Below are 57,671 nucleotides of genomic sequence, written 5' to 3'. Positions count from 1 at the left end.
ATTTTTTCTTTGCACATCAGAAGATGGTAAATACTTATAGTCATCCCTTGTATCCCTATAGGATACATTGCTATCACTAAAGTTAATGTCATAGCGATCTATGACACCATCATTATCTGAGTCCTGTGATAATGGATCATATGTTGAACTTATCTCTCTATTAAAATTCTTATCTTCTTTTCTAAATCTCCTTATTTTTTCCTCTGGCACATCATTAAAACTTTCACTCTCAACGTTTTTCTTCCATTTTAAATTACTATTCCCATTGCAATTTTTTTGAGGAGAAATGCTACTTTTTATATTAGAGTTAGTTGAAATTACTCCATCATTAAAATCTTCTTTAAAATTACTTAGCCTATATTCTCTTTCTTGCCCGTGATATTCACCATATCTACTTTCCTCATTTTCTTCCATTTTTCTATGCTGCCGTTGCGAATATTCCGGCTGATATTCATTATGATAGGAGGCTTCTGCAAATTTTTCCTCATGGATTTTTCTTTGTCTTCTTTCTCTATTTGGCTTTTCTTTTTCTTTGAATAAATCCTGACTATTTTCTTGCAAATGATCTGAGTAATATTTAGAGTTTTCAACATTATTGTCTATGTTGTTCCTGCTTTTTACTTTATTTATTTCTTTTTTTGAAAAATCTGATGGTATCTCTATATTACTGAATTTTTCATTGCTTTCTTCTTTCTTTTCTGATATAAGCTTGGTCTTTGGTACATCTCTTGGGTTTACTTTCCCTTTCTTTTTCATACATACCTCCTATTTCATATTTTTCTCTATCCTTTCTTTAGCTATTTGACAGTAGTCTTTGTTTATGTCAATTCCAATATATTCTCTGTCCATCCTAATAGCTACCATTCCAACAGTTCCTGAACCCATAAAGGGATCAAGAATTAAGCCTTTTTTAGGACATCCTGCTTTTATACAAAGTTCTACCAGTTTTGGTGGAAATACCGCATAGTGTTTTCCTTTAAATGCACTGGTGTTAATAGTCCAAATATCTCTATTGTTTCTAAACTTAGGGACATTATCTCCTATATATTCTCCATACTCTCTTGCTTCATTTATGCTCTGTCTTTTAGCTCCTGTACCTTCTTGTAAATACTTATTATTCTTTCCTCTTGCCCTCATATATCTGTTCTTGCTTATTTCTTTTATTGGTTCTTTCATAGCGTCAAAGTCATAGAAATACTTTCTTGCTTTTGATAGTAGAAAGATATGTTCATAGGACCTTGATGGTCTATCTCTACAAGACTCAGGCATGGCATTTTCCTTATGCCAAATAATATCGCTTCGTAAATACCAACCTTCCTCTCTTAATTTTAAAGCTAGTTGCCAAGGTATCCCCATTAAGTCTTTTGCCTTGTAGCCACTGAGTTTTTCTGTAATAGACTCTTTTTGACCACTTCTTCCTTCTATGTTTTTAGGATCTTTATATTCTCTTTTGCTTCTTGTCCCTGCATAAGAATCTCCAATAACTACCCAAAGTGTTCCTTCTTTTTTTAATACTCTTTTTACTTCTCTAAAGACTTCAATTAATTTATTTAAATATTCCTCCGGACTTTCTTCTCTTTCAATTTGTCCTTCTGCTTTATAATCTCTAAGTCCATAATATGGAGGAGATGTAATACAGCAATCAAATGTTCTATCTGGAAATTCCTTTAGAGCAGAAATTGCATCTAAATTAATAATATAGTTAGTTTTTAACTTCTCTCTGTCTATCAATTTCTATCCCTTCCTTTAATTCTTCTGGTTTAGTTGTCATTAACTTATACAATTTTGTATCTTTAGGGAATCTATCTACAAAAGGTACTATTGTGTTTCCGTAGAATAGTAATCCCTCTCCCTCATTGGAATTTGTTACGTAGGATAACTGATAAAGAGATATATTTAACTTGTTAGCTAAAATTTCCCTATCACCACTAGCTTGATTAAGCATTAAGATAAAATCTGTGTTATCAAATATATTTTCTATTTCAGGACTGGCTAAAAGGTCCTTTACATTTTGAGTTAAACCTGTTGGAATACCTCCCCATTTTCTAAATCTCTTCCAAATTTCTATGGAATATGAGGCTGTTTGTTCTTCTCTTAAAAGCAAATGGAATTCGTCACAGTAATATCTGGTTTCCTTCTTATTTCTATTAATAGTTACTCTATTCCACACTTGATCTTGAACAATTAACATACCTATTTTTCTAAGTTGCTTTCCTAATTCCTTAATGTCATAACAAAGAATTCTATTTCCTGTATCTACATTAGTCCTATGGTTAAATACATTAAGACTACCTTTGACATAAATTTCCATTTCTACCGCTAATTTTTTCCCTACATTTTCTTCTTGTTTTAAAAGTAAATTATATAAATCTTCTAAAATTGGCATATTTTCAGGAATGGGATTGTCGAAGTAATCCTTATATAATATTGGAAGACATCTATCAATTACTGAAGTTTCTTCTGCACTTAATCCTTCCTTTCCTACTACAAGTTCAAACAGTGAAAGAATAAAGTCAGACTTTAAAGATAAGGGATTGTCTTCATCGGCATAGTCTACATTTATATCCAACGGGTTTATATAATCCTTACTTGTTGGCGATATTTTTATAACTTCTCCACCTAATGCCTTAGTTAAATTTCCATACTCACCTTCAGGATCACAGATAATGATGTCATCTTGTGTGATTAAAAAAGCATTGGTAATTTCTCTTTTAGCTGAAAAAGATTTACCGCTACCAGGCGTTCCAAGTATTAAACCGTTTGGATTCTTTAAAAGCTTTCTATCCGTCATAATGATGTTACGACTTAAAGCATTTAATCCGTAGTATAAGCTCTCTCCTTCTAAGCACAACTCTTCTGTTGTAAAAGGAATAAAGACTGCTGTAGAGCTAGTTGTAAGTCCTCTTTTTATTTCGATTTCTTTTTTTCCAAGTGGCAGGGAGGAAATTAGTCCTTGTTCCTGTCTATAGTTAAGATTTTTCAATACACAATTATGCCTACCTGCTATTGAATTTAGTTGAAAGATTATATTACTCAATTTCTTTCTACTTTTTTCCATATTTGTAAACAAAATAGTTATGACAAACATTCTCTCATTATGATTTTGAAGTTCTACCAATAGTTTCTTAGCATCATTACCATAGGTAATTAAATCGCTTGGAAGAATATCAATATCATATCCTGATCTTATAGCCTTCTTATTTTCTTCAATTTTCATTTTATCCAAGTCTGTTATTTTTCTCTTAATCATCTTTATAGCTTCTGTTTGATCAATGGAATTTATATGAAATGTTACAATCATATTTTCTTCAACCCCTAAAAATTCTTATAATAATCTATCTGATAATTCAGGTGCTAGAATTTGTAGAAAGTTGACTTCTCCAAAGTATTCTCCAATTTTAAATTGATTGTTAGATGAAAAGTTAAATGATGCTGGTACTATATAATCCTTAGTAGATAGTCCACTATATTTTAGGTCTTCAAAGGAAAAAACAAAATTCTTATTCGGATTTAATATATCGTGAATAACCTTTAACCTTTCATATCCACTTAATACATAAGCTTTTACTCCCATCTTCTTAAAGTTATTTAATATATCCATTTCCATTCTTTCAAGTCTTGTAGTTGCCTCTTTTAAATCTTGTGCTTGTAAGCTAAAGGTGATATACATATATTTAGTAAGTCCATTATTTCCTTTTTGACTCTGATTTTTTAGCATTTCCCTGTACTCTTTTCGTATTTCATTATATGAATCGTTTCTATCCGGAACATTGATGTTTTTTTCTACTTCTTCATTTTTTCCTATGCGATTAATATATGAAAGTTCTATATCAACACTTGGATCAAAATAGTTTAAAAAACTTGAAAATTCATTAAATATACTTTCCTTATCTTCTTCTGTTGAAAGCTGGTAGTTAATATCTAAAAAACGAATCATTTTATTAAATTTGTTCTTCTCAACTTGGCAAATCCCATTTCTCAACATTCTTAAATAAGGGATTGTTTCCTGAACGCTCTTTTTCTTCTTCCCACCAAAAAAGGAAAGCTTCTTTTTGGGCTTTCCTTTTTCTTTAGAAATATTTGCTTTTTTCATCTTTTTTTGACTTATACTAATGCTTTTTAAATCTTCTTTTTGTTTTTTTAAATTTCTTTTTTCTTGATTTAATTTTTTCTGTTGTTTTTTCTGTATTTGATTCATTTACTCCTTTCCTTTCTTTGTTTCTTTATATCATAAATACATTCTGTCTTGTATATCCTTATACTTGTCTGTCTTTTCTTATCTATAATATACTTTAAATATTTTTCAAAATAGATCCCGTCCTTTTCATAAAGAGTTGCAAATATTATAGGAAAAGACACACCTATCATAATTAACATAGATAGGTCATTAGGCAGCACTTTTTTTACCATTAAATATACTGGAAAGCCTATTAGACCTGCAATTGTAAAGCCAATTAATTGTCTTTTTGTTAGATTTAGAGCTACCTTTGTTTTTACTTTTGTTAAGTCCTTTGGGACATTTACATAAGCCATTATTCTAAACCCTCTAAGTATAAGCCATATATATCTTCTCTGTCCAGATCTTCTAATGATTTTCCCATATTCACTGCTATTTCTAAGACTTTTTCATCCGTTTCTTCTCTATTATCTAAAACTTCCGATATTTTTCTTATAATCATTCTATTTTGTATTTCTCTTGTAATATATCCTCCTATTAAAAGTATTGGGAGTCCTATTGTTCCAAGTGTTTTTAAATTAATTTTATTGTCTTTTTTTCTTCTAATTTTCATCATCTTCTCCTTTTTTATTAATGAGCATTTAAAATTGATTTTGCAATACTTCCTGATTTCATCATAGTTATACCAAGTATTAAGGTGTATCCTAGTAATTCAAAAATACTTTTGTGTATGTCTGATATATTTAAAGTCTTAACAAGTACGGCATAAATTCCTACGCATATAAGTAAGAATAAACCTTGCAAGCCAAGTGCGAAGAGCCCTCTTATATAGTTTGTTCCAATACTTCCCCATTCTTTATTACCCATTGTGGCAAAAGGTATGGCGCAAACTGAAGTATAAATATATATTTCTATCATCCTGCCGTATAGAATAACTGTAATGAGTATTGATATCCCTTGAATTATCATCTTTACAATTGCTGTCTCTAATACTATAGTCATTAATTTTCCTATTGACTCTCCTTTTAGGCTATCTACCATATTAGCTATATCACCTGGAGAAACTTTTGCACTAGCATTTGCCACACCTGCTGCCTTTCCTATTAAATTCTGTGCCACATCAAATACTGCCATAGAAAAGTCAAAAGCATGAGATACAAGCCATACTGCTATCCACATTTTTATCATATATTTAAAAAAATCAAAGGTATCTGTGTCATGCATATTATTTTTGTTCATTACCATTTGAATTAATTCAATACATAGTACAGCCGTTATGATAAGACCTGCTATGGGAAGTATAACATTTTCTGAAATAGACTTTATGAAGTGAAAAACCTCCGAGTTCCATCCGCTCGGAGTCTTTCCTACCTCATTTGCTATCGTTGATACTTTGTCATTTATATCAAGGAGCATTCCGCTTAAATTTTCCTTGATCATATCAATAAGTATCTCCGAAAAAAACTCTTTGATCTTATCTACTATATTAAACATTTTATTTTAACACGTTTGCTAATAGCGGTATTAGTTTTAAACCTATGAGTACAATTCCCCCTCCAGCCATAAGCTGCTTTATGCCTTGAGATTTAGCACCAGGGTTGTCATTCCCATAACCTTCCATCAGGTTGATAACACCCCATGCTCCAAGCCCTGCACCAATTGCTGTAACTAATATTTTTAATACATTTACTGCTTGTGTAAAAAATTCCATTTATATTTCCTCCTCTTTTTCTTATTTTTCAATTTTATTTATGTGCTTTACGATAAAATTTTTAAATGTCTTGTCTTCTTTTTTTGTTTCCTTAAAATATCCAAAAATATGGATGTATTCTCCACTTTTAAATTCCTTAACACTTTTTGCCTTTTCTCCGTAGAGATTACAGTAGATATATTCTTTTTTAACCTTTTCTTCTTTGTTCTTTCTAACTATTGTGAAGTTAGCTACTTCTTTTTCTCCTTCCTTTGTATCTATTGAAGTTGTTTTTATTTCTCCTACTAGATTTCCATTAATATTTATCATTTCTCTATCCATTAATTTCTTCTCCTTAATCTATAAATTTCAATTAAAAAAGCGACTGAACTTATATTTCAATCGCTAAATGTCTTATATATTAAATTATTTTAAGTAGGACTTCTTATCCTTACCATTTTAACCTCCTAATTTTGAGTATAAAAAAAGACGATAGAGTTTTTAATTTCTATCGCCTAACATCTATCTGTATTAATTTTTTTCATTCAAAAAAATAGTTTCTGTTTACTTGTGATAGTCTTCTATTTTATCCTCATATTTTTTTATAAGTTCTCGTGAATAAACTTTTTTGTTTTTTGAATCTCTAACTTCTTTCCAAAGAATGGAGGCTACTTTTAATTTATTCGAGTAGTTGTAACTATTTTCGTCTGCACAGAAATCCTTTAAAAATTTATTCCATTGACAAACCGAATTATCATACTTAGCATAATTTGATTTCCCATAATAAACTTTTAGCATATCTTGAATTGTAAAACTCAAATCATTTTCTCTTTTTACTTTTCTCCAAGCAGTAGCCATATCAGCAGTAAATTTAAATGGCGAAACATCTGTTAAAATTGAGAAATACTCTCTGAAATGTGTGTTAAAGGAGAACCCGCATTCAAGTAATGGAGTATCTAAGGTAATAGTTTCTACTTGTTTCTTTTCATTTTTTATTGATGACTTTTTAATCAAATCACCCTTAAAGTACTGCTCAATAATATAATTGAGTTCCTGTTTTGTACCTCTGTATTCTAATCCTAATGTCTTGCATATCTGTGAAAGTTCTTCATGATACCAATAGTATTTATTAAACTCATCAAACGATGTGATTTTATCAAACTCAGGTCTACTTTCTATCAATATTTTATCTCCTTAAACTAATTTACCTAATTCTTTTCCCAATTTTCATTTTCTTACGCCATTCTGGTGCTAATCCATCATCAGACCAATATTCATCCATTTCAATAATCAAATCATCTTTAAGATGAATAAAGCTTACTACATGAAAAGACTCACTATTATCTCTTGGAAAGACTCGGCAAGCCAGAATAATAGTATTTGCATTTTCTTCGATTCGTTCTATTTCTCCATTCCAGTTTCCTGGATATTCACAATTTGCTTTTATATACTCATCTAAGGTAAATACCTCATTTGTGCAATGCCATTTTATTACAGCATTTCTTTGAAAATATTTCATAAGATCTTCTGCATTTTGTGATAAAACTGTTTTGAAAAATCTATTTGTGTCCATAATTTAAAATCATCCCTTTGAAACTTTTTCATTGAATAGATCTCCACCAACCACTAATTTTCCTGTATCAACATTATAGATATTAAGATAAACTTGATATAGAAAATCCAATTTCCGTATAAATACAGCAATTAAGCATTATTCATCTATTAAAAAATCAACTGTTTTACCATGTATTTACTATGATTGAATATGATTCTTGATATGACGAAAAAATATAGGGAGATTGCACGTATGATGAAATCGTGTGTCTCCCTCTAACAAACTATCTAAAATTTTCTACATTTATAACTCTGGAAAAGTAACTGCACAAATTCATGTTGTGAGTTACCATGATTATAGTAATTCCCTTTTCATTCAATTCTTTCAGAAGTTTCATCACTATCATTTCGTTCTCTTTATCAAGTCCAGAAGTTGGTTCATCAGCTAATATAATCTGGCTTCCTTGCAAAATTAATTTAATAATTGCAATTCGCTGCTGCTCTCCACCGCTTAGCTGATATACTTTTTTGTTAAGCATATCACTCAACTCAAATTGCTTCAAATACTCATTGATTATTTTCAGCTTTTCTTTCTTTTTCATTTTTTTATATTCAAGAGCTAATTTTAAATTCCATAATACGCTTTCATCTTCTATTAGTCCATAATTTTGAAACAGATATCCTATAGTATATCTCCTCAAAATCATAGCATTTTTGCTGTTTACGGACAAATTTTGATGACTATCAATAGTGATTGTTCCCTCAGATATATCAGTAATCAATCCAATTATATTTAAAAGTGTCGTTTTGCCTGCACCACTTTTGCCTACAAGTCCTACAAACTCGCCCTTTTCTATTTCTAAAGATAAATTTTCAAATAGAACCTGATTTTTTCCATATTCTTTTTTGATATTCTTCAATGTAATCAATGACATACTTACGCCCCCTTTTCAATCTCATATAAAGAGTTTAAGATATAAACTCTATAAAGCAACTCGCAGAATATATAGTCAATAAGTATAATCGCAAAAAGACAAGCAAAATAATAATTTATAACAGTTAATACGCCCGATATAATTAGTTCGATACCCCAAAAAATATAACGATTTTTCAGTGTTCTAAAATGAGAAAATCCTAAAATCTCTTTTGCTGCATATCTCTTTCGATTTACAACAATGTCTACATAGTTTGAAATATACAAAATAAACAGTAAGGAAACTATAAAGACAATCGTAAACATAGTGAGCGTTTTAAGAACAAATTTTACATTTTCAAGTTGCATTAAATAAGGTGTAAGTAATGTTCCGGCTGTAACTAATTTCTCGAAATTATATTCTGCTAACAGAGAAGAAAATTCTTCTCTTGACTCCATTTGAAAAAATAGACATCTTCTATTTAAGGAATCCAAATAGTAAAGCCCTCCAAAATCGCCCGTATCAACAATGATAATTGGGTCAGTCATGTCTGAAAAACCATTTTCTGTATTAACTTTTACCGTAGAATCATCATCTATATAGACAACATTAAATTTATCAATAGATTTTTCTTCTCCCGGTATTTTATAAAATTGATCGTAGTTCATCAATCGGAAATATTCTTGCTTAATATATTCTTTAATAGAATTTTCATCGCTCTTATATTTATGAGGAACTAATACTGTTGGCTCATTAAATATATCCTCTCCCAATAGTTTTCCATTGAGCCTGATATTTGAGAATTCACTCAGATAATTTCTATTTGCTATAACAAGCTGTTGTTCATAATAGGGGCGTGATGTCTGTAAACCACTGTCCTTCTTAAAATCACAAAGTAAAGAATGGTTATGATTGTACATTTCTAATGTTTGTTCAGAGTAGCTTTCTAATATGTCTATGTTTGCTAAGGCATAATCATATTCTGATGAATTAAAGCCATTAGCGGTATAATATCCATCCAGATACTTATAATCTAAAACAGCTTGTTGGCTTTGTTTAAATGAGTTTCCTTGATTTAACAATGAAATAATAGTAATCGTGATTATTACTGAAAAAACTATTTTTACAGCCTGAACTATAATGTTTATGCCGCTATTTAAAGTCTTATTTTTTATCATTGCTTCCAAAGAAACAAATTTAATTAAAATACTTGTAATTAAAACACAAATTATATTTATAGCTAAAACAATAGTAAAGAAAAGTATACTTGTTGCTAAATAAGAAAATTCAAATCGGTTTGTTAATGCGTAATACAAATTTAGCAAGCAAATTAATACTGAGCATATTACAACAAAATATTTTATTATACTAGCAATTTGCTCTTTTAAAATATGCACAGTAGAAAAGCCCATACTTTTTTTAATACCTATTTTTTTCAAACTATAGGATGTATAAATACAGTATATTATTTGAAGCACAATATACAAGATTACAAAATTAAAAAGATTCAATTTTAACACCATACTATACGGTATAGCTTCATTTTCAAAATCACTTATTGCAACAGACAGTTGAGATGCTATCTCTTTTATTTCATCGGATCGTAAGTCTGTATAGAATACACCAACACTATCTAAAAAATCTTCCTTTTGCAATTCATGATATTGAAGCGAAATAGACTTAGATATAGGTTGCTTTTGTGCAAATTCATTTAATGGATAGCAATATAAATCATAAACGGATTTATCTGTAGAAGTGAGCGTATTATTAATAAGTTCTAATTTGTTTTGAGAATATTCTTCTGTAAATATTTTATAAAATTTGTCGAGAATTTCTGGAGACGTTTCTTCTAAAACATACCCCTTCAAATTCTCGGAAGAAATGTTATTCTTTTCGTAAATGTTGTAAATAGAAGTATTAAAAATATATGCGAAGAGTATTATTTCAAGAAAAATAAAAATCTTTAAAAATTTTTTCATAACCTACGCCCTTTCTCTAAATAAATATACAAAATAAGGCGTGGCAAATAGCCCCGCCCTATGTGTTTGAACAGATTTACTTAATAAGGATAATAATCATACCAGGATGTTTCGTTCGCCCACCAAACCCTCTTTGCATCTTTGTAAGCGTAGTTTGATAAGAATCCACTAGTATATGTATTCCCGCCGACCTTTACAGTTGCCTTTACCATATAGTTACGACTAATACCTGCTCTACGACCGATTTCGGAATATACAATGGTGTCTGTTTGTCCCCCATTATAATACAAATCCCCACGCGCTACATCAATAGCCCACGCTGTAATTGGTGCACTCATCACCATAACTGCTGCTACAAGACCAACTACTTTCATCTTCATCTTCTTTGCTGTCATTCGCTAGATCTCCTTTCCACTTTTTATGGTTTTGTGCCACGTACTATTTCTATCAGTTTCATTATAACACATCTTTAATATGATGTCAAACGTTTTCTTTTTTATTTTATACTTTACACCTATATATCTGTTTCAATTTGTACATAATGCATAAAATTCTAAAGCCGATATTAGTATTTTTCCTGATTGTACTTTTGGAGTAAAAACGAAGTGTCTGTGATAAATTCCCTTTCAAACTTTATAGGAATTGTATAATATAGATGTTTATTTTCCTCTTGTCCGCTACAAACAGAAAAGATAAATCTCTGTCAAGAGCCTGCCACTTATTTAGAAGTGGTTCTTACACTCTTGATTTCGCTTTTTGTTTGCTGTATCTTCTGCAAAGAGGGAAAAGGTTACTTGTCATCATCAAAGCAGCAATTCTTTAACGCTTCCTGTAAAAGCTCCATATCTTTTTTTGAGCCTGTGTCTATCCTTTTAAAAGTATAGTAAGGTGTTCTATATTTGTGTCTATCTGTGCTTTCCCAAAACATATCCATACTTTATATATCATCATAGCAGTCTAATATTCTTAAAATTTTTAAATGCTGATAAATTCTTTACCATGGTAAAAGTCGAATGCTTCTATATTTTTCCTCTGATATAGTCGATTATATATTTAACCTATTTATTTTATAACTTGATTTTAACTTTACCCTATCTCTATTTGTTAGATACTCTTCAACATCAAACAAGTTTTTCTTATCATAGTCTTCCAACAACTTGTAATTCTTATGTTTTGTGATATCAAACTTATCAGATAAGAAAGGTCTTACTCCTCTTAACTGATAAATACACTTACCACCATCCATTACAGTTATTTCAATAAAATTTTATAAAACTTTATTAAGATTTTCTTTGATTCCTTATAAATCAAGTTTAAAGGACTATAAGAATTTAAATCTCTTGTTCAAATTCATCTTCAAAACTAATAATATCGTTAGGAGTGCAAGATAGAGCCTTACATATTCTTTCTAAATTCTTAAATGTAATTGGTTTATCCTTGCCCATTTGTGCCATAACATTTGTTGTAAGTCCTGCCATAACTATTACATCTGTTTTCTTTAATCCTTTTTTTGGTAACTGTATCCATAATGGTTTATAGTTAAGTGCCATAATATTCCTCTTTTTCTTCTTTTTTAACCTTTCCTTCTTCTTTGTTCTTTCTAACTATTGTGAAGTTAGCTACCTCTTTTTCTCCTTCCTTTGTATCTATTGCAGTTATTTTTATTTCTCCTACTAGATTTCCATTAATATTTAGCATTTCTCTTTCCATTTGTTCTATCTCCTTTATTCCATAAAAAAAGCGATAGTTTTCTCTATCGCTTCTACTTCTAATTCATTAATATTTCATTTTTCTCTGTATCTTATTTTTTCGGCTCATCTCGTATATATTTCATCCTTCCTCCTTTGGGCATAAAAAAACACCGAAATGTTTTTTTCGGTGTAAATTTCTCTATTTAATTTTATGGTTTTAGTAGTTCTTTCCAGTTTTCTATAAAGCCAACATGTCTTAATTCAATATTTTCATATCTTGCTATTAGTGCTGTTAGATCATGATAAAATTTTTTGTAATTTTCTTCTTCGGAAACTATTTTAAGATTAACTAATGTAGCAAATATTGTATTGTTTGAAATATTATTTTTTAAATATTCTTTATATAGCTTTGGTGATTTTGTAAGCTTTGCTCCATATAGCCTGCCATAATGGGCACATATATTTCTTATATAGGCAAAATTTTCTATCCAAGATTCAAAGTAATGGTAGTCTGTATGAAAGACTTTTGCAATTTTACTTTTATCTTCATTTTTCATATTCTTATACATTTTAGATAAAGTTCCAAAACTTGCTACTTCTATCACTGCATAGAGTGGAATTTCTCCACCTTCATAATTGTCTTTAAAGTTTTTTATAAATGGTGAGCGTCTATTTCTTTTAACTTCCCTTGCTAATTCTTCTAGTACCCTTTCTTGTTCCTTTTGTTTCTCAAAATTATTCATATCTTTATATGAAAAGTTCCCATATCTTAAAGAAAAATAGTTTGTGATAACTGCTCTTAAAGAAACTTCAATATGCTCTATTGTTTCAAATATAAGCTGTCTAAGTTCTCTATCAAATTTATATAAACTTACAATATCTTCAAAACTTATTCCTGATATATATCTTCCATCTTTTTTTAATGTGATACTATAAGCTTTAATCAGCCTGTAATAGGATATTCTTCCAAGAATTTTCTTAGCATAAGTTTTATCTTCTACTAAAAGTCCTAAGTCTATTAAGTTTTTTACTTGATTTTCTATACTAATCGGTTCTTGATGAATTTTTTTCATTTTTTCTCCTAAAATCAAATGACCCGACTTGGTCCGCATTGTTAAGAGGCGTGTCGGGTACTGTTGACATTATTATATGTTATAAAATATTTTTTGTCAAGTATTTTCTTTTAATCTTTCCTAATATCTATCTTACTTCTTATTTAATTTTAAATTTATTCATCTAATATTTCAACTACCATACTTTCTTTTAACTTAACCTCATCTTTTCTCTGTAGGTATTTCTCTATGTCAAATATATTTCTCTTGTCATAATCTTCAAGGAACTTATAGTTCTTATGTTTGGTTATGTCAAATTTATCTGAAAGAAATGGTCTAACTCCTCTTAATTGGTAGATACATTTCCCACCATCCATTACAGTTATTTCATCTTGACTCATTAATTCTTTTCCAGTTTTTTGATAGTTTAAACCAAAACTCTTTTGATTTGATCTTGTTTCTGATGTGTTATATAGGTCTATGGTTTCTTTGCCTAGGCTTTCAGATAATTCTTTTAATGTTGTTCTTTCTTTGCCTCCTAAAAATAACGTCGAATCACAATTGCCAACTATGGTATCTGCATTATCTTTATAGATACTTTTTAGTTGTGATTGTGCTTGTAATATTATACAAGCTGATATTTCTCTACTTCTAATAGTTGCTATCAGCTTTTCAAATTTAGGAATTAAGCCGATATTTGCGAATTCATCAAGTAGGCATCTCACATGAATAGGAAGTCTTCCGCCATATTCATCATCTGCTTTATCACATAATAGATTAAATAATTGTGAGTACATTATTGATACTACAAAGTTAAATGTATCATCTGTATCTGATATTATTACGAATAAAGCTGTTTTCTTTTCTCCAAGTGTATCAAGCTCCAGTTCATCTTCTCTCATTAAGTCCCTAAGTTCCTGAATATCAAATGGAGCAAGCCTTGCTCCACAGGATATAAGGATTGATTTGGCAGTTTTTCCTGCTGCAAGTTTGTATTTCTTATATTGTTTTACTGCGAAATGGTTTGGCTTTTCTTTTTCTAATGCTTCAAACATATAGTCTACTGCATTTTTAAAATTTTCATCTTCTTCTCTTACCTCACTTGCATCTATCATAGCAAGTAGAGTTGTAAAGTTCTGTTCTTCTTTAGGAGCTTCATACCAGATATATCCTATAAGTGCTGTGTAATAGAGTTTTTCAGCTTTCACCCAAAAATCCTCAGTTGATTTTTCTCCTTCTCCCTTAGTATTTGCAATTATTGTTTGTACTAATTTCAAAATATCTTTTTCACTTTTCAAGTATGCAAAGGGATTATATCTCATGGATTTTTTAAAGTTTATTGTGTTTAGTATTTTTATCTCATATCCATTTCTTTCCAACATTTTCCCACATTCCAAGACTAATGTTCCTTTTGGATCGGTTACTACATATGAAGAGTGCATTTGCATGAGATTTGGCTTTACAAAAAACCTTGTTTTACCACTACCAGAACCTCCAATTACCAATACATTTTTATTTCTCGCATATTTTGGATTTTTAGGTCTATTGTTCATGGTAAGTCTTTCAGTTTGAGTTAATAGCACATTGTTTTCAAACTTCTTGTCAATGTATGGCTCAATGTCTTTTTCATTTCCCCATCTTGCCGACCCATATTCTCTGCCCTCTCTAAACTTTTTTGCATTTTTCTTTTTCTGTATAAGGATTAACTTAATAACTACTGATAGAATTAGACTGGGTATCATGTTTTTTATTTTTAATGATGGAATATAGTTTAAAGTATCTATTTGACTAAAAGCTACTAGAATTCTATCTATTATATCTCCTCCTACATAAGAGTTGACATGGCTTGCAAAGATATTTCCTATATAAAAAAATAAGAGGTAAGGAAGATTTTCTAATACAAATTTCTTCTTATCTCTTATCTTAAAAACATTTTTTATATCTTTTATTATTTCATTTAGTATTTTCGAATTAATCACTTCCTCTCCATAAAAAAGAGTAGATTTCTCTACCCATTAGTATTTTATTTATCTTTTTTATATCTTATTACTGGAACTTGTTTTATTTTTTTACCTATCTTTTTTCTTTCCAAGACAAAAATCATATTTTCATTTCTTTTAAAATATCCTAAATCTTTATGGTAGCTTATACCACACTTGCAATGTAGTAGGCCTATAAATTGTTGTTTCATCTTTCTTTTACATTTTGGGCAAATATTTTTCTTCATTTCATACACTTATACTTTACTTTCAAAGGTAGCTTTTAGTTTCTTTCCTAATGCTTATGTTATCATTTTTTATCTATATATAAGAGAAATTCTTCTACTGGATGATTCCAATCTTCTTTTTCATAGTATTCAACAATAAAGCTATTCATGCCTTCTCATCATATATATTATATATCCAAGTGTTTTTATTATAAACTTTGTTCCTGATGTTTATGTTTAACCTTATCTCTGTCAATAGTATCTTTGACTTTATCCTTGAAGTTATTAAGCCTTTCTATTAAAGATTTTCTTTTTCTTGACTTATCTTTATTAAATTTCTGGACTGTCTTTTTAAAAGCTTGTTCCATTACTTTTATATCTTTTGCTTGAAAAAAGATAATGTTGTTTCCATTTTCTAAATCTTTCTTTATGGAAAATTTCACCCCATATCTTTTTAATTCTTTTTTCAATGCTTTTAAGTCTATGTCATTTAATTCTAAGGTTTCTACTTTACCTTTTTTTACAAGGTCTTTTACTTTTACTTTTTTAAATTTTTCTAAGGGTCTTGACTGTTCTGTCTGTGCTTTATGTTTATTTATTTCTAATATTTTCTTCATCAAATTTATAACTTGCTTGGCTGTTACTATACTTGCTTTTTTTACTATGGCTATTGTTCTGCTATTTATATCATCATTTTGCATTCACTCACCTACTTTCATTCTTTTTTTAATATTTCATAGGCTAATTTTGATTTCTCCTTCATTTTTTCTATTCTTCTATTTTCTCCTGTAAATATAATGGGACTGCATATTTCAAGTATCCTTGAGTAAATTCTTTTATCTTTTATAGTTTCAGGATTAGTTAAAGCTGATATATTTAAGTTTGTTGTTATAATTAGAGGTTTCCCACTTCTATATCTACTATCTATTATGTTAAAGATATGCTCAGCTGCAAAATCTGTATCTCTTTCCATTCCAAAATCATCAATAATTAATAGTTTCTTATGATTTAGGTTATCTATATACTTACTCTTATCAATCTCAAAGTTAGTCATATCATTTAAAATTACTGAAAAATTTGTCATTTTGACTGATATTTCTTTTTCTAGTAAAGCATTTGCTATAGCACTTGCAAGATATGTTTTTCCACATCCCACATTCCCTGTGAGAATTAATCCTATATTATTTTCATATATTTCATCAAATTTTTCCACATAGTTTTTTGCTACTTTTTCATGCTCACTATCTTTGTCCATATTTTTAAAATTCCAATTTAATAGGATAGGATCGGAAAAACACTCTTTTTTTAAGTGTTCAATTTTTAAAAGCCTTTTATTTTCTTTTCTTTTTTCTTCCTCTAATTTTTGTCTTTCTTTTTCACATTGACATAAAATACCAACTTTTTTTATTTCTCCAAAGAAGTCTATTTCTTTTTCAATTGGTGTTTTACATTTTGCACAATATTTTAATCCTGTTTCTTGATCTATATAACTCCTATTTTCTTCATCATTTGATGGACTATTTGTTTCTGCATTTTTTATTTTCTGTTCTAGGATTTCTTTTATTAATTCCATATACTCATCTCCTATCAAGTATTTAAAATTTCTCTCCAAATATCCTCATCATTACTATAGTCATAATTTTCTCTTTTCTGATCTTCTCTCTTTATGACTTCTATGTTTCTAATATTTTCATCTGCATTGTATAAGAGAGTCAGTAGATAGGCATTAATGTTTTTAATATCCTTTGGAGCATTTTCTCTTAGGTATTTCAAAACATAGTCTATGTGTTTATAGTTAAGACTTAGAAATCTATCTTTAAAATTTTCATTGGATATATGCCTCCCTCCTATTTTAATCTTTGTAAAGCTAGTTAATGCCTTTACAAGTACATTTATCATTACATCTACTTGCTTCTTTTCTTCTATTCTTACTTTTTCAAAGGTTTCATAAGATATATTCTTTTTTATAGTTTCTTTTAATTCTTCCTCCTCCAAAGTTTTTTTTGATTTTTCTCCTAGCTTTTCTAAGGGGGATATGGGGGTGGTATTATTATAATCAGTATTATTAGTTTCAGTATTATTAATATTAGTATTATTAGAGTCCTCTTTTGAAACTTCTTGAGGTTTGTTTTCTAAACTTCCTGAAGTTTGTTTTTTAAACTTCTTGAGGTTTGCTTTTGAAACTTCTGTAGTTTTATTATTTTCTGTGTAAATAAAGTTCTTTACATAGAGTAAATTTGGCTTTCCAAGTCCTAACCTCTTTTTTTCTAATAATCCTATCTCTTCAATTTCTTTCATTACTTTGACCGATTTATTTCTCCCCCAATTTAATACTTCCATAATTTCTTCTATGGTATAGATGATGTATACCTTGTTTTCTTCATCTAACCATTTATTCTTAATTGACAAGCTCATTCTATCGAGTAGAATTCCATAAAGAATTTTTGCTTCTACGGATAGTTTTTTAAAGTTTAAGTCGGTAAATAAAGTTTTGGGAATCCTAAAAAATGAATATTGTTCTGCTTCATTGCCATAATAGTATTCAAATTTAACTATTTCTTTCATCATAACCCCCTTTCTTTTCATATAAAAAGAGATAGCTTTGATTTTGCTATCTCTTTTTCATCGTTTTAATCTATTTATTTTTATATTTAAATTGCTTTTATTCTTTCATTCACCTCTTCTATCACTTCTATAATAAAATATCCTAGCACTTGTAAACCATAAGGACTAAAAAGATATGCTAGTATAATTGCCTCTATTGCGAGTGCTTTTTCTCCATGATAAACAGATCCCAAAAATCCCATAATAGCGATAAATGAAATCAGTTTAAAAAATATTGTACTAAGTCCTAATACAAACGTTAAAAATAGAGTGATGATACTTAACGCTATACTAATAGGAAACAATATGATTTTGAAAAAAACTCTAAATATTATCATATTATCTTCAATCCTTATTACTTATGTTTTCTTTTCTTTTTTGTTAATTTAATAAAAAAGATGACAGACTTAATCCTAAATCGTCTTGTTTAAAAGTTTTGTGGAAGCTTTAAACTTTGATTTTAATGGATTTATTGTATCTGTCATCATTATATCACTGTCCCCACAACCACTTTCTCCAATAAAAGCAACTACTTCTCCCTTTTTAATTTCTAAATTAATATTCTTTAGAGTATCTTTCGAATCCTTTTGATATGAGAAGCTTAAGTTTTTAAGTTCAATCATCTATATTGCACCCTCCAAAAGATATAGCCCCAATGTTACAAAAATCGTTAATATTAGTATAATGTAATCATTTATTCTAAATTTAATAACTCTTCTTGATGTATGAATTCCCTTTGCTGAAATACCTCTAACTTCTGAAGCTGCAGCCAATTCTTCTGAAACATTAGAAGAAGAAAACATCATAGGTACGAAGAGATATTCCATCGTTGTAAAGGGCTTTTTAAATGAAATAAGCCCCCTTAATTTTAGTGAATCAATAATTTCTAAAAACTCACTTTTAACTACTGGAAAAAATCTCAACATAAAAATTAATGGTAGCGCTATATTTCTATGAACTTTAAATTTTTTCATAAATGCCATTAGCTCCCCTGGAGATGTTTTTACAATTGGTATTACAGATAAAAAAATCACCAGAGATCTGAGAACAATAAAAAGAAACATATCTGGAAGCATAACTCCAAATCCATTACCTTCAGATATAGTCCTCATTAAACTTATTAATATTATTACAATAGCAATTCTTGCAGCAATTTTTAAATATCCTAATATCGTACTATAAATTATTAGGATGGCGGTTAGCAAAAAAAATACAGTATCATTGGACAATACTGATGCCAAAAATACTGTACATAAAAATACCGCAAACTTGGAACGTAGATCCAAATGCATTACTTTATTATTCCTGTCTTTTTAAAATGTTTTTCTGTCATTTTATATCCTAAATAGCATCCACAAATAGCCGCCACTACTGTAAGTGCTAAAGAAATACAAACCCATTTAGGATCTGTATAATACTTTGTCTGAATTTGTATTTGTTCTTCAGATACTCCTGTTTTAAGAAAAGCATCTCTAAAAAACCAAATTTCACTCATACCATGGGCTGCTCTAGTTAGTGATGTGATAATCCAAGCAATAGTAATTCTCTTTGGATCTCTATAACTATCTTTACCTAAAAGTGCCAGTTCTGCAAGAATTCCTCCGCCTAAAAACCAAGGGAACATAAAAGGACCCATGAAAAGTGCAGCCATTATCGCATGAAGTAAATTATAAATAAGTGCCACTCCAGGCTTTCCAACTCTCATAGCCATATAATAGAAAAATGGTCCTAAAATTAATGCCACAAATACAGCATTAAGAATCATATTAAAAAATAAAGATGCACCAGTTATCATGGAAAAGGCAAGAAAAACTACAATCATTATTGCCGAAAAAATACCTATAGTCGCTAGGTCCTTTATTGATAATCTTTTTGTGTTATCCATAAAAATTCCTCCTTCTTTTTTGATTTATATTTATGATAACAATTCGTCTTTTTTATTTCTTGACCAATTAGACTTAAAAAGCTATTTCAGACAATTTTTTATATTCAGAAGGAGTAATATTGTATTTCTTTTTAAAAGCATTTGAGAATTTTGAATGATCAGTATAACCAACTTCTATTGCAATCTCAGTAATTGTAAGAGATGAATTTTTAAGTAGTTCTGCTCCCTTCTCGAGTCTATTTTTTATTATAGTTTCGTTTATTGTCTCTCCAAAAATGCTTTTATAACAATTTTTCATTGTAGTTATTTTTATATTAAAAATTTCCGATAACTCATCATATGTCAAAGTTTTGTTAAAATTGTTAGAAATATATTCATTGATTCTCTTTACTATATCGATGTTACTCTTAAGAAAATATTGTCTTTCGCTATAATATTCATTGTTCTTAATAGTTTTTAAATATAAGAACAATTCTTGAAATTTAACCTTTAAATATTCAATAACTACATCTTCTGGAACTTTATAAATTTCATAAAAAATATGCTTTATTTCAGGTGTAGATCTTTGAATAAAAAGTTTATCATTCTGGCACAATTCTCTAAGTATTAAATCATAACTAATCCCATACATCTTTTCTAAATTATGTATTTCATCATCAAACTCTGAAGGTGTTATATAAAAAGTTACACCATGATAATGATTTATTGGAAAGAAAGACTCCTTTGATCTATTGTTTAAAGGATTAATTGCAAAATCTCCAGCCTCCATATATGTCACAGTACCATCTCTTAAAATACATTCAAATCTTCCTTCTCTACAGTGATTTATTTCGTATCTTTTGTCATAATTTTTAGATTCATATATATTTGAAGTTATTTTAGAAGTATGCCTGTCGTTATAAAAAACTTTTATACCTTTAAATACATCATATTCAGTTACAATATATTTTTCATCTTCTGATTTATTGAATTGATAAATTTTTCCCTTTTTATTTTTAATTATCTCATTTTTGTTTCTTCCATAAAGATGACTCATAAAATCCATGACATCGACCTCAATTCTAAATTGATATGTATTATCATATTTATTGTATCAAATTTATTAGAAAAAATTAATTAATATTTTGAGAAAATTCTAATATTGATTTTAAAAAAATAAAGACTCTATAATATTTTAGGATTACCATAAGATATTATAGAGCCTTAATAATACAAAAAAGCAGCTCTAATATTAGAACTGCTTTAAAATCTTTATTATGTTTTAATTACAATACTCTTGTTGCATTTACATATCTTTGTTCGTAATATCCTTCTGAAAGTGAAGATGTAATTACTTTCTTTTGTCCTGAAGATGCGTGAATAAACTGTCCATCACCAATGTAAATACCAACATGGCTTACGCCGCTTCCAGTTGTATTAAAGAATACTAAATCTCCTTGTTGTAAATCTGATTTTGATACTTGGGTACCAAATCCAGATTGTTCTCTTGAAGATCTAGGAAGTGAAATTCCAAGTTCATTTTTATAAATTGAATAAATAAGTCCTGAACAGTCATATCCTGCTTTACCAGTATCTCCATATACATATGTAGATCCTAATTTATCTTGAGCAGAAGAGATAACTTGAGCTGCTTTTGAGCCATTAGCAGGTGATGCTTTTTTAATTTGAGAATTTTCTTTCTTTTCTTCTTTTTTCTCAGTTTCTTTAGCTTGTGCTTCTTTAGCCTTAATTATTTCTTTTTCAATTTCATCTTGGTACTCATCTCTGTCAACCTTAACTCCCGCTGTTATGTCAAGATTTGGATAAGCAACACTATATTTAATACCATTGTCTACAATGATGAAATTTCCATTTATAAAGTCAATAACATTAACTGTTTGACCTTTTTTAAGTTGTAATTTTTGTCCTTGCATATTAGCTGCAACAACGTCTTTTTTAACTTTAATTTCTGTGATATTTTCTTTTGACTGAGAAACTTTTTCTAATGCTTTTCTATCAACATTTCCAACAGTTCCGTCACTACATTTAACTTTTATTGTATTTTCTTCAGATGAAACTCCAACTACTACTTCATCTACGAATAGACTTCTTATAATTTGTCCATTGTCATCTAAGATTGGACTAGCTTTAACTACTTTGTAGTTTGGTGCATCAACTTCTGTAAGTAAAATCTTTTCTTGTGGAATAGTAACCTTAGCTTTTCCCTTGGATACATAATATGTAGATCCATTATTTTCTAAGATTTCTACTTTTTCTCCAATTGAAAATTCTATTTCATTACCGCTATATGTTTTTTGTACATGTTCGTTAATAAATACTCCCGTATCTTTCATACCTACAACAGATACTGCACATAGTGCAAATAATCCTAGGGGCAATTTATTTTTTAAGGAAAACAATACTAACAACTCCTATACTATTAATAATCTATTTACAAAAAATTTCTTTTTTCCATCTAACTTTTTTATCTTTTAATAGTATAGCAAAATTATTACAAAAAAACAACAAAAAGTTACAAAAAAGTTAAATTCTTTTTAACCTTTTTGTAACTTTTTAAAATAAGTAAGTCTATAAGCCGCGTTCTGTTTTGTCAATTATCTATCTTGGGCTAAAGTTGCCATTAGCCTCTAGCAACCTACCTACCGGCAGATACGAGCAGCATCTGTTGTTCCTATTTGGTTTTGCTCCGAATGGGGTTTACATAGCATTATTATCACTAATAATCTGGTGAGCTCTTACCTCGCCTTTCCACCCTTACCATTAATGGCGGTATCTCTCTGTTGCACTATCCTTAGGGTCGCCCCCACTGGCCGTTAGCCAGCATCCTTGCTCTGTGGAGCGCGGACTTTCCTCGCACATGGCGCAATTGACCAACTTACTTACCAATTAATTTTACCATAATTTCCTTAAAAATCAAGCTCATAAGATGATTTCATAAGAGTGTGAACTTCTAAGTCTTCGAATTTATCTTTAAGATTCTTTTCGATTTTAGGAATGATAAATTTTTCTGAGTGGAAGTGACCAATGTCCACTAAAATTATTTCGTTTTCGTAGGCACTTTGTCCATCGTGATATTTTACATCGCCAGTAATATATGCATCTGCACCTATTTTTATAGCTTCTCTTAAAAAGTCTGCTCCAGCTCCACCCATTAGTGCAACCTTATTTATCTCTCTTTCTTTTCCATAGACTCTAATATTTTCTAAATCTAAAATATCTCTAAGTCCATCTAAAAGTCCTTTTAAATCGTGAGATATTTTTAACTCTCCAACTAATCCCATTGGTTTTTCTTCTTCATAAATTAGGACTTCTTTATTTTTTAGCATTAATTTTTCAAATAGGCTGTCATTAACTCCATCATCAGCAATATCCATGGAAGTGTGATAAGAAAACACTGAAATTCTATTTTCAATGAGCTTAATTATATTATCCCCAGAATAAGTATTTTCAATAATATTTTTTACTCCGGAGAAAAACATTGGGTGATGAGTAACTATTAATTTTGACCCATTTTTAATTGCGAGATCAACTAATTCATCTGTTAAATCCATTCCTACTACAACAGAATCTGTCTTTTCATTAAATTCTATTTGACTTCCAGAATTGTCCCATGAAAGTTGATATTCATCTTTCGCCCAATTTGTCATAAACTCTTTAATTTCTTTAATTTGATATTTCATTTATGGCTTCCTCCATTTTTTTATAAAGCTCTATTAATTCTTCTTTTCTCTTTAAGGCTTCATTGCTACTGCTGTTAAAGTTTTCGATTATATTTTTTAAATTCTTTTTTCTTTCTATTAATGAATCTAAAAATACTCGATTTTTCTTTTTAATTTGTGCTTTAGAAATATATATATCAGAATTTTCGTAATTTATTTTTTCTCCAGTGTATTTTGCAATAATAATCTCAAAATATCTATTGTCTTCATAAACTATTTCTTCATCAATTATATCAAAATCCATATTGTAAAGCTCTCGTCTTAATATATGATTTTTTTGCATTGGTTGAAGAATTAATTTATTTGCCACCTTTGAAATTTCTATAGACTTTTCGATTATTTCTGCAATTTGAATTCCGCCAAGACCTGCAATAATTATATTGTCTCTATATTCATTATAAATCCCGTCGCAAAGTATATTTCTAATTTTGTCATCGTTATTTAATTTTTTTGTAAGTTCAATTGATTTTTCCAAGGAGTTCATTGAGATATCTGTCGCAATTACATCTCTTGAAATATTTTTTTCGCATAAAAAATTGGGCACATATCCATGATCTGTGCCCACATCTATAACTTTTGAATTTAAATCAACTAAGCTAGCAATTTTTTGTAGTCTCTTTGATAATTTTATCATTCTAAATAATCCTTTAATTTCTTTGATCTACTTGGGTGACGAAGTTTTCTAAGAGCCTTGGCTTCAATTTGTCTAATTCTTTCTCTTGTTACGTCAAATTCCTTGCCAACTTCTTCAAGAGTTCTCGCTCTGCCATCATCAAGACCAAACCTAAGTGTCAACACTTTCTTTTCTCTTTCCGTAAGTGTTTCTAGAACTGTATTTAATTGTTCCTTAAGAAGTGTGAAAGTTGCCGCATCAGATGGCGAAAGAATTTCTTCATCAGGTATAAAGTCTCCAAGATGTGAATCTTCTTCCTCTCCTATTGGAGTTTCTAAAGACACTGGTTCTTGAGCAATCTTTTGTATTTCTCTAACTCTTTCTACATCTAAATTCATTTCTGCTGCAATTTCTTCTGGTTGAGGGTCTCTTCCTAATTCTTGAACTAGTTGTCTTTGAACTCTTACAAGTTTATTGATTGTTTCTACCATATGAACTGGAATTCTTATTGTTCTTGCTTGGTCTGCAATTGCCCTAGTAATAGCTTGTCTAATCCACCACGTTGCATAAGTTGAGAATTTAAACCCTTTCGTGTAGTCAAATTTATCTACTGCTTTCATAAGTCCAAGGTTACCCTCTTGAATTAAATCAAGAAAGCTCATACCTCTTCCTACATACCTCTTTGCAATTGATACTACAAGTCTTAGATTGGCTTCAGCAAGTTCCTTTTTTGCAAAAGGATCCCCAGCTTCCATTCTCTTTGCAATTTCAACTTCTTCATCTGCAGTTAAAAGTGAAATCTTACCAATTTCTTTAAGATACATCCTAACTGGGTCATCAACTGTAACTCCCTTAGGCACTGACAAATCTTCTTTTGATACATCTATTTCTTCATCGTCATCTTCATCTTCATCTTTGACATTTTTATCATTTACTATATTAATTCCTTCTTTTTCGAAGTCTTTATATATTGAATCAATTTCGTCAGAATCAATTGGATATTCTTCTAAAGCTTCACCTATTTCATCATAAGTCAGCTTTCCTTTCTTCTTTCCAGTTTTTAATAAATCTTCTATTGTCGATTCTTTTGAAATGTCATTGGACTTTTGTTTATCACTCATAATTTCCCTCCTCTTTTAACTCATTTAGCTTTAAATTAATTTCTTTTAAATCATTTAGAGCTTGGAGCAAAAGATTTTTGTCCTCTTCACCCTGAAGTTTTTCAATATTTTCTAGAATTTTTTCTTTTTCATTCTTAAGATAATTTCTCTCAAGTGTTGAAATTAATTCGTCTATTACCTTATTATTTACTTCAATATTTTTTGTAATATTTGAAATTTCTCTGGCAAAATCTTCATCAATTATCTTTTTTTCAACTAAATCATTTAAAAAGTCTGAAATTTCCATTTCATCTTGAAATATTTTAGGAGCTTCTTCAAAAAGTATTCTTGAATTCATATTAGTAAAATATGTTATTTCGATTTTGTCTTTGATATGTTTGTAAATATCTTTGTGAAGTAAAGAGTAAGATAATAGTTCCTTTTGAGCCTTGGTCTTAGTGTCAACTACCACATTTTTGTTTACACTGTAACTTTTCTTTTTCTTTTCTTTTCTCTTATTTCTTAAAATATAATTTATATAATTATTAATTGCTTCCGTGGAAATATTGTAATTTGCAGAAAACTTTCTGACAAATACATCCCTTTCAATGGGATTAATAATACCTGCAAAAATTTTAGCAGATTCCATAGAAAAGTTTGATAGACCTTGGCTATCTTTTAAATTAAAGTTCTCCTTAAGCCTTTTAATTTTAAATTCAATATAGGAAATTGCTTCATTTATTTTTTTCTCAAAACCCTCAAGTCCAAACTTCTTAACATAATCATCGGGATCTAGTCCGTCCCCTAACTCTACAATCTTTGGCTTAATGGATTTGGAAATAAAGATATCAATTGCCCTTAAAGTGGCATTAATACCAGCTGCATCGCTATCATAACAAATATAAATTTCTTTAGCCATTTTTCCTATTAAAACAGCCTGTTCTTCTGTAAGCGAAGTACCAAGGCTTGCTACACTATAATTTATACCACTATTATAAAGACTTATAACATCCATGTATCCTTCAACTAAAATAATTCTCTCACGTGAGGATTCTTTTGAAATAATATTCATATTAAAAATATTACTTCCCTTGTGAAATATTGGAGTCTCTGTGGAATTTAAATATTTTGGCTTTGCATCTCCAAAGCCTCTTGCTCCAAACCCAATTACATTGTTATTTCTATTTATAATTGGAAACATAACTCTATCCCTAAACCTATCATAGTATTTTCCAGCTTTAGATTTAGAAATTAAATTTACTTCAAAGATTTCCTCTTCCTTGTATCCAAGTTTAGTAAGATAATCATAAAGTGCAGTCCATGAATCTTCTGAATAGCCAAGACCATATTTTGCCATAGTTTTGGTGCTAAGTCCACGATTTTTTAAATAATTAATGGCTTTAGTTGATTTTTGTAAATTCTTTAAAAAATATAGTGCAGCTTCTCTATTTATTTCATAGAGTCTTGTTTTTTTGTTGCGAGCTTCTTTATTTTCATCTCTGTATTCTCTAAGAGTAATATTATATTTTTCTGCTAAAAACTCAACAGCCTCTCTAAATCCAAGATTTTCTCTTTTCATTATAAAGGTTATGACATCTCCACCTTCGCCACAACCAAAGCATTTAAAAATGCCCTTCGAAGGAGAAACTGAAAAAGAAGGAGTCTTTTCAGAATGAAAAGGGCAGAGCCCCATGTAATTTGAACCTGACCTTTTAAGCTCAACATATTCTCCAATGAGATCTACAATATCCGCTCTATCTCTTATCTCATCGAGAACATTATCATCAATTACAAACAATTAAATGCTCCACCCCTTTGGAATAAAAATATTCTTAATTTGTTTCATTGCAAATGTATCTGTCATCCCCGCAATATAATCTGTGACTATCTCGCCCTTGTCTTCATGATTTTCATAAATGTTAAGGTGATTGTTAGGGATTCTATCTAAATCTTCTTCATAGAATTTATATAATTCTGTGAGAAGTCTTTTAATCTTAACTTCTTCGCTTTTAACAACATCATCGAGATAAACTCTCTTGAACATATATTGTCTAAGCTCCATTGTCGCCTGATAAACTTCATCTTGCATCTCGACAATAGGATTTCCGTAGCTTTTATTTATAATTGCGTTAATCATTGTATTGATTCTTTTTGATGAAGTGTCTCCAAGGACTTTTATTAAGTGTTTTGGAAGGTCATCTTCTGAAATAATTCCAGCTCTAATTGCATCATCTATATCGTGATTGATGTAGGCAATTCTATCTGCAAACTTTATGATTTTGCCTTCTAGAGTGCTGGCATTATTGTCTCCAGAATGATTTACTATTCCATCTCTAACTTCTTCTGTTAAATTTAGTCCAACTCTCTTATCAGAAATTTCTAAGAAATCTACAACTTTAAGTGATTGCTTAGAATGACTAAATCCACCTTCTTTTAATTCATCGAGCACTGCTTCTCCGGAATGCCCGAAAGGAGTGTGCCCCAGGTCATGGCCTAGTGAGATTGCTTCGACTAAATCTTCATTTAATCTTAAGGCTCTTGCAATAGTTCTTGCAATTTGGCTGACTTCAAGAGTGTGAGTAAGTCTTGTTCTAAAATGGTCTCCTTCTGGTGATATAAAAACTTGAGTCTTGTGTTTTAATCTTCTAAAGGATTTTGAGTGAATAATTCTATCTCTGTCTCTTTGAAAATCAGTTCTCAAAGGGCATTTTTCTTCAGGATTTTTTCTACCTAAATTTGAGTCTGCAAAAGTTGCAAAGTCAAATAACATTTTATGTTCAAGTTCTTCTCGCTCAACTCTTAAATTCATTATTTCACTTCCCTGCTCTTATATGTTTTAAAATTATCTCGGCAGTTTCTTCAATTGCCTTGTCAGAAACATCAATTACAAAACAACCTAGCTCTTCCATAACTTGTTTAGAATAATCTAATTCTTCACGAATTCTGTCATAATTTGCATACTTTGCACCAGAAGTAAGACCTAGTGATTTAAGTCTTTGCTCTCTTACTGAAATTATTTTTTCAGGATTTGCTGTAAGTCCAATTATCTTATTAACATCTTTTTCATAAACTTCCTTAGGCACTGGCACCTCGGGTACTAGTGGAATATTTGCAACCTTTAAAAGTTTATTGGCAAGATACATTGAAAGTGGAGTCTTAGATGTTCTTGAAATCCCAACAAGACATAAATCCGCCTTTTTTGCACCGCGAGGGTCTTTGCCATCGTCGTATTTTACAGCAAATTCAACACATTCAACCTTTTTGAAATAATTTTCATCAAGTCTTCTTATAAGTCCTGGCTCTCTAAGTGGTTCATAACCCAAGATATCCTCTATTTGATCCATAGGCTCTCCCATTACATCAACTGTGTGAAGATTTAATTCATGAGCCTTTTTCTTAATATATTCTCTAGTTTCTTGCACAACATTAGTATAGACAATTAAACTATTTTTAATTTTTGCAGCTTTTTCTAAAACTGGTTTAATTTGCTCTACAGAATTGTGATAAGGGTATCTAAAAATTTGGTAGTTATCTGACTCAAATTGTCTAACTGAACTCTTAGCAATAAGCTCTCCAGTTTCTCCAATGGAATCAGAAATTACAAATATATATAGTTGATTATCTAAATTATCCATGTTATCTCCTAAATAATTTCTCCATCACAGACGTCAACAAAAAGCCTTGTGACATTAGTTTTTGTAAATCTTCCAATTATTTCATAATCTATATCATTTTTTGTTTTAACTACAGGAAGTGAATCTACTCCCTTTGAAACAATTAAATTTGCAGCCTCATAAACTGTTGTGTCTTTAGTGACATAAAATATATTTGGCATTCTTGTCATTATTACACTGACTGGAGTTTCTTTAATATCTGCTCCTCCAATTGTAAATCTAATTAAGTCCTTTCGAGATACAATTCCTGCTAAAAAACCTTCATCTGTTACGAACATAGATGACATATCTTCTAAGAATAGTCCAACTATTACATCATAAACTGAAGTCTTTTTATCTACAGAAAATGGAAGAGACATATAGTCTTCTACTCTTTGTCTCTTCAAATCCTCTGCCATAAGTGACATTGTTGATTTACCAGTGTAAAAATATCCAACTTTTGGCCTTGCTCCAATGATATTAATCATTGTGAGAACTGATAGGTCAGATCTAATTGTCGCTCTTGACAGACTTAGTTTTTCTGCAATTTCTTCCCCTGTTATGGGACCATTATCTCTTACAATTTCTATTATTTTTGTCTGCCTTTGGCTAAAATTCATTTCCTCACCGGCCTTGTCAATCTACAATTTTTTCAATTTTTAGTATTTTTTGAATATCTTCTTCTATTGAATTTATAAGGGCAAGCCTATTTCTTCTAATATCTAAATTTTCATCCATTACCATTACATTTTCAAAGAAAGCTTCAATGTATGGCACAAGTTCATCAAGCTCATCCATTGCCTTGTCGTAATTTGCTGAACTAATGTTATTGTTAATTTCTTCAGTTAATTCACTGTATTTGTTGTAAAGATTTTCTTCTGCTTCTTCTTTTAATAAATCTTTATCGATTTTTGTATCATCTACATCCTTAGTTAAATTATTAATTCTTACAAAGGAGTCAATAAAAGCAGTTCTATCATCTTCAAACCATTTATTTAACTTAACTGCTCTTTCAAATATTTGATTAATTGGAGTGCCAGGAATTAATACAGCATCAATGATGTCATATCTAATTGCTTCATCTTGAAGCATAGTCTTAATTCTTCCAAAGATAAATTCTTCAATATTTGAAATTACTTCTTCATGATTAAAAGTAAGACCTAAGTCGTTAATGTATTCATATAGACTTGTTTCAATTACTTCATTAAGATTGAATTTCCAGTCATTGTTTCTAATTATATTTATAATACCAATTGCTGATCTTCTAAGTGCAAAAGGGTCAGTTGAACCTGTTGGAATTTCTCCAATTGCAAAAAGTCCAGCTATTGTATCAATTTTATCTGCTATTGAGAAGATTGCTCCAACATTTGACTTTGGAAGTTCATCTCCAGCAAATTTTGGTAGGTATTGTTCTCTAATTCCTGTTGCAACAATTTCCTTTTCGTGAGAATTTAATGCATAAATTTCTCCCATTACACCTTGAAGTTCTGTAAACTCAATAACCATTTTTGTAGTCAAATCAGCTTTTGAAAGATATGCAACTCTATCAAGTGCCTCTATTGCTTCATCTGCTACTGAAAGAAGTTGACCGATTTTCTTTGCAATCTTTCCATCTCTTTTTTGCTTTTCGAGCATTGAGCCAAGTTGGTCATGGAATAAAACTCCCTTTAAGTTTTCTACATAATCTTCAAGAGGTCTTGAAATATCATCTTCGTAGAAGAATTTAGCGTCTTCAAGTCTTGCTCCAAGTACCTTTTCATTTCCCTCGATTACTATATCTTCATAATCTCTATTACCATTTCTTACAGTGATAAAGTTTGGAAGAAGTTCTCCATTTTCTGCATAAACTGGAATATATCTTAGGTGGTCAATCATAGTTGTTGTTACAACTTCTTTAGGTAGAATTAAATATTCATCTTTAATTCTTCCCTTCATTGGAGTTGGATATTCTACGATATAAGTCAATTCTTCCAGTAAATCTTCATTTTCATGAATTTCTCCACCTAGAGATTTTGCAATTTTTGCTGATTCATATTTTATGATTTCACGTCTTTTATTTTGATTTAAAATTACATAATTTTCTTCAAGTAATTTTTCGTAGTTTTCTACATTATCTATTTCAATATTTGAAGAACCTAAGAATCTATGGCCATTAGTTTTATTTGAAACTTCAATTCCTTCAAAATCAAATTCTACAACTTTGTCGTTAAGAAGTGAAACAACCCATCTAATAGGTCTTGCAAATCTGATGTTTTTGCCGCCCCATCTCATATTCTTAGGGAAATTAATGTCTTTAATAAGACCTGGCATAATTTCCTTTAAAATTTCTGAGGAGTCTCTACCTACGGAAGAAATATTGGCAAATACATAATCTACACCTTTTACTTCTTTTGTAATTATGTCATCTTCTGTAATGTTTTGAGATTTCATAAAACCTTCAAGTGGTTTTGTAGGTTTTCCATCTTCATCATATGCAATCTTAACTGAGGGACCCTTGACTTCTTTTTGTGTGTCATTTTGTTTATCGCTAAGTCCCTTTATAATAAGGCTAAGTCTTCTTGGTGTTGCGAAAACAGAAATATCTTCAAAACTAAGTTCATTTTCCACTAATAATTTATTTGATTTTTCTTCAAGTTGGTTGATTGCCATATTGACAAATCTTGAAGGCAATTCTTCAACTCCAATTTCAAGTAAATAGTTATTCATTGTCTTCACCTCTTTTTAAAAGAGGATAACCCATTTCCTCTCTCTGTTTTAGATATGTTTTTGCAACTTTTCTAGCAAGATTTCTAACTCTACCGATGTATGAAGTTCTTTCAGAAACTGAAAGTGCTCCTCTAGCATCAAGCATATTAAAAGCATGTGAACATTTTAAAGTGTAATCATAAGCATCAATTACGACGCCTTCATTAATAATTCTTTCTGCTTCCTTTTCAAACATGTCAAAATTAGTTCTTAACATATCAATATCAGCAAGTTCAAAGGCATATTTAGAATGTTCGTATTCATTAGTCTTGAAAACTTCGCCATAAGTTATATTTTCATTGTATTTAATATCATAAACTGACTCTACATTTTGTAGATACATTGCAATTCTTTCAAGTCCATAAGTAAGCTCTGCACTTTCAAGATCAAGGTTCACTCCACCAACTTGTTGGAAATAAGTAAATTGTGTAACTTCCATGCCATCAAGCCAAACTTCCCAACCAAGTCCCCATGCACCAAGTGTAGGAGATTCCCAGTTGTCTTCAACAAATCTGATGTCGTGTTTCTTTGGGTCGATTCCAATTGCGAATAGAGAATCTAAATATAGTTGTTGTACATCTTCTGGAGATGGTTTTAAAATAACTTGAAGTTGATGATGTTGATAAAGTCTATTTGGATTTTCACCATATCTACCATCAGCCGGTCTTCTTGAAGGTTCTACATAAACTACCTTCCACTCTTCTGGTCCTAATGATCTTAAGAAAGTGTGAGGATTCATAGTTCCTGCACCCTTTTCAATGTCGTAAGGTTGCAAAATAATTGCTCCCTTTTCTTTCCAGTAATTTTCCAATGTTAAAATTAAGTCTTGGAAATACATTTTTTCCTCCTAACTAAACAGCTTATTAGACTTGAAACTGCTTATTTCTAAATTGTATTTAATATAATCTATTAAGATTTTGTGTAAAAACTTTTTTGTATTTTCTTCTATTTTTAAATCTTCTATATCTTCTAATTTATTATATAAAAGAGAATTTAAATATTCTAAATCACTTTTTGTTACTTTATAAGATGAGGAATTTTGAAAATCAATAACTCCCTCTCTTACAGAAAAGTAATTTTCTTCTAAAACATCAAGCCTTGGCTTGTAGCCAATAAATGTAAGATACTTGAGCTCAAAGGCCATTGCAAGACCAATTGGGTCTTTAGTGGTATTAAAAAGCATAAGTGTCTTTCTAAAAAGATCGAAAATCTTTTTATTGGAATGCTCGTCTACGCTAGACTTTTCAAGAATTTCTGATAAAAGTGAAGCATAAATTAAATTCCAATAATTATTTCTAATGTTAAAATTTGTCTCTATGATTTTTCCTTCTTGAATGTAATAAAAACTCTGTCCCTTTTTTAAAAGGTATTCATTTACTCCAAAAATTTGGGATACAGAAAGATTCTTCGAATGACTTGATTTTGCACCTTTTACCATGATTGAGATTTTTCCCATATCTCTAGTAAAAACCTTAATTATTTTAGAACTCTCGCCAAAGGACATATCGTTTAAGACTATGCCATAAGTGTAGTTATTTACTGTAGCCAAATTTCTTTACCAGATTTTCCTTTTCTCTCCAGTTTTTCTCAACTTTTACCCAAATCTGTAAATTTACCTTGGCATCTAGTAGTCTTTCAGCATCTTCTCTGGCCTCAGTGGCAATTTGTTTAAGCATACTGCCGCCCTTTCCGATAATAATTCCCTTGTGAGTTTCTCTTTCAACATAAATATTGCAATCTATGTCGTAAATATTTTTATCTTCTCTTTTTTTGAATTTTTCAATAGATATTGCAAGTCCATGAGGCACTTCTTCTTTTAAATATTTAAGTCCTTTTTCTCTAATTAACTCACTTACAATAAATCTTTCATTTCTATCTGTAATCATGTCATCTGGATAAAACATTGGCCCAGGTTTTAAATATTTTTTAAGTGTATCTAGATAGATGTCAGTTCCATCTCCAGAAATAGCTGAAATTGGAATGATTTCATCAAATATTTCCTCGTCTGAATACATGGAAATAATATTTAAAAGTTCATCTTTTTTTATAGTGTCAATTTTATTTACAAGAAGAATAATTGGAATTTCTCCCTTATATTCCTTAAGCATGTCTATAATTGCTCTTTCCTGTCTTCCTATTCTTGTGGAAACATCGACAATATAAGTAACAATATCAGATTCTTCAATTCCTTCTTTAGATTCCTTAAGCATAAATTCACCTAATTTGTTCTTAGGTTTTTGAATACCGGGAGTGTCTAAAAATATAATTTGTGAATCATCATCTGTATGAATAAAAATTATGTTTTCTCTTGTCGTCTGTGGTTTATTAGAAATGGCAGAAATCTTTTCACCAATTATTTGATTTAAAAGTGTAGATTTGCCAACATTAGGTCTGCCTATGATTGAGACATAACCCGATTTAAAATTGTTTTCTGTCATTATTTTTCTCCTAAAAGGTCTTCTGGTCCAAAGGAATGCGGAAGAATTTCTTCCATAGTGAAGACTTTGTAATCAGTTGTTGAATTTGCAATTATTATTTCAGGATCTTTTGAAAATTCTCTAATAACTTGTCTGCAAACTCCACATGGAAATGTGTCCTCGTTATCTCCAACTACTGCGATTTTTTTAATTTCTCTTTTTCCTTCGGATACTGCCTTAAATATTGCCGTTCTCTCAGCACAATTTGTAGGCGAATAAGAAGATATTTCTATATTTCCGCCACTGTAAACTGATCCATCTTCCATTTCAACTGCACATCCCACATTAAAATGAGAATATGGTGTGTAAGTGGCTTCATCTCTTGCTTTTAATGCAAGTTCAATTAATTTTTCTTTATTCATTTTAACCAACTACCTTAAATATAAATATAGCAACACAAATTCCAAATATTGCACCCACAACTGTCTCAGAAACTTTGTGAATTCCACCTTCGATTCTGCTCTCTGCAACTAGAAAAGCAAGTCCCATTGAGCAAATTGTAATAAGTGAATTTTCTGTAAGCATGGAGATAATTGTGGCAGCACAAAATGCTATTGCAGAGTGCCCGCTAAGTGCACCGCCTTGAAAATAAGTTCCGCCACTTTTTTTTGCCATTAAGAGCTTTGCTCCCACAGTTCCAATTATAATAATTAGAAGAGATACAAAGGCCAAGTGGTTTGGAGCATTTTTTATCTTAAATAGGAGTAAATCTCCCATTGATGCAAATTTGTCATAAAATACTAAATATGCGACCACAACTGCATTAAGTGCAGTTATAAGTACAGCTCCAGCAGATACATCCTTTACATATTTTGCAATGGGATTGTACTCCTGGACCACTAAATCCACTGTTCTTTCGATAGCTGTGTTTATCATTTCTGCAAATATGACAAGGGTTATTGAAAAGAGCATTAACATAAATTCTGTAGATGATATGTCAAAAAATAGTGAAATAAGAATAACTCCCAAGCAAGCTGCATAGTGGAACTTCATATTTCTCTCTGTTTTTAAAACAGAAATTATCCCTTGAACTGCATAGTTAAAAGATGATATAAAACTAAATTTTTTCACACAATCACCTTTCTATTCCAAGCTCTTTCATTACAAGCTTTTCAACTCTTCTCATTTCTTCTTTGTCAGATTCTTCTATATGGTCATAACCAAGTAAGTGCAAGATGCTGTGAACTGTAAGATAAGATAGCTCTCTAGTGTTTGAATGCTCGTATTCCTTAGCTTGTTCAATAACTTTTCTTGTGTTAATTACAACATCTCCAAGAATCCTTGAATTAATTTCGAATTCATCATCTATGGGAAAGCTTAATACATCAGTTGTTCTGTCAACATTTCTATAATCTCTATTTAATTCTCTTATTTCATCATCAGATACAAAGGAAATAGAAACTTCAACATCTTTATCAAGTTCTAAAACTTCTAGAACCATATCCACAGATTTTTCAATTAGTGAAGTCATCTCTTCAGTTATTTCAATTTCATCTTGCCTATTGTCATAATATATATTCATAATCTTCCTCGGTTACTTCTTATCATTATTTGATTTGTTTTCCCTGCTCTTTTCGTATTTTTCGTAAGCATTAATAATTCTTTGAACTAGAGGGTGACGCACAATGTCGTTTTTATTTAAGTAAGTTATGCCAATCCCCTTTACTCCTTCAAGAATTTTAAGAACAGTTTTAAGTCCCGATTGTTTTCCTCTAGGAAGGTCTATTTGAGTAACATCTCCTGTTATAATTGCCTTCGAGCCATAACCAAGACGAGTTAAAAACATCTTCATTTGTTCATTTGTAGTATTTTGAGCTTCATCAAGAATTACAAAGGCACTATCAAGTGTTCTACCTCTCATATAAGCTAGTGGCGCAACTTCAATTAGTCCCTTTTCAAAGAGATTATTGTAATTATCATGTCCAAGTATTTCAAAAAGAGCATCATAAAGAGGCCTTAAATATGGGTCAACTTTATTTTGCAAATCTCCAGGAAGAAAACCAAGATTTTCTCCAGCTTCAACTGCTGGTCTTGTCAAGATAATTCTATTAACCTCTTTAGCTTTAAAGGCTCTTACTGCAGCTGCCATTGCAAGATAAGTTTTACCAGTACCTGCAGGTCCAATTCCAAAAACAATATCATTGTTATTTATTGCATCCATGTATCTCTTTTGTCCAAGAGTTTTTGCCCTAATTGGCTTACCCATGGAAGTATAAACAACGACATCTTTTAAAAGCTCGCTAATCGATCTCTTCTCGTTGTTTTTAATAAGTGAAATTGAATATCTAACATCTGCAAGGCTAAGGCTTTTTTGTTTTTTTAAAGTCTCAATTAAATTTTGCAAAAGAAGTTCTGCATCACTCACAGCATCTTCTTCTCCACTGATAATGATTTTGTCATCTTTAGATTTAATCTTTACTGCAAATTCATTTTCAATTAATAAAATATTTTCATCTAATTTTCCAAATAAAGATGGCAGTAAACTTATATCATTTATTTCAATGGATCTCTCTTCTTTACTCAATAATATACCCCCTAAACGTGATTATTATAATACCACAAAATGGCTTACTTTTCCATAGTTAAGAAAAGCAAGCCATGATATTTATCTAATGCTCAAAGGCTTATCAAAAATCTCTTTGTATATTTGATATTTTACAAAATCTTCTTCATCAAAAGCAAGAAATTCTCTATCAGAATTTTCATCATGATAATCAACATGATCAGATTCGCATTCTTTTACAAGGTCATTATCTAATAACTCTATAATACTCTTATCTTTTTTCTCTATCTCTTCTTTTTTATTACAAGCCATTTCCTTTTTAATGAATTTTTCAAACTCAGTCTTTTTACCCTTGGCTTTATCCTTGGAATCCTTAATCATTTTGTATGCTTCTTTTTTTGAGTAACCCTTGTCTCTAAGTTCCTTATAATAATTTGAAACATGAGTTTGAAAGTCCTTGTCAAATACTACAGGCTCTTCTTCTTTTTTATTTTCAAGCTTTTCAAAGTTTTTTTCGAGTTTGTCTTTATTGTCTTCAATAAAGTTTTTAAGTTCATCAAAGCATAATTTCTTTTTATTTCTAGAAGTTCTACTATTTTTATTTCTAGAATTCATAAAGCTAGCATCCTTATACCCTTGTGCTTTTTTATATTCTTTTTGATTTTTCATAAATTGAATCATTAGTTTAGCCACAATAAAGAATATTAAAATCGGTGCAAAGGCAATTGCAAGAGATAGTAAAAATACTAAAAATCGCATTATTTATTTTCCTTTTTCTTATTTCTATCTGATGCCTTTGATATAGTTTCTCTCATATCTGTATCTGAGTTTAGATTTTTAATTTTGTAATAGTCAACTACTCCAATATTTCCAGCTCTTAAAGCTTCAGCCATTGCAATTGGAACTTGTGATTCAGCTTCTACTACTTTTGCTCTCATGGCTTCAACTTCAGCCTTCATTTCTTGTTCGTGAGCAAGAGCCATTGCACGTCTTTCACTTGCTTTGGCTTCGGAAATTCTCTTATCAGCTTCTGCTTGGTCAGTTTGAAGTCTTGCACCAATATTTCTTGCAACGTCAACGTCTGCAATATCAATTGATAAAATTTCATAAGCAGTTCCTGAGTCAAGACCCTTGTCAAGAACTACTTTTGAAATTGAATCAGGGTTTTCTAAAACTTCTTTATAGCTTCTTGATGAACCCACTGTAGTTACAATACCTTCACCAACTCTTGCTATAATAGTTTGTTCGCCGGCACCACCAACAAGTCTATCAATATTTGCCCTTACAGTTACCTTTGCTTTTACAATAACTTCGATACCATCTTGTGCAACTGCTGAAATATTTGGAGTTTCAATAACTTTAGGATTTACTGAAACTTGTACAGCTTCGAGTACATCTCTACCTGCAAGGTCAATTGCTGCAGCTCTTTCAAATTGAAGTGGGATATTTGCCCTTTGTGCCGCAATAAGTGCATCTACAAGAGTATTCACATTACCACCTGCAAGATAGTGAGCTTCAAGGCCTGATATTTCTAGATTAAGTCCAGCTTTTGTTGCCTTGATTGCAGGTCTTACAATTCTTGAAGGTCTTACTCTTCTTAATTTCATTCCAACAAGTTCTGAAATTTTAATTTTAACTCCAGAGAAAAATGCAGTAATCCAAAGGCCAACTGGCACAAAGGATAAAAATAATATTACTACAATTAGCACTAAAATAATTAGCGCCATACTACCAAATTCTACAAATCCCATAAAACCTCCTATTTAGTAGATTTAACATAAATTCTAGGTCCACTTAATCTAGTTACAACAACTTTTTCATCGCTTGATATGTAACCTGATTCTGATATAACTTCTATCTTTTTGCCATTATTAATAGCAAATCCCGTAGGTCTTAAAACTGAGCTTGTAATTAGCTCATCGCCAATATTTATCTCTTCTTCTGGAACACTTACAAAACCTTGTTCAGTATTAGTCGTAGTAAAAAGTCTAAGTCGGTTTACAACCTCCGAATCGATACCTTTTTTAAATAAGAAATATCCAATTATAAATGAAATCACTATGGCTATTGCAAGTGAAAATATCGCAAAGTATAAATCTCCCATTGCTATAATAAGAGCTGCTGCAACTGCAAGTATACCGCTTATGCCGCAGATTCCAAATCCAGGAATTATTATCTCAAATCCTATAAGTAGAATTCCTGCAACAAAAAGTATAAGTGCATACCAGTTTGAATTGCCCATTAAAATATTTCCCCAGAAAAATATCCCAAAGGATACAAGAGAGATAATCCCTCCAAGTCCAAATCCTGGAGTTAAAATTTCAATTACAGCTCCTGCAAGTGCAATTACAAGTAGAATTGTAAAAACATAATCTCTTGAGAAAAATTCTATAAGAGAGTTTGTAACTTGTCCCTTGGCAAAAGTTATAACTAAAATTGGAAGGAAAAGTGCTAAAATAGTCAATAATTTTTTATAATTTTTCAATTTTACCTCCTTACCACTCTATTCACTTATATTTTACCCAGAAAAGGAAACCTATACGCAAAAAAACCTAGGTTTCCCTAGGTTTATCTTTTAATTTAATAATTCTTTTGCAATTTTGTTTACTGAGTTGCCATCAGCTTTGCCTTTAATTTTAGGCATTACATTTTTCATTAATAGACCAATATCCTTCATAGATGTTATATTATTTTCATCAATTACATTTTTTATAATTTCTCTTAATTCATCATCAGATAATTGCTCAGGTAAATACTTTAATAAAACTTCGATTTCATCTTCAGTTTGTTTTACTAAATCATCTCTGTTACCCTTTTTAAATTCTTCAATTGATGATTTCTTTTCTTTAAGTTGCTTTGAAATAATATTTTCAATATCGCTATCTGAAAGTTCCACTCGTTCATCTACTTCTTTTTGTTTAATAGCTGCACGAACCATGGTGATAACATCTTTTTGAAGTTTGTCTTTACTTTTCATAGCAGTTTTAAGATCTGCCATAAGTCTCTCTTTTAGAGACATAAGAACACCCTCTTTAATATCTGTGTTTTTTTCTGCGTGCCTCTTCAGATTTTTTCTTTCTCTTAACGCTTGGTTTTTCGTAGTGTTCTCTTTTTCTTACTTCTTTAAGAACTCCACTAGTGGCACATTGTCTTTTAAATCTCTTAAGAGCATTGTCTAGAGATTCATTTTCACCAACCCTGATTTCGGACATTTTTTAACCTCCTCTCGTAGAAAAGAGTAGCCTCTCGGCCAATTTAAATTTATTATACTCTATAAATCCCAAAAACTCAATATTTTATTTATTATTATGTAAAATAATTAAAAAATTCTCTTTAATTAATAAAGAGAACTCAAAATTAAATATTTTTGAAATTAATTTAAATAATTATATTAAAACATTTTATAAAAATTAATCCATTAAATTACGCCTGACAAAAATTCTAAATTTTGCAATTTTGTATAAGATAAGCAAAATATTGTTCTTGCATTAAAAATTTTCAACTTGTTTGAGCGAAGCGAGTTTTGAAAATTTAGTAAGGGCAATATTTTTGGACAATCAGCAGCGTCAAGGTGTTCTGGGGTGGTTTGGAGGGGCTAAGGACGCTCGCTACGTCCTAAAGCCCCTCCAATATAGTTATCAGCCTGGTGGCCACTGCATACTTCTTCCTCCAAGTACATGGAAGTGAAGGTGATTTACAGTTTGTCCGCCATCTTCTTTGCAGTTATTAACTATTCTATATCCATTAGTTAGCCCCTCATCATGTGCAACTTTTTTTGCAACTAAGAAGACATGTCCCACTAATTCCTTGTGAGCTTCATCAAGTTCATCAGTTGAATTTATATGCTCTTTAGGAATTACAAGAAAGTGAACTGGTGCCTCTGGATTAATATCTTTAAATACATAGACAAGTTCGTCTTCGTAAAGTTTTTCTGAAGGAATTTCTCCTGCAATGATTTTACAAAATAGACAATCCATATTTCCTCCTTATAAAATCTCACAATCTGCAACTTCTTCTGTATCTATTATTTTAACATTTTTGATTTGATTTTTTAAGTCAATATCTGATTTTGTCTTTATCTTGATATAATTTGTAGTATATCCGTGATAATCCTCGCCATGTTCTTCTTCAAATAGAACTTCTTGTGGTTTGTTTAGATTTTCCTCTAAGAAAATTTTTCTGTACTTCTCACCTTGAGCTATAAGTCTTTCAGATCTATCTTTTTTGACATTTCCGTCAATTTGATTTTCCATAATTGCTGCTTTGGTATTTTTTCTCTTAGAATATTTAAAAACGTGTATTCTTGAAAATCCAACTTCTTCTACAATGTTCATTGAACCCATGAAATCTTCTTCAGTTTCTCCAGGAAATCCTACGATTATATCAGTTGTAAGTCCTGCATTTGGCATGTATTTTTTAATTATGTCAGTCTTTTCAATATATTCTTCTCGAGTGTATCTTCTATTCATTGCCTTTAAAATATTATTTGACCCGCTTTGTAATGATAAGTGGAAGTGGTCGCAGAGCTTTTTAGTAGCAAGAGCTCTCTGCATAAACTCTTCTGTGATAATATTTGGCTCAACTGATGAAAGTCTTATCCTCTCAATGCCGTCAACTTCAGCAATTTTTTCAATCAAATCAATTAGTCTTTCTTTTCCTAAATCAAAACCAAAGGAGCCAATGTGAATACCTGTTAATACAATTTCTTTGAATCCACTGTTTGCAAGTGTTTCTGCTTCTCTTACAGAATCTTCAATAGTTCTAGATCTAATTGGGCCTCTTGCAAAGGGAATTATGCAATAAGTGCAAAATCTATTGCATCCATCTTGCACCTTCATGTAAGCTCTAATTCTGTTATTCGAATCAAAGTTAGTAGTGTTTGCAAATTCTCTTACATTTCTTAAATCTTTTACAATATTAATTTTTGTATTTTCTTCTTTTGCAGTTTCTATTAAATCTACAATTCTTCCTCTGTCAGTTGTACCTATTACAACATCTACTCCCTCGATTTCTTTTACTTCATCAGGGCTAACTTGTGAATAACAGCCGACAACTGCAAGTACAGAATCTGGATTGATTCTCTTTGATTTTCTAATAAACTGTCTAGATTTTCTATCTGATAAATTTGTAACTGTGCAAGTATTTACGATATAAACATCACTAAATTCTTCATTTTCAACTTGTCTGTAACCTCTCTGTTCAAAAAGCTCGCTCATAGCTTCTGACTCGTACTGATTTACTTTACATCCAAGAGTTAAAATTGAAAAAGTCTTCTCCATTATTCACTCTCCTTTCCATGTATAATGTAAAAGCTTGCTGCTATTGATGCAGTTTCTGCTCTTAAAATTCGCTTGCCAAGGCTCACTTTATAGGCCTCTTTTAATAAATTTATTTCTCTTTCGGATATTCCGCCCTCAGGTCCAATTATAAGACCAATATTATTTGTAAGTTTTGGAAGAATTTCTGAAAGATTTAAAGTTTCTTCATCTTCGTAGCAAAGCACTAAATCTCCATTAAAATTTAAAATGTCTTCAGTTTTAATCATATTGTGAACAACTGGAATTATATCTCTTCTAGATTGTTTTGCAGCTGATTCCACAATTTTTTGGTATCTGTCTATTTTCTTTTCCATTTTTTTAGAAATATCTGAAATTGAACGGTCCATTAAAACTGGATAAAAATTTGTAACTCCAATTTCTGTTGTGTGTTTTAGCACATCTTCAGCCTTGCTTGATTTTAAAAGTCCAAAGAAAAGCGTTAGATTGACCTTAGATTCATTTTCTTCTTCTACTTTTGAAATTAAATTTAATTCTCCCTCTTTATAGGCTAAATTATAAATTCCATCATTAAAGACAACTTGGAAATTTTCCCCATCTTCAATTCTTATTACATTTTTAAGATGATGAAGTGTTTCTTTTTTTAAATCTAAGTTATCATCAAAATTTCTATCTTCAAAAAATCTATACATTTAATCTTCCTACAATTGCAACCCAATTATTTTTATCTGTTTCATCGATTATTTCAAACCCATTTTCTTTAAGAGCATCAATTACCATATCTCTTCTTTCTTTAATAATTCCAGAAGTGATAAAAATTCCACCTTTATCCATATGATTCTTAAGATTTTTAATTTCATCAACGATAATTTCTGCAATTATATTTGAAACAATTAAATCTGCATGACCTGTAACTACATCTAAAAGATTTCCCTTTTTGATTTCTATTTTATCTGAAAGATTATTAAGATAAGCATTTTCGTGACTTGCAGATATGCATTTCTCGTCAATATCAACTGCAAGGGCATGTTCTGCTCCAAGTTTTAGTGCAGCTATTGCAAGTATACCTGATCCGCAACCTATATCAAAAATTCTATCGCCATCTTTTACATATTTTTCAAGCATTTCTATGCACATATAAGTTGACTCGTGAGTTCCAGTTCCAAAGGCCATTCCTGGATTTATTTTGATTTCAAATCTGTTTTCTTTATTTTCGTAATCTTCCCACTCAGGAATTATTGCAATTTTTTCTCCAATTTCAAGTGGCTTATAATATTTCTTCCAATTATTTGCCCAGTCTTCGTCATCTTTTTCAATAAACTCGCATTTGCCAAGATTTTTTGATTCAAGTTTTTCTTTAATCTCATCTGCTTGCTCAATACTTTCTGGATAAATTTTTAAAATTAATTCTCCATCTCCAGTTTTTGTAAGAGGATAATCAATAAAGTCCCAGTCCTTTTCATCTTGATTTAATTCATTGACAATATCTTTTGAAATTTCTTCTACAGTAAAAATATTGTAGTCAAAAAGAATTCCCGTAATTATATCTCTATTTTTAGTTTTCGTATCTATGCTAAATTCAATGTATTTCATCTAATCACCTTTTTAAATTATATATTATAGGAAAATTTAATACAATTAAAAAGCATTTAAAAATGCGAACCCTGTGATTCGCATTAATCAAATAAGTCTTTTAATTTGTCTAAAAATGATTTTTTATTTTCAGCAACTTCTGGCTCTCTATCTCTTAACTCTTCTAGAAGCTTTCTTTGCTCATCAGATACATTTTTAGGAATTATAATATTTACCTTAAAGAATAGGTCTCCTCTTTGCTTTTCTCTATTTAGAATTGGCACGCCTTCTCCTTTGAGTCTAAATACTGTTCCGCCTTCTGTTCCCTTGGGAATGTCATAGTCCACAAGCTTTTCTAAAGTTGGAACTTTTATTTTTGCTCCAAGAACTGCATCTGGGTAAGAAATAGGAATATTTAAATAAATATCTGATCCTTCTCTTTTAAATACTGCATCTGAACGAACTCTAATGTATACAAAGACATCTCCATTTGGTCCGCCATTTTCTCCAACTGAACCTTGTCCTGTTAAAGAAATAATATTTCCAGTGTCAACTCCCTTAGGGATGTTAACTTTTATCTTCTTTCTTCTAGAAACTTTTCCCTTTCCATTACATTTCTTGCAAGGAGTTTCAATTTTTTCTCCACTGCCATTACATTCATCGCAGACAGTAGTTCTTACAAATCTACCAAAAGGAGTGTTTTGTTCAGTTGTCATTTGACCAGTTCCGTGACATTTTTCACAAGTGTGTTTCTCTGTGCCAGGTTCTGTCTTTTCGCCATGACAATGACCACATTCTTCGTTTACTTTAACTGAAATTTCTTTTTCGCATCCAAAAATTGCTTCAAAGAAATCAAGCGTTATATCAACTCTAGAATCTGGTCCTTTCTTTGGCATATCTTTTCTATTGGCATATTCATATCTAGAAGAAGATCTTCCGCCTCCAAATATATCAAATATGTCGTCAAATATATCAGAAAATCCACCAAAACCGCTGCCGCCAGCTCCCATATTTCCATTAAGTCCCTCTTCGCCATAGACATCATAGATTTGTCTCTTTTCATCATCTGATAGAACTTCATAAGCATAGGAAATTTCTTTAAACTTTGCTTCGGCCTCTGTATCTCCAGGATTTAAATCAGGATGATACTTTTTAGCAAGTTTTTTGTAGGATTTTTTAAGATCTTCTTTGTTGGCATTTTTATCAACCTCAAGAATTTCGTAAAAATTTCTCATCTTCCACCTCAATAAGTTTACATTCTAATATAAATCATTAGAAAAATAAAGGGTAATTTAAAAAAAGTTGCAGAGTCTCCCCTGCAACTTCTTTATTCAGTTAATTATTCTTCATCATCGTCTACAACTTCATAATCTGCATCTACTACATCATCATCTTGTGCCCCAGCATTTCCTTCAGCTCCAGCTGCACCAGAATCTTTATAGATTTGTTCAGATACTTTATAGAAAGCTTGAGTTAATTCTTCAGTTTTTGCTTTAATTGCTTCAACATCATCTGATTCTTTAACTTCATTTAAATTCTTAATAGCTTCTTCAATTTTTGCCTTGTCATCATCAGAAATTTTACCTTCAACATCTTTTAAAGTGTTTTCTGCTTGATAAGTGATTGAGTCAGCATTGTTTTTAGCTTCGATTAATTCTTTTTTCTTAGCATCTTCTTGAGCATACATTTCTGCTTCTTTTACTTTCTTTTCAATTTCTTCTTCGTTTAAGTTAGTAGAAGATGTAATTGTAATATGTTGTTCCTTACCTGTTCCAAGATCTTTAGCACTTACATTTACAATACCATTTGCATCTATATCAAATGTAACTTCGATTTGAGGAACTCCTCTTCTTGCTGGTGCAATTCCATCAAGAGTAAATCTTCCAAGAGTTACATTGTCCTTAGCCATTTGTCTTTCACCTTGAAGTACGTGAATTTCTACAGAAGTTTGATTGTCTGCTGCAGTTGTAAAAGTTTGTGACTTCTTAGTAGGAATAGTTGTATTTCTTTCGATAAGTCTTGTTGTAATATTACCCATTGTTTCAATTCCTAGAGAAAGAGGTGTTACATCAAGAAGAAGTAAGTCTTTAACATCTCCTGAAAGTACTCCACCTTGAATAGCTGCACCAAGAGCAACACATTCATCTGGGTTAATATCTTTTTGTGGTTCTTTTCCAGTTAATTTTTTGATACATTCTTGAACTGCTGGAATTCTTGTTGAACCACCTACAAGTAAAACTTTGTCTATTTCATTTGCTGAAAGTCCTGCATCTTTTAAAGCATCTTTAACTGGTCCTTCAGTCATTTTTACTAAATCATTAGTAAGTTCATCAAACTTAGCACGAGTGATGTCCATATTTAAGTGAAGTGGACCTGCTTGTGAAGCTGTGATAAATGGAAGGTTGATATTTGTGCTCATTGTAGAAGAAAGTTCCTTCTTAGCTTTTTCTGCTGCTTCTTTAAGTCTTTGAAGACTCATCTTGTCAGCTTTAAGGTCAATTCCATTTTCTTTTTTGAATTCTTCAGCAATATAATCTATAAGTCTATTGTCGAAGTCATCTCCACCAAGTTTGTTGTTACCACGAGTTGCGTGTACTTCGAATACTCCATCAGAAAGTTCTAGTATGGAAACATCGAATGTACCACCACCAAGGTCGTAAACCATTACAGTTTGAGCTTCAGTGTCTTTGTCTTCACCATAAGCAAGAGCTGCTGCTGTTGGTTCGTTTACGATTCTCTTTACATCAAGTCCTGCAATTCTTCCTGCGTCTTTTGTTGCTTGTCTTTGAGCATCTGTAAAGTAAGCAGGTACTGTAATTACAGCTTCTGTAATTTTTTCTCCAAGATAAGATTCTGCATCTGATTTTAATTTTTGTAAAATCATAGCTGAAATATCTTGTGGAGTGTATTTTTTACCATCTATATCAATTGAATAGTCAGAACCCATATGTCTTTTAATAGATTGAATAGTTCTGTCTGGATTAGTTATAGCTTGTCTTTTTGCAGTTTCTCCAACTAATCTTTCACCATCTTTAGTAAAAGCTACTACTGAAGGAGTTGTTCTGTTACCTTCAATGTTTGGAATTATTACAGAATCTCCACCTTCCATAACTGCAACTGCTGAGTTTGTAGTTCCTAAATCAATACCAATTATTTTTCCCATTATATTATCCCCCTATATCACTTATTGTGAAACCTTAACCATTGCTGGTCTAAGTGTCTTATCGTCGATTAAATATCCTTTTTGCAGTACTTCAATTACATATCCAGAATCATATTCATCACTTTCTTCAGTGAGTACTGCGTGGTGTAGCATTGGGTCAAATTCAACTCCAAGTGCTTCCATTTCTACGATTCCTTCTTTTTTTAATACATCTTTGAGTTGATTTTTAATCATCTCAATTCCTTCATAAGCTGCATCTTCTTTGTTGAGAGAATCAAGTGCTCTCTCAAAATTATCCATCACTGGAAGAAGATCATTTACAACTTTTTTAACTCCAAGTTCAACATATTCAGACTTTTCTTTTTCTGTTCTTCTTTTAAAGTTAGTAAAGTCTGCTTGAAGTCTCATAAATTTATCCATAAGATTAGAATACTTGTCATCTGAGTTTTCAGATTCTTCTATATTCTCATCATTATTTGTACTTTCATCTATATTATCTTCAATTTCATCTATATTTTCATTTTGATCATCTTTCAAATCTTCATTTTTTAATTTATCTTTATCCGTCATCTAACTCCCTCACATTTCTCTTAATCCATTTGTAACTGCATCTCTAAACACCTTCAATAATTTAAACAGTCTTGAATAATCAATTCTCACAGGACCAATAATTCCAATGCTACCAAAAGTATCATTGCTTAAATTGAAATTGGCTCTTATAATAGTGTTCTCTTTCATTAAACTTGCACTATTTTCTTCCCCAATAACTACTTCAATATCTCTTGAAAAGTTATTTTCGTGTAAGATTTCAAACAAACTGTCTTTATCTTCTACTAAATTCATAAATTCTCTAGCTTTTTCAAGATCTTTATATTCATCGAAGTTTAAAATATTTGTCAGTCCATCGTAATAAATTTCAACTGATGAAACTTTTTTATTAAATCCACTGGCAAGCTTAATAATATTTGAAATAAATCTCGCATGTTTCACATAATCATCTGAAAGTGAAATCTTTAAAGACTTAATCTTGTTAAAGTCAATGCCTGTGATTTTTTCGTTTAACCTATCCTCGATGTAATAAATATCTTCATCGTTTAATCCTTCAATTTCAAGAGTGTATCTCTCAAGCACACCTTTATTGCCGATTAGTACGAGAAGTGCTTCCTTTTCTGTCAACTTGACAAGGACAATTCTCTTAATCTCTGTGTCATTTCTTTCTGGTGCAACAAGATATGCCGTGCAATTACTTATATCAGCTAGTAGTGAAACTGTCTTTTTATAAAATTCTTCGTGATTATTTGCACTTCTTAAAATCTCATCTTTTAATTTTTTAGAAGTGAGTTTATCTTCGAAGCTTCCAAAGTTTTCATAAATTTCATCTACATAAAATCTATAAGCCTTATCTGAAGGTATCCTTCCGGCAGATTGATGAGGTTTATTTAAAAAACCAAGATCTTCTAGATCCGCCATTTCATTTCTTATAGTTGCCGAACTAACTCCAAGGTCATAATCCTTAGAAAGAGTTCTTGACCCTACGGGAGTAGGCATATCAATATATGCCTCAATTATGGCTCTTAAAATATTTATTTTTCTTATATCCATAATCCCCTCCTTTTATTAGCACTCATACACATCGAGTGCTAACATAGTTATATAATACTTTAGTTTTTCCTTTTTGTCAAGGGTTTTAAAATATTTTTTATTTTATTTAGGATAATTTAATTTTGTTGCTATTTATAAATTCTTAAACATATAATATAATTAATATTTGTGTTAAAATTAGTATTGGAGATGATTATATTGAAGAAAAATGAAGTACTTTCTTTTATACTTACAATTGTAGCTGCACTTTTAATTGCACTTTTTGTTAGAAACTTTTTATTTAATATTGCAATTGTAAATGGAGAGTCAATGCATCCTACTTTAAATGAAGGAGATAAATTAATCTGTCTATCTTATAGGAAATTTACTGAAATTCATCCTGGAGAAATTGTTGTAATAGACGCTCCAAATGACAACAGAAGCTATATTAAAAGAGTTATTGCAAAAGGCGGTGACACAATTGAATTTAGAGATGGAGAGGTTATTGTAAACGGAGAAATACTAGAAGAAAATTACACTTCTACTGATTATACAGATTACGAAAATCAAGATACTTACACATTAAAAGAAAATGAATACTTTGTAATGGGCGACAATAGACTTCCCGGTATGAGCGTAGACTCAAGATACTTTGGACCTATTGACAAAAAAAGAATAAAATCTGTTGCTTATTATAGATTCTTACCATTAAAAGATAGAACAAAATTATAAACAGGAGGTAAATTTTGCAAAATCAAGAAAGAATTAGAAACTTTTCAATAATTGCTCATATTGATCACGGAAAGTCTACCCTTGCAGATAGATTAATTGAATCAACGGGAATGCTTACCAAAAGAGAAATGGAAGAACAAGTTCTCGACTCCATGGAACTCGAACGTGAGAGAGGAATTACAATTAAACTAAAGGCTGTAAGGCTTATTTATAAAGATGACAGAGATGGCAAAGAGTATGTACTTAACTTAATAGACACTCCAGGTCACGTTGACTTTAACTACGAAGTTTCAAGATCACTTGCAGCTTGCGAAGGTGCCATTGTAGTAGTAGATGCTTCACAAGGCGTTGAAGCTCAGACTCTTGCTAATGTATACCTTGCTATTGACCAAGACCTTGAACTTTTGCCAGTTATAAATAAAATCGACCTACCAAGTGCAAGACCTGATGAAATAAAAGAAGAAATTGAAGACATAATTGGTCTTGACACTGAAGGAATTCCACTAATCTCTGCGAAAAATGGAATTGGAATTGAAGATGTACTTCACTTTATTGTGGACACAGTGCCTGCACCAAGTGGCGATGAAAATAAACCTCTTAAGGCTTTAATTTTTGACTCAATTTATGATGCATACAAGGGCGTTGTTTGTCATGTAAGAATTGTCGATGGAACTGTAAAACCTGGCGATGAAATAAAAATGATGGCAACTGGAAAGACTTTTGAAGTTGTAGAAGTTGGAGTCATTGCCAATGGTCACATCACACTTGATTCACTTAGTGCAGGGGAAGTAGGTTACATTACAGCTTCTATAAAAAATGTTAAGGACGCAAGAGTTGGTGACACTATTACATTTAAAAACAATCCAACTGATGAACCAATGCCTGGCTATAAAAAAGTTGTGCCAATGGTATTCTGTGGAGTTTATCCTGGCGAAGGCGAAGAGTACAATGAAATTCGTGAAGCATTGGAAAAACTTCAAGTTAACGATGCTGCACTATCCTTTGAAGCTGAGACGTCAGTTGCTCTTGGATTTGGATTTAGATGTGGTTTCTTGGGACTGCTTCACATGGAAATTATCCAAGAAAGACTTGAAAGAGAATTTGACTTAAATATAGTTACAACTGCTCCTTCTGTAATTTATAAAGTTATTAAAAAAGATGGAACTCTTTTAGAAATACAAAACCCTTCAAATCTCCCTGATCCTACCGAAATCGACTACATGGAAGAGCCAATTGTAAAAGCTGAGATAATGACACCAACTGATTATGTGGGACAAATTATGGAGCTTTGCCAAGATAGACGTGGCGTGTTTAAAGATATGCAGTATCTTGAAGAAACAAGAGCACTAATCACTTATCACATGCCTCTTAACGAAGTTATTTATGATTTCTTCGATGCACTTAAATCAAAAACTCGCGGCTATGCATCTTATGACTACGAATTAATTGGCTATGAAGAGTCAGATCTTGTTAAACTTGATATTTTAATTAACGAAGAACTTGTAGATGCTTTCTCACTTATTGTTCACGAGTCCAATGCCTATAACAGAGCTAGAAAAGTTTGTGAAAAGTTAAAAGATGTAATTCCAAGACATCAGTTTGCTGTGCCAATTCAAGCAGCTGTTGGAAATAAAATCATTGCAAGAGAAACAATTAGAGCACTTAGAAAAGACGTACTTGCAAAATGTTATGGTGGAGATATTTCAAGAAAGAGAAAACTTCTTGAAAAGCAAAAGGAAGGAAAGAAGAGAATGCGTACTGTTGGAAGCGTAGAAATTCCACAAGATGCTTTCTTGTCAGTGCTTAAATATGATGAAGACAAATAATATTTCAATTTATATTCATATACCTTTCTGTGAGAGTAGATGTCACTATTGTGACTTCTGCTCTTCTCTTATAAATAGAGAAAATGTTGGCAATTATTTTGAATATTTAAAAAAAGAAATAAGATTAAATGATGAAATTTTAAAGAATCAAAAAATTAAGACTATTTTTATTGGAGGTGGCACTCCATCTTCAGTCCCTTCAAAATATATTGTTGAGATAATAGAAATTTTAAAAAGTTATGAAATTGCAGATGATGTAGAAATAACAATTGAGTCAAATCCCAATTCACTTAGTCTTGAAAAGGCAAGAGATTATTTTAATGTTGGTATTAATAGAATTTCTATTGGAGCACAAAGTTTTGAAGATGCGATATTAAGAGAAATTGGAAGAGTTCATAAATCAGAAGAAATCTATAAAGCAGTAAGAAATGCAAGAGAAGCTGGTTTTAAAAATATAAATCTAGATTTAATGCTTGCACTTCCTCATCAAAACTTTTCTCATATTAAAAAATCAATTGAAGAAATAGAAAAGTTAAAACTTGAACATGTATCTTATTATTCACTTATTTTAGAAGAAGGCACAGTTTTATACAATCGCTGCAAAAAAGATTTATCTTCCTTCCCCGATGAGGCTGAAGATAGAAAAATGTATCATTATGTAGTAAAGTCTTTAGAAAAATTGGGTCTTAAACAGTATGAAATATCAAACTTTGCAAAAGATGGCTATGAATGTAGACATAATTTAGTTTATTGGAAATTAGAAGATTATATATCCTTTGGACTATCTGCATCGTCTAATTTAGAAAATATTAGATATTCAAATTTTGACAGCTTTAAAGAATATTATAAATCTTTAGACAATGAAGTTTTGCCTATTTCTTATAAAGAAGAACTTAGCAAAACCGACAGAATTAATGAATATATTATGATGGGATTAAGACTAAATTATGGAATTGATTTAAGTGAAATAGATAATAGATTTGACATTGATTTTATGGATGATTATAAAGATGAAGTTAGTAAAAATCTTAATAGTGGTTTGATTAAGATAGATGATGGAAAGTTGGCCCTTACGGAGAAAGGTCGGGACCTATCAAATCAAGTAGAACTTGACTTTTTTAGATGATTTATAAATGAAGTATAGGACAAAAATGGGGACTGTCCCTTGGGACCGTCCCCTTCTCTATGTAAAAGTATATATTAGTTTTTATTTTTTAATCTTTTTAATTAAATAGTTTTCTGCTAAATTTAAAATTTTCAATATTCTTAGAATTTAGCTTCTTTGCAAGATTTGGGACTGTCCCGTGTTTCATTAATATATAAAATTATTTATTTTTAATATTGTTTTTAAGTAGTAACTTTATCTGATTTGGGACTGTCCCTGTACCTCTATCATATTCTTTATCCACTCAAGCTTCCCTATGGTCGCTTTCGTCGTGATGACCTACCATTCGCAACTCCCTTGTAATTGCTCCCTATTCGGTCGCATTTATTGCATTTGATTGCCGTTGGTTCTTCATCAACTCAAGCTTCCCTATGGTCGCTTTCATCGTGATGACATACCATTCGCGACTCCCTTATAAATGCTCCCTATTCGGTCGCATTTATTGCGGTCGCTGCATAATGTTCTTCATCAATTCATCCGGCGCTTACGCTTGGATGAATTGTGAAGACCGAAAATATTGCGACCCGTCGCAATATTTTCTACCATTAAAAAAAGAGAAACTTTCCCGGGAAAATTTCTCTTAACCTGCAATCTTATCGTTAAGCTTCTTTGCTAGTCGACTTATTTTTCTAGAAGCTTGATTCTTGTGAATCACGTTTTTGCTTGCAGCCTTTTTTAATTTTTGATCAGCAAGAACTAAAAGTTTCTTTGCATCTTCGATTCTATCTTCATCAAGTGCAAGATTGAAATTCTTAACTGCGTTTTTCATTTCAGTTCTGATAGGTTTATTTCTTTCAGCGTTTCTTCTTGCTACGTCAATTCTCTTAATAGCTGATTTAATATTTGCCATAATTTCACCTCCGCTTTATTTAACACTTTTGCTATTTTACCACGAATTTACAAAGATTGCAAGATTTATTTATAATCTATCCATTGCAATATTTAATTACAAGTGTCTCAAGTATAACTTTTTCATCAACTGATGTCGTCTTAAAAAGTTCATCTGCTTCTAATAGTTCATCGTAAAATCTAACTAAAAAACTCTTGGTAAAATTATTTTGAGTTCCAAGTATTTTCTTAAACTCATACTGGCTCACTCCAATTTCATTCATTATGTCATTGGGGTAAATATTTTTTTCATTTAAAATTTTATAAGACAAAAAATTTTTCACTTGCCTAATAATCATATAGAAAATCTTTGGAATTTCTTCGTTAAGTCTATACATATTATCAAGCTCTAGTATTGCAATTTCAGTATTTCTCTTCATCATGGCATCAAGGAAATTAAATATATTTGAGTCCACATTTTCTGTTATTGATCCGTCAATATCTTCTCTTGTTATAACTTCTCCACTTGTTGCAGATATTATTTTATCCATTTCTGTCTTTATATCGAGAAGAGTCTTGTCTTCGTTTCTAGAATTATAACCACTTTTTTCTATAAAATATGCAATATCTGTGGTCTTAATCTTCTTCTTTTTTCTTAAAAAATACTGATTTACAAAATTTCTAAAATCAGGAAGGCTGAGTTTTGGAAATTCTACATCTCTTCCAAGCTTTTTCATTTCTTTATAAAACTTCGTAGTTTTTTTTATGCTAGCTCTATCCCAAAAAATTAAAATTACAAAATTATCAAGATTTTCTAAAAATTCATAAAAAGATTTCTTCAGATTATTTTCGCTAATAAAGAAAGACACATCCTTTACAAGTACAAGTTTTTTATCGCTCATCACGGGATAAGTTTCTGCGGCTGTAATTATATCAGCCGGTGTCGCTTCTGTTCCTTCAATTTTGATGTAATTAAACGCATCTGTACCTTTTATATATTTATTTTTCAAATATCCTATTGCATTTTCAATAAGGTATTTTTCTTTGCCATAGAATAAATAAGCGCCGCCTTTATCGCTATCTTTGTAAATTTCCTTGTAATTCATAATTTTTCCTCGCTATATAATAAAGAATTAGAGAGCTCATAAGTATATAAATCAGATTAGTTTCTCTATTTTTAAGAAAATAAAAGACCTCTATATTTTTATCTATTTTAAAAATAATTTCTCCAACCTTTGAAGTGTCAAAATATATAATACCATATTTTTCAAGACTTTCCAGGACTTCTCTATGTGGATGACCATAAGAATTTCCTACACCTGCTGAAATTACTGCATATTTTGGAGTAATGTTTTCTAAAAATTTCTCATCTGTTGAAGTATTTGATCCATGGTGTGAAACTTTTAAAATATCTACATCTTCATTTATATTTCTCTCGTAATTCTTGCTCAAATCTCCAGTAAATAAAATCTTTTTGCCTCTGTAATACACATCTAACACAAGGGATTTATCATTTTCCTCTACATTTTTATCACCAATATTTAATACATCGATGTAAAAATCTTTGTCGATTTTTAGCCTATCATTTCTACTTAGTGATATAAAACCATTAGGGTTCACATCTTCAAAAAAATTATCTTCAGGAAGATGGCCTACATAAACATTCTTAACTTTGTAATTTTTTAATACTTTCTCTAAATTGCCGACATGATCTTCATCATAATGAGATATAAAAATTCCATCTATTTTATAAACTCCTAGATAATCTAAGCTTGGCTCGAGATATCTTTCAAATATAGTATTGTCGTACCTCGCACCGCCCACATCGATTAAAAAGTTCCTTCCTCTGTGTGAAATCATGGCAGCATCGCCTTGTCCTATATAAAATTGTCTGTAAATTAATGAATTTGATTCTTTTATAAAACCAATGGAATAAATTGCAAAAATAATTACTATATAAATTTCTATAATTTTAATATTTGGTTCTATAATTTCATAAATTTTATGTCTATTTAAAATCAAAACTAAAATAATATAATATAAAAATACATACTCTAATTTAAATCCGCGAATTTCAAAATTAAAAATATTAAACCTAAGAAGAATTTCTTCAAGACCATAAATCGAATTCATTAATACATTTAAAATCATACCAATAATTCCTGGAAAAATCCCTAAAGACATTATAAATCCAGAAATAATCACAAAAGTATAAAATGGAATTATAATTAAATTTGCAGGATAAACTAAAATTGAAACTCCTGAAAAATAATAATTTATAATTGGGAAAATTACTAAAATTACAGAAAAAGTTAGTACAATTGAGTCCATAACTCTTCCCTTATCTGCTACAAAGGAATATATAATCGGCATTATAAAAATCATCCCAAAAATCGCTGCATAAGACATTAAAAATGACAGCGAATAAATCGCCATGGGATTAATAAATAAAATTATAGATAGACTTAGATAAAATACATCTTTATTGTCTAAATCTACTTTAAAATAAAAACTTAGTTTGTATAAAAGATAAAATAAAAAAGCTCTCACTGCACTTATAGGATTGCCAATTAGTTTTAAATAAAAAATAATTAAAATAACTACAATTGCATCAGTAATTTTTAAATTTTTTGTAGTTTTTATAAAAATAAAATGCAAAAATGCTACAATAATTCCAATATGAAGACCAGAAACTGCCAAGAGATGACTAATTCCTAAGTTAGCAAATCTTTCGCTTTCTAAATCATCAATTTTATATCTATTTGCTAAGATTAATGACTCTAATAGGTTTGCATTTCTCTCGCTTAAGTATTTGTGGAAAATATTTTGAGTTCTCTTTATAAAATATGTAGAAAATTTATCTAATGCGCTGCTATCTTTAATCTTTTCTAAACTATTAATTTTTCCATAGAGATAAATTCCTTGAGATTTCAAATTATTTCTCGAGTTGAAATTACCTTCATTCATTGCAGGAGGCGGTGGAGTGAATTTTCCTTTGATTTTATAAGTCGCTCCTCTCTCTAAATTTTCATAAATTATAATCCTTGTCTTAAATTTTTCCCCTTTTATAGAATTAGTTTTAATAATGGACTTTTCATCATTGGAATATAGGACCTTACCAATTACCTCTCCATTAAAAGCATTCAAGACATAATCTTTACTTTTAAAATTTATAAAAACAGAAATTATGATTAAAGGTAAAATCAAATAATAAGCCTTTTTATTTGTCTTAATGAGATAAATTGAAAGACCTGCCGAAAAAATTATTAAAAATGCAAAAGATTTTGTAATTGCCGATAAAAATATTCCCAATAAAACTGCAAAAAGTATGTACATATTTATCTTAAACTCCAATAATTTTATATCTATATTATATATCTAATCTTCATATCAAGCTACAAAATATGGTAATATATTATCTGGAGGTTTTTATGAACGCAAAGATTAATCCTTATAAAAGTAAATACAAAATTAAAATTTTAAAGACAATTGAAGAAAATAACAACACCTACGGAAAGCTCGAGTACATACCATTTTTCACTGGAACAGAAAGAGTTGCAGGTGATTTGTTTAAAATAAATAATGAAAGTCCAGAATTTTTAGAAAGAGATTTAAATTATGTTAAAATTGACGATTCTAATTTACAACACGTAGATGTAGAAATTGATTTTAAAAATCGCCTTTCTATTATGCAGCAAAATCTTGCCAACGCCCTTGTGAGACATTTCATAAAAGAAAGCACAGACATTACAATAAAAGATTACAAAGTTTTAAAAAATAGCTCTTACATTGATATATATTCAAAGGATTTAAAATTTACAACTCTAGATAATTTAGAGAGCATGTCAAATTATGCTCTTCTTTCAAATATACAAGTGGAAAATAATAATGGAAATATTGTAATAGATAAACTTGCAAAAATTTCTTACTTTGGACCATCTTTAAATAGAACTGGTGAAGTGGGTATGATTTTAATTCACTCTGTTGATAGAATTGAAAATCTTCTTAGAATAAATATTATCGCAGGTGAAAGTGCTTATAAATTTTCTAGAAAATCACTTAATCTTTTAAATAATATAAAAATGTATCTTGGAAGTGAAAAGATTGAAGATGTCTTTTCTGATATCAAAAAGATTAAGTCTGGAATAGAAATAAAAAAAGATGAGAAAGATGAAGAATTAGAAGATATAGATTTAGAACATTTTGAAGAAGAAATCTTAGATAAATCAAAAGATGTTAAAGAAAATAAATCTGATGAGGAAGATAAAGTTTTAAAAGAACCTAAAGATTCTAATGAAAATGAAAATATTGTTGATAAAAAAATGAAAGAAGAAAAAGAGGATAAAGTAGAAGAAAAACCTAGCACTTACCAACAAGAACTTCTTGAAGCAGTAGACTACTTTAAACAATATGCAACAGAAGTTTCTGGAATCAATTATATTTACAAGGCACTTAAAGACATAAACCTCAAGGAATTAAAGGAAGTTTCATCTCACATTTTAAAAAATGACAACTATATCCAAATTTATGGGGTTAAAAATTCTAAAAATCCTCACAAATCTAAAGTCTTGGTGCTTCGCTCTCAAAATTTAGACTTTAACTTAAAAGATATCTTTGAAAAGATTAAAGAAAAGTATCACTTCACTGGTACAGGAAATATTTATACAGTTGAGCTGGAATGTGAAGAAAAAGACACGACAAAAATTATGGAAAACTTCTTATTGCAAATTAAAAAAATTCTTGATAAAGATAAATAATTAAGATAGACCTCTTAGTTTTAGCTAAGAGGTTTTTTGATGCATAAAAATAAGAGCAAGCTTAAAGCCTGCTCTTTTATATTAAACTTAAATTAGTCTAAAATTTTAGATACAACTCCAGATGCTACTGTTCTTCCACCTTCTCTAATGGCAAATCTTAGTCCTTCGTCCATAGCGATTGGTGTGATTAGTGATACTGTAAATGTTGA

62 protein-coding genes, 1 other RNA gene and 2 pseudogenes (1 of these 65 running past the window's edge) are annotated in these 57,671 nt (G+C 30.4%); 4 read left to right on the top strand and 61 right to left on the bottom strand.

The genetic code is table 11. The features are described from left to right. From KQI68_RS09115 to hrcA, 57 genes and pseudogenes are all read right to left on the bottom strand, one after another. Nucleotides 1–756: the beginning of a C40 family peptidase gene (locus KQI68_RS09115; protein WP_048949712.1), read on the bottom strand. It extends 2,208 nt beyond the left edge of the window; 756 of the gene's 2,964 nt are visible here — the first part of the coding sequence; its start codon is at nt 754–756; its stop codon lies off the left edge, out of view. A 9-nt stretch (nt 757–765) separates the two neighbouring features. Further along, nucleotides 766–1,731, bottom strand: coding sequence for a DNA-methyltransferase (locus KQI68_RS09110; protein ID WP_216549819.1), 966 nt, complete (start codon nt 1,729–1,731; stop codon nt 766–768). Further along, nucleotides 1,703–4,198, bottom strand: a pseudogene (locus tag KQI68_RS09105) (VirB4-like conjugal transfer ATPase, CD1110 family). The gene KQI68_RS09110 and the pseudogene KQI68_RS09105 overlap by 29 nt, the downstream one beginning before the upstream one ends. Next, nucleotides 4,195–4,533, bottom strand: coding sequence for a PrgI family protein (locus tag KQI68_RS09100; protein ID WP_002838958.1), 339 nt, complete (start codon nt 4,531–4,533; stop codon nt 4,195–4,197). The pseudogene KQI68_RS09105 and the gene KQI68_RS09100 overlap by 4 nt, the downstream one beginning before the upstream one ends. Continuing rightward, nucleotides 4,533–4,790 (bottom strand): hypothetical protein, encoded by a 258-nt coding sequence (locus KQI68_RS09095; RefSeq protein ID WP_216549818.1) that lies wholly within the window; start codon nt 4,788–4,790, stop codon nt 4,533–4,535. The genes KQI68_RS09100 and KQI68_RS09095 overlap by 1 nt, the downstream gene beginning before the upstream one ends. Before the next feature lie 17 nt (nt 4,791–4,807). After that, nucleotides 4,808–5,671 carry a VirB6/TrbL-like conjugal transfer protein, CD1112 family gene (locus tag KQI68_RS09090; protein ID WP_025194490.1) on the bottom strand — a complete coding sequence of 288 codons (864 nt, stop codon included), beginning with the start codon at nt 5,669–5,671 and terminating at the stop codon, nt 4,808–4,810. 1 nt (nt 5,672) lies between these two features. Next, nucleotides 5,673–5,888: a Maff2 family mobile element protein gene (locus tag KQI68_RS09085; protein ID WP_002838961.1), complete on the bottom strand. Its 216-nt coding sequence runs from the start codon at nt 5,886–5,888 to the stop codon at nt 5,673–5,675. 21 nt (nt 5,889–5,909) lie between these two features. Further along, nucleotides 5,910–6,209 (bottom strand): single-stranded DNA-binding protein, encoded by a 300-nt coding sequence (locus tag KQI68_RS09080; protein ID WP_216549817.1) that lies wholly within the window; start codon nt 6,207–6,209, stop codon nt 5,910–5,912. Nucleotides 6,210–6,431: 222 nt separating this feature from the next. Further along, nucleotides 6,432–7,049 carry an SAP domain-containing protein gene (locus tag KQI68_RS09075; RefSeq protein ID WP_006740600.1) on the bottom strand — a complete coding sequence of 206 codons (618 nt, stop codon included), beginning with the start codon at nt 7,047–7,049 and terminating at the stop codon, nt 6,432–6,434. A 22-nt stretch (nt 7,050–7,071) separates the two neighbouring features. Continuing rightward, on the bottom strand, nt 7,072–7,440 hold the full coding sequence (locus tag KQI68_RS09070; RefSeq protein WP_216549816.1) for a nuclear transport factor 2 family protein: 369 nt from the start codon (nt 7,438–7,440) through the stop codon (nt 7,072–7,074). Between the two features lie 265 nt (nt 7,441–7,705). Continuing rightward, nucleotides 7,706–8,356, bottom strand: coding sequence for an ATP-binding cassette domain-containing protein (locus tag KQI68_RS09065; protein ID WP_216549815.1), 651 nt, complete (start codon nt 8,354–8,356; stop codon nt 7,706–7,708). Nucleotides 8,357–8,358: 2 nt separating this feature from the next. Continuing rightward, nucleotides 8,359–10,314, bottom strand: a complete 1,956-nt coding sequence (locus KQI68_RS09060) for a hypothetical protein (protein ID WP_216549814.1) — start codon at nt 10,312–10,314, stop codon at nt 8,359–8,361. Between the two features lie 80 nt (nt 10,315–10,394). Further along, entirely contained in the window at nt 10,395–10,709 is a 315-nt protein-coding gene (locus KQI68_RS09055; RefSeq protein WP_060929675.1) for a hypothetical protein, read from the bottom strand. Between the two features lie 650 nt (nt 10,710–11,359). Then, nucleotides 11,360–11,572, bottom strand: a pseudogene (locus KQI68_RS09050) (VirD4-like conjugal transfer protein, CD1115 family); the annotation flags it as partial. 73 nt (nt 11,573–11,645) lie between these two features. Beyond that, nucleotides 11,646–11,864: a helix-turn-helix domain-containing protein gene (locus KQI68_RS09045; RefSeq protein WP_216549813.1), complete on the bottom strand. Its 219-nt coding sequence runs from the start codon at nt 11,862–11,864 to the stop codon at nt 11,646–11,648. After that, the gene (locus KQI68_RS09040) at nt 11,854–12,024 is read right to left on the bottom strand and encodes a hypothetical protein (RefSeq protein WP_246541299.1); all 171 of its coding nucleotides are present in this window, start codon (nt 12,022–12,024) and stop codon (nt 11,854–11,856) included. Before KQI68_RS09040 ends, KQI68_RS09045 begins: the two co-directional genes overlap by 11 nt. A 190-nt stretch (nt 12,025–12,214) precedes the next feature. Continuing rightward, on the bottom strand, nt 12,215–13,078 hold the full coding sequence (locus KQI68_RS09035) for an Abi family protein (RefSeq protein WP_070736944.1): 864 nt from the start codon (nt 13,076–13,078) through the stop codon (nt 12,215–12,217). 155 nt (nt 13,079–13,233) lie between these two features. Further along, entirely contained in the window at nt 13,234–15,036 is a 1,803-nt protein-coding gene (locus KQI68_RS09030) for a VirD4-like conjugal transfer protein, CD1115 family (RefSeq protein WP_425516612.1), read from the bottom strand. A gap of 44 nt (nt 15,037–15,080) precedes the next feature. Then, on the bottom strand, nt 15,081–15,284 hold the full coding sequence (locus KQI68_RS09025; protein ID WP_019107276.1) for a hypothetical protein: 204 nt from the start codon (nt 15,282–15,284) through the stop codon (nt 15,081–15,083). Nucleotides 15,285–15,472: 188 nt separating this feature from the next. After that, on the bottom strand, nt 15,473–15,964 hold the full coding sequence (locus KQI68_RS09020) for a PcfB family protein (protein WP_036762058.1): 492 nt from the start codon (nt 15,962–15,964) through the stop codon (nt 15,473–15,475). Nucleotides 15,965–15,978: 14 nt separating this feature from the next. Further along, the gene (locus KQI68_RS09015) at nt 15,979–16,836 is read right to left on the bottom strand and encodes an ATP-binding protein (protein ID WP_216549812.1); all 858 of its coding nucleotides are present in this window, start codon (nt 16,834–16,836) and stop codon (nt 15,979–15,981) included. Between the two features lie 14 nt (nt 16,837–16,850). Then, nucleotides 16,851–17,828 carry a replication initiator protein A gene (locus tag KQI68_RS09010; RefSeq protein ID WP_216549811.1) on the bottom strand — a complete coding sequence of 326 codons (978 nt, stop codon included), beginning with the start codon at nt 17,826–17,828 and terminating at the stop codon, nt 16,851–16,853. Between the two features lie 86 nt (nt 17,829–17,914). Beyond that, nucleotides 17,915–18,205, bottom strand: coding sequence for a CD1845 family protein (locus KQI68_RS09005; RefSeq protein WP_216549810.1), 291 nt, complete (start codon nt 18,203–18,205; stop codon nt 17,915–17,917). A gap of 75 nt (nt 18,206–18,280) precedes the next feature. Then, entirely contained in the window at nt 18,281–18,490 is a 210-nt protein-coding gene (locus KQI68_RS09000; protein WP_246541298.1) for an ATP-binding cassette domain-containing protein, read from the bottom strand. Further along, nucleotides 18,491–19,108, bottom strand: a complete 618-nt coding sequence (locus KQI68_RS08995; protein WP_246541297.1) for an energy-coupling factor transporter transmembrane component T family protein — start codon at nt 19,106–19,108, stop codon at nt 18,491–18,493. A 50-nt stretch (nt 19,109–19,158) separates the two neighbouring features. Then, entirely contained in the window at nt 19,159–19,752 is a 594-nt protein-coding gene (locus tag KQI68_RS08990; RefSeq protein WP_216549808.1) for an MptD family putative ECF transporter S component, read from the bottom strand. A gap of 73 nt (nt 19,753–19,825) precedes the next feature. Next, nucleotides 19,826–20,797: a helix-turn-helix domain-containing protein gene (locus KQI68_RS08985; RefSeq protein WP_216549807.1), complete on the bottom strand. Its 972-nt coding sequence runs from the start codon at nt 20,795–20,797 to the stop codon at nt 19,826–19,828. Between the two features lie 220 nt (nt 20,798–21,017). After that, complete coding sequence (locus KQI68_RS08980) at nt 21,018–22,151, bottom strand: NlpC/P60 family protein (protein ID WP_216549806.1); 1,134 nt, start codon at nt 22,149–22,151, stop codon at nt 21,018–21,020. Between the two features lie 156 nt (nt 22,152–22,307). Then, nucleotides 22,308–22,634, bottom strand: an RNA gene (rnpB, locus tag KQI68_RS08975) — RNase P RNA component class A. A gap of 24 nt (nt 22,635–22,658) precedes the next feature. Next, nucleotides 22,659–23,432 (bottom strand): Nif3-like dinuclear metal center hexameric protein, encoded by a 774-nt coding sequence (locus KQI68_RS08970; protein ID WP_216549805.1) that lies wholly within the window; start codon nt 23,430–23,432, stop codon nt 22,659–22,661. Then, nucleotides 23,416–24,105, bottom strand: coding sequence for a tRNA (adenine(22)-N(1))-methyltransferase (locus KQI68_RS08965; protein WP_216549804.1), 690 nt, complete (start codon nt 24,103–24,105; stop codon nt 23,416–23,418). The genes KQI68_RS08970 and KQI68_RS08965 overlap by 17 nt, the downstream gene beginning before the upstream one ends. Further along, the gene (rpoD, locus tag KQI68_RS08960; protein WP_216549803.1) at nt 24,102–25,205 is read right to left on the bottom strand and encodes an RNA polymerase sigma factor RpoD; all 1,104 of its coding nucleotides are present in this window, start codon (nt 25,203–25,205) and stop codon (nt 24,102–24,104) included. Before rpoD ends, KQI68_RS08965 begins: the two co-directional genes overlap by 4 nt. Continuing rightward, nucleotides 25,198–26,982 carry a DNA primase gene (dnaG, locus tag KQI68_RS08955; RefSeq protein WP_216549802.1) on the bottom strand — a complete coding sequence of 595 codons (1,785 nt, stop codon included), beginning with the start codon at nt 26,980–26,982 and terminating at the stop codon, nt 25,198–25,200. Before dnaG ends, rpoD begins: the two co-directional genes overlap by 8 nt. After that, nucleotides 26,983–27,993 (bottom strand): deoxyguanosinetriphosphate triphosphohydrolase, encoded by a 1,011-nt coding sequence (locus KQI68_RS08950; RefSeq protein WP_216549801.1) that lies wholly within the window; start codon nt 27,991–27,993, stop codon nt 26,983–26,985. 4 nt (nt 27,994–27,997) lie between these two features. After that, on the bottom strand, nt 27,998–28,819 hold the full coding sequence (locus tag KQI68_RS08945) for a pyruvate, water dikinase regulatory protein (protein ID WP_216549800.1): 822 nt from the start codon (nt 28,817–28,819) through the stop codon (nt 27,998–28,000). A gap of 8 nt (nt 28,820–28,827) precedes the next feature. After that, nucleotides 28,828–29,457, bottom strand: a complete 630-nt coding sequence (gene ccpN / locus KQI68_RS08940) for a transcriptional regulator CcpN (protein ID WP_216549799.1) — start codon at nt 29,455–29,457, stop codon at nt 28,828–28,830. A 16-nt stretch (nt 29,458–29,473) separates the two neighbouring features. Then, the gene (glyS, locus tag KQI68_RS08935) at nt 29,474–31,543 is read right to left on the bottom strand and encodes a glycine--tRNA ligase subunit beta (RefSeq protein WP_216549798.1); all 2,070 of its coding nucleotides are present in this window, start codon (nt 31,541–31,543) and stop codon (nt 29,474–29,476) included. Next, nucleotides 31,536–32,420: a glycine--tRNA ligase subunit alpha gene (locus tag KQI68_RS08930; protein WP_216549797.1), complete on the bottom strand. Its 885-nt coding sequence runs from the start codon at nt 32,418–32,420 to the stop codon at nt 31,536–31,538. Before KQI68_RS08930 ends, glyS begins: the two co-directional genes overlap by 8 nt. A gap of 9 nt (nt 32,421–32,429) precedes the next feature. Continuing rightward, nucleotides 32,430–33,131 carry a DNA repair protein RecO gene (recO, locus tag KQI68_RS08925; RefSeq protein WP_216549796.1) on the bottom strand — a complete coding sequence of 234 codons (702 nt, stop codon included), beginning with the start codon at nt 33,129–33,131 and terminating at the stop codon, nt 32,430–32,432. Beyond that, nucleotides 33,115–34,020, bottom strand: coding sequence for a GTPase Era (era, locus tag KQI68_RS08920; RefSeq protein ID WP_216549795.1), 906 nt, complete (start codon nt 34,018–34,020; stop codon nt 33,115–33,117). Before era ends, recO begins: the two co-directional genes overlap by 17 nt. Next, entirely contained in the window at nt 34,020–34,421 is a 402-nt protein-coding gene (gene cdd / locus KQI68_RS08915) for a cytidine deaminase (RefSeq protein ID WP_216549794.1), read from the bottom strand. Before cdd ends, era begins: the two co-directional genes overlap by 1 nt. Nucleotide 34,422: 1 nt before the next feature. Beyond that, entirely contained in the window at nt 34,423–35,130 is a 708-nt protein-coding gene (locus KQI68_RS08910) for a diacylglycerol kinase (RefSeq protein WP_216549793.1), read from the bottom strand. 4 nt (nt 35,131–35,134) lie between these two features. Then, nucleotides 35,135–35,581, bottom strand: coding sequence for an rRNA maturation RNase YbeY (gene ybeY / locus KQI68_RS08905; protein ID WP_216549792.1), 447 nt, complete (start codon nt 35,579–35,581; stop codon nt 35,135–35,137). A gap of 12 nt (nt 35,582–35,593) precedes the next feature. Continuing rightward, entirely contained in the window at nt 35,594–36,583 is a 990-nt protein-coding gene (locus tag KQI68_RS08900) for a PhoH family protein (RefSeq protein WP_216549791.1), read from the bottom strand. Between the two features lie 81 nt (nt 36,584–36,664). Then, complete coding sequence (locus KQI68_RS08895; RefSeq protein WP_216549790.1) at nt 36,665–37,321, bottom strand: hypothetical protein; 657 nt, start codon at nt 37,319–37,321, stop codon at nt 36,665–36,667. Continuing rightward, nucleotides 37,321–38,313 carry a flotillin-like protein FloA gene (gene floA / locus KQI68_RS08890; protein WP_216549789.1) on the bottom strand — a complete coding sequence of 331 codons (993 nt, stop codon included), beginning with the start codon at nt 38,311–38,313 and terminating at the stop codon, nt 37,321–37,323. The genes KQI68_RS08895 and floA overlap by 1 nt, the downstream gene beginning before the upstream one ends. Before the next feature lie 8 nt (nt 38,314–38,321). Beyond that, nucleotides 38,322–39,047, bottom strand: a complete 726-nt coding sequence (locus tag KQI68_RS08885; RefSeq protein WP_216549788.1) for an NfeD family protein — start codon at nt 39,045–39,047, stop codon at nt 38,322–38,324. Between the two features lie 90 nt (nt 39,048–39,137). Beyond that, nucleotides 39,138–39,581: a GatB/YqeY domain-containing protein gene (locus KQI68_RS08880; protein ID WP_216549787.1), complete on the bottom strand. Its 444-nt coding sequence runs from the start codon at nt 39,579–39,581 to the stop codon at nt 39,138–39,140. A 13-nt stretch (nt 39,582–39,594) separates the two neighbouring features. Next, the gene (gene rpsU / locus KQI68_RS08875) at nt 39,595–39,774 is read right to left on the bottom strand and encodes a 30S ribosomal protein S21 (protein ID WP_216549786.1); all 180 of its coding nucleotides are present in this window, start codon (nt 39,772–39,774) and stop codon (nt 39,595–39,597) included. 426 nt (nt 39,775–40,200) lie between these two features. Continuing rightward, the gene (locus KQI68_RS08870; protein ID WP_216549785.1) at nt 40,201–40,539 is read right to left on the bottom strand and encodes a histidine triad nucleotide-binding protein; all 339 of its coding nucleotides are present in this window, start codon (nt 40,537–40,539) and stop codon (nt 40,201–40,203) included. Between the two features lie 9 nt (nt 40,540–40,548). Further along, nucleotides 40,549–41,841 (bottom strand): tRNA (N(6)-L-threonylcarbamoyladenosine(37)-C(2))-methylthiotransferase MtaB, encoded by a 1,293-nt coding sequence (gene mtaB / locus KQI68_RS08865; protein WP_216549784.1) that lies wholly within the window; start codon nt 41,839–41,841, stop codon nt 40,549–40,551. Beyond that, nucleotides 41,841–42,530 (bottom strand): RsmE family RNA methyltransferase, encoded by a 690-nt coding sequence (locus KQI68_RS08860; protein WP_216549783.1) that lies wholly within the window; start codon nt 42,528–42,530, stop codon nt 41,841–41,843. Before KQI68_RS08860 ends, mtaB begins: the two co-directional genes overlap by 1 nt. Beyond that, nucleotides 42,523–43,431 carry a 50S ribosomal protein L11 methyltransferase gene (gene prmA / locus KQI68_RS08855; protein WP_216549782.1) on the bottom strand — a complete coding sequence of 303 codons (909 nt, stop codon included), beginning with the start codon at nt 43,429–43,431 and terminating at the stop codon, nt 42,523–42,525. Before prmA ends, KQI68_RS08860 begins: the two co-directional genes overlap by 8 nt. Nucleotides 43,432–43,514: 83 nt before the next feature. Further along, nucleotides 43,515–44,645 (bottom strand): molecular chaperone DnaJ, encoded by a 1,131-nt coding sequence (gene dnaJ, locus KQI68_RS08850; protein ID WP_216549781.1) that lies wholly within the window; start codon nt 44,643–44,645, stop codon nt 43,515–43,517. A gap of 104 nt (nt 44,646–44,749) precedes the next feature. Beyond that, the gene (dnaK, locus tag KQI68_RS08845; protein ID WP_216549780.1) at nt 44,750–46,573 is read right to left on the bottom strand and encodes a molecular chaperone DnaK; all 1,824 of its coding nucleotides are present in this window, start codon (nt 46,571–46,573) and stop codon (nt 44,750–44,752) included. A gap of 21 nt (nt 46,574–46,594) precedes the next feature. Further along, nucleotides 46,595–47,143 (bottom strand): nucleotide exchange factor GrpE, encoded by a 549-nt coding sequence (gene grpE, locus KQI68_RS08840; RefSeq protein ID WP_216549779.1) that lies wholly within the window; start codon nt 47,141–47,143, stop codon nt 46,595–46,597. A gap of 9 nt (nt 47,144–47,152) precedes the next feature. Further along, nucleotides 47,153–48,175: a heat-inducible transcriptional repressor HrcA gene (gene hrcA, locus KQI68_RS08835; RefSeq protein WP_216549778.1), complete on the bottom strand. Its 1,023-nt coding sequence runs from the start codon at nt 48,173–48,175 to the stop codon at nt 47,153–47,155. 189 nt (nt 48,176–48,364) lie between these two features. On the opposite strand from hrcA, the gene lepB reads away from it, so the two are divergent. Genes lepB through hemW form a run of 3 tightly spaced genes read left to right on the top strand, consistent with a single transcriptional unit; the run spans nt 48,365 to nt 51,838 of the window. Continuing rightward, on the top strand, nt 48,365–48,886 hold the full coding sequence (lepB, locus tag KQI68_RS08830; RefSeq protein ID WP_425516616.1) for a signal peptidase I: 522 nt from the start codon (nt 48,365–48,367) through the stop codon (nt 48,884–48,886). A 14-nt stretch (nt 48,887–48,900) separates the two neighbouring features. Then, nucleotides 48,901–50,712 (top strand): translation elongation factor 4, encoded by a 1,812-nt coding sequence (gene lepA, locus KQI68_RS08825; RefSeq protein WP_216549776.1) that lies wholly within the window; start codon nt 48,901–48,903, stop codon nt 50,710–50,712. Then, nucleotides 50,699–51,838: a radical SAM family heme chaperone HemW gene (hemW, locus tag KQI68_RS08820; RefSeq protein WP_425516615.1), complete on the top strand. Its 1,140-nt coding sequence runs from the start codon at nt 50,699–50,701 to the stop codon at nt 51,836–51,838. Before lepA ends, hemW begins: the two co-directional genes overlap by 14 nt. A 619-nt stretch (nt 51,839–52,457) precedes the next feature. Here the strand turns inward: hemW and rpsT are convergent. From rpsT to KQI68_RS08805, 3 genes are all read right to left on the bottom strand, one after another. Then, nucleotides 52,458–52,727: a 30S ribosomal protein S20 gene (gene rpsT / locus KQI68_RS08815; RefSeq protein WP_216549774.1), complete on the bottom strand. Its 270-nt coding sequence runs from the start codon at nt 52,725–52,727 to the stop codon at nt 52,458–52,460. Between the two features lie 76 nt (nt 52,728–52,803). Beyond that, the gene (gene holA / locus KQI68_RS08810; RefSeq protein ID WP_216549773.1) at nt 52,804–53,811 is read right to left on the bottom strand and encodes a DNA polymerase III subunit delta; all 1,008 of its coding nucleotides are present in this window, start codon (nt 53,809–53,811) and stop codon (nt 52,804–52,806) included. Next, nucleotides 53,783–56,041, bottom strand: a complete 2,259-nt coding sequence (locus KQI68_RS08805) for a DNA internalization-related competence protein ComEC/Rec2 (protein ID WP_216549772.1) — start codon at nt 56,039–56,041, stop codon at nt 53,783–53,785. Before KQI68_RS08805 ends, holA begins: the two co-directional genes overlap by 29 nt. Before the next feature lie 95 nt (nt 56,042–56,136). Here KQI68_RS08805 and KQI68_RS08800 point away from each other — a divergent pair, with 95 nt between their 5' ends. Beyond that, entirely contained in the window at nt 56,137–57,462 is a 1,326-nt protein-coding gene (locus tag KQI68_RS08800) for an alanyl-tRNS synthetase (protein WP_216549771.1), read from the top strand. A gap of 92 nt (nt 57,463–57,554) precedes the next feature. Here the strand turns inward: KQI68_RS08800 and KQI68_RS08795 are convergent. After that, nucleotides 57,555–57,671 (bottom strand): EF-Tu C-terminal domain-related protein (locus tag KQI68_RS08795; RefSeq protein WP_485020535.1); only part of this gene is annotated, 117 nt, incomplete at its 5' end.

This window comes from Peptoniphilus ovalis, assembly GCF_018919265.1.
Taxonomy (GTDB): domain Bacteria; phylum Bacillota; class Clostridia; order Tissierellales; family Peptoniphilaceae; genus Peptoniphilus_A; species Peptoniphilus_A ovalis.
The sequence above is the reverse complement of the archived record's forward strand: the minus strand, read 5'-3'. Positions and strand labels throughout refer to the sequence as shown.

Coding starts and splice junctions, on each gene's coding strand:
- KQI68_RS09100 (WP_002838958.1), bottom strand. CDS start 4,533: ATGGCTTATGTAAATGTCCCAAAGGACTTAACAAAAGTAAAAACAAAG.
- KQI68_RS09095 (WP_216549818.1), bottom strand. CDS start 4,790: ATGAAAATTAGAAGAAAAAAAGACAATAAAATTAATTTAAAAACACTT.
- KQI68_RS09090 (WP_025194490.1), bottom strand. CDS start 5,671: ATGTTTAATATAGTAGATAAGATCAAAGAGTTTTTTTCGGAGATACTT.
- KQI68_RS09085 (WP_002838961.1), bottom strand. CDS start 5,888: ATGGAATTTTTTACACAAGCAGTAAATGTATTAAAAATATTAGTTACA.
- KQI68_RS09080 (WP_216549817.1), bottom strand. CDS start 6,209: ATGGATAGAGAAATGATAAATATTAATGGAAATCTAGTAGGAGAAATA.
- KQI68_RS09070 (WP_216549816.1), bottom strand. CDS start 7,440: ATGGACACAAATAGATTTTTCAAAACAGTTTTATCACAAAATGCAGAA.
- KQI68_RS09065 (WP_216549815.1), bottom strand. CDS start 8,356: ATGTCATTGATTACATTGAAGAATATCAAAAAAGAATATGGAAAAAAT.
- KQI68_RS09060 (WP_216549814.1), bottom strand. CDS start 10,314: ATGAAAAAATTTTTAAAGATTTTTATTTTTCTTGAAATAATACTCTTC.
- KQI68_RS09055 (WP_060929675.1), bottom strand. CDS start 10,709: ATGACAGCAAAGAAGATGAAGATGAAAGTAGTTGGTCTTGTAGCAGCA.
- KQI68_RS09045 (WP_216549813.1), bottom strand. CDS start 11,864: ATGGCACTTAACTATAAACCATTATGGATACAGTTACCAAAAAAAGGA.
- KQI68_RS09040 (WP_246541299.1), bottom strand. CDS start 12,024: ATGGAAAGAGAAATGCTAAATATTAATGGAAATCTAGTAGGAGAAATA.
- KQI68_RS09035 (WP_070736944.1), bottom strand. CDS start 13,078: ATGAAAAAAATTCATCAAGAACCGATTAGTATAGAAAATCAAGTAAAA.
- KQI68_RS09025 (WP_019107276.1), bottom strand. CDS start 15,284: ATGAAGAAAAATATTTGCCCAAAATGTAAAAGAAAGATGAAACAACAA.
- KQI68_RS09020 (WP_036762058.1), bottom strand. CDS start 15,964: ATGCAAAATGATGATATAAATAGCAGAACAATAGCCATAGTAAAAAAA.
- KQI68_RS09015 (WP_216549812.1), bottom strand. CDS start 16,836: ATGGAATTAATAAAAGAAATCCTAGAACAGAAAATAAAAAATGCAGAA.
- KQI68_RS09010 (WP_216549811.1), bottom strand. CDS start 17,828: ATGAAAGAAATAGTTAAATTTGAATACTATTATGGCAATGAAGCAGAA.
- KQI68_RS09005 (WP_216549810.1), bottom strand. CDS start 18,205: ATGATAATATTTAGAGTTTTTTTCAAAATCATATTGTTTCCTATTAGT.
- KQI68_RS09000 (WP_246541298.1), bottom strand. CDS start 18,490: ATGATTGAACTTAAAAACTTAAGCTTCTCATATCAAAAGGATTCGAAA.
- KQI68_RS08990 (WP_216549808.1), bottom strand. CDS start 19,752: ATGGATAACACAAAAAGATTATCAATAAAGGACCTAGCGACTATAGGT.
- KQI68_RS08985 (WP_216549807.1), bottom strand. CDS start 20,797: ATGGATTTTATGAGTCATCTTTATGGAAGAAACAAAAATGAGATAATT.
- KQI68_RS08970 (WP_216549805.1), bottom strand. CDS start 23,432: ATGAAATATCAAATTAAAGAAATTAAAGAGTTTATGACAAATTGGGCG.
- KQI68_RS08965 (WP_216549804.1), bottom strand. CDS start 24,105: ATGATAAAATTATCAAAGAGACTACAAAAAATTGCTAGCTTAGTTGAT.
- rpoD (WP_216549803.1), bottom strand. CDS start 25,205: ATGAGTGATAAACAAAAGTCCAATGACATTTCAAAAGAATCGACAATA.
- KQI68_RS08950 (WP_216549801.1), bottom strand. CDS start 27,993: ATGAATTTAAGAGTTGAGCGAGAAGAACTTGAACATAAAATGTTATTT.
- KQI68_RS08945 (WP_216549800.1), bottom strand. CDS start 28,819: ATGGATAATTTAGATAATCAACTATATATATTTGTAATTTCTGATTCC.
- ccpN (WP_216549799.1), bottom strand. CDS start 29,457: ATGAATTTTAGCCAAAGGCAGACAAAAATAATAGAAATTGTAAGAGAT.
- glyS (WP_216549798.1), bottom strand. CDS start 31,543: ATGAATAACTATTTACTTGAAATTGGAGTTGAAGAATTGCCTTCAAGA.
- KQI68_RS08930 (WP_216549797.1), bottom strand. CDS start 32,420: ATGTATTTCCAAGACTTAATTTTAACATTGGAAAATTACTGGAAAGAA.
- era (WP_216549795.1), bottom strand. CDS start 34,020: ATGACAGAAAACAATTTTAAATCGGGTTATGTCTCAATCATAGGCAGA.
- cdd (WP_216549794.1), bottom strand. CDS start 34,421: ATGAATAAAGAAAAATTAATTGAACTTGCATTAAAAGCAAGAGATGAA.
- ybeY (WP_216549792.1), bottom strand. CDS start 35,581: ATGAATATATATTATGACAATAGGCAAGATGAAATTGAAATAACTGAA.
- KQI68_RS08895 (WP_216549790.1), bottom strand. CDS start 37,321: ATGCGATTTTTAGTATTTTTACTATCTCTTGCAATTGCCTTTGCACCG.
- floA (WP_216549789.1), bottom strand. CDS start 38,313: ATGGGATTTGTAGAATTTGGTAGTATGGCGCTAATTATTTTAGTGCTA.
- KQI68_RS08880 (WP_216549787.1), bottom strand. CDS start 39,581: ATGTCTCTAAAAGAGAGACTTATGGCAGATCTTAAAACTGCTATGAAA.
- rpsU (WP_216549786.1), bottom strand. CDS start 39,774: ATGTCCGAAATCAGGGTTGGTGAAAATGAATCTCTAGACAATGCTCTT.
- KQI68_RS08870 (WP_216549785.1), bottom strand. CDS start 40,539: ATGGATTGTCTATTTTGTAAAATCATTGCAGGAGAAATTCCTTCAGAA.
- mtaB (WP_216549784.1), bottom strand. CDS start 41,841: ATGGAGAAGACTTTTTCAATTTTAACTCTTGGATGTAAAGTAAATCAG.
- KQI68_RS08860 (WP_216549783.1), bottom strand. CDS start 42,530: ATGTATAGATTTTTTGAAGATAGAAATTTTGATGATAACTTAGATTTA.
- prmA (WP_216549782.1), bottom strand. CDS start 43,431: ATGAAATACATTGAATTTAGCATAGATACGAAAACTAAAAATAGAGAT.
- dnaJ (WP_216549781.1), bottom strand. CDS start 44,645: ATGAGAAATTTTTACGAAATTCTTGAGGTTGATAAAAATGCCAACAAA.
- dnaK (WP_216549780.1), bottom strand. CDS start 46,573: ATGGGAAAAATAATTGGTATTGATTTAGGAACTACAAACTCAGCAGTT.
- grpE (WP_216549779.1), bottom strand. CDS start 47,143: ATGACGGATAAAGATAAATTAAAAAATGAAGATTTGAAAGATGATCAA.
- hrcA (WP_216549778.1), bottom strand. CDS start 48,175: ATGGATATAAGAAAAATAAATATTTTAAGAGCCATAATTGAGGCATAT.
- lepB (WP_425516616.1), top strand. CDS start 48,365: ATGATTATATTGAAGAAAAATGAAGTACTTTCTTTTATACTTACAATT.
- hemW (WP_425516615.1), top strand. CDS start 50,699: ATGAAGACAAATAATATTTCAATTTATATTCATATACCTTTCTGTGAG.
- rpsT (WP_216549774.1), bottom strand. CDS start 52,727: ATGGCAAATATTAAATCAGCTATTAAGAGAATTGACGTAGCAAGAAGA.
- holA (WP_216549773.1), bottom strand. CDS start 53,811: ATGAATTACAAGGAAATTTACAAAGATAGCGATAAAGGCGGCGCTTAT.
- KQI68_RS08805 (WP_216549772.1), bottom strand. CDS start 56,041: ATGTACATACTTTTTGCAGTTTTATTGGGAATATTTTTATCGGCAATT.
- KQI68_RS08800 (WP_216549771.1), top strand. CDS start 56,137: ATGAACGCAAAGATTAATCCTTATAAAAGTAAATACAAAATTAAAATT.